This window comes from Photorhabdus sp. RM322S (assembly GCF_042879395.1).
GTDB lineage: Bacteria > Pseudomonadota > Gammaproteobacteria > Enterobacterales > Enterobacteriaceae > Photorhabdus > Photorhabdus khanii.
Genome location: NZ_JBHFKW010000025.1, coordinates 1 through 57671 on the forward strand (window position 1 = coordinate 1; position 57671 = coordinate 57671).

Genomic DNA, 57671 nt, shown 5'->3' on the forward strand with positions numbered 1-57671 from the left:
GTCAATACAGCTATGGTCAGTCAGTTCTCCCGGGTTGCCGGTAGCGTGGCAGGTTATTTAGGGACGCTGGTCTCCTTCTATGATGCCAGTAACGCTTTCAAAGTGGGTAATAAAGTCGAAGGTTATAGCCAGGTAGCGATAGGAACAGGTTCCATTATTCTGACCACAGCGGTCTGGATCGGGGCTGCTGCTGGCACCTTCCTGACTGGGGGCGTACTCACTGCAATAGTCGTAGGAGCCAGTTTGCTTATCGGGGCAGTATTGTCCAGGCCAGCAGTGCCTGGTCAGATTTGGAGAAAACGCTGAATAACTGTTTTTGGGGAGCGGCAAATAAATATGCTTTTTGGGGAGATGAAAGAAGACCTGAAATTTCATTACAATTAGAAATAGCCAGAGAAATGCACAATGACACCCAAAATAATTTCGTTATCGAAAACCAGGAGTTTTTAAATCTGTTTATTCAGCCACAACTAAAGATACACAGAGAATATAGAAAAACCACCTATCAATTTACCTTACCTGCCTTCCAGATGGGTATTTCAGAAATATATAGGCTTTTCGTTAAAGAAAATGAAATATATTATATCGGTGCACAAATTATTCCTGTCACCATTAACCGTCGCCAGTATACGCGAGATACTGTTCGTGATTCCATATTTGACGTAGCACAAGAACAGGCTAAACTGACTCTGAATGGCAATACAGCTACACTGGAAATAGTCACGACAGAAGGGAGAGAAATAAACCCTTATCGCAGCAAGCTATATTGGTATTACCAGCAGTCAGACAATGTTATTGCTCCTTTGCGCTATTTATGGGGAGAAAAACCTACAGCAGAAAATACCATTAAGGGTAGTTTTGATGGGGAGCGCACACTATGAAGCAACGACTCAAAAATCTACTCAAAAAATGGTTCCCCACTATTCATCCACTGCCAGCCAAGCGTCTGGCTTGCTGGGAAAAAGAGCTTCTGGCGGCACCACCGGATATTAAGGATGCAGAAACCATTAAGCATGTGGAAATACTGGACTACCTTGATAATAATGAGTGCCATGTTCGTAATACTCAACGCCGCGCCCGGAGTATTACCTTAATCCCGGTTACATTGGGGATCATTAGTAGTCTTATTCTAAATATTAATGGATTTATCGAAGACCGTAAAAATGATGAAAGAGGTATTCATCGTTGGGTTCAATTGGTAAAGAAAAAATATGGAGAAGAATTTTATTTACGCGATGATCTACCTGATTATATGGAAGGTGCCCGCTATATCAGCAATGATAAAGAAATCTCCCTAAAAAAATACCTACACTATCGTTATACCTATTACCCCAGTAGTAGCCATATCTTTAAAGTCGACATAGGTTTCCTGTTGCTCTATCTGCTGATTATTCCACCTTTCGTATGGGCCGTATTTTTTTCACACCGTCAGGCACCATTAATTATCGATCGTGAACGACAGATTTTTTACACCTGGTATAAAGGTAAAGCCTATGCTGCTCGTTATCCACAAGTAGGCATGGCCGAAAAAACTAATATTCTGTTCCTCAAAGTCTATGGCTTGGACGAAAACAATCAGCTTATTGGACGTGGCTTTATCCCTAACGTCAGTAGTTATTCCTTTGCTTTCTTAAGCAGTGGCAATGATAAAGCGCTGGCAGTCGCCTTTATGGTGAAATTCTTATTAAACGGCAAAGAAGCAGTCAGTAAAGTGGATTATAAACGCCGTGGACCGCTTATTTGGTGGAACAAAGATAAAAGACCCGCTGATTTAGACACACAAATTCCGTTGATTTTGGCAGAATTGGATCGCTTAGGTCCCCCTGATGAAGATCTTTCCGAATGAACGCAACATTAAAAAATCTACTCAAAAAATGGTTTCCCACTATTCATCCACTGCCAGCCAAACGGCTGGCTTGCTGGGAAAAAGAACTTCTGGCCGCACCACCGGGGATATTAAGGATGAAGAAACTATCAAACATGTGGAAATACTAGACTACCTTGATAATAAGGAATGTCATATTCATAATACTCAACGCCGCGCCCGGAGTATTGCATTGATCCCGGTTACATTAGGAATTATCAGTAGTCTTATCCTAAATATTAACGCGTTTATCGGAGAGAGAAGAAGTGGTGAAGCATACATTCACCGTTGGGTTAATATAGTCAAAAAAGAATGTGGTGAAAAATTTTATCTACGCAATGATTTTCCGGATTATATGAAAGGTGCCCGTTATATCGGTAATGATAAAGAAATTTCTCTAAAAAAATACCTGCACTATCGCTATAATTTTTATGAATATAGCAATGATATTTTAATAACCGATATGACATTTTTACTGCTTTACCTACTGATTATTCCACCTTTTGTTTATTGTATCTTTTTCTGGCAGAGACAAGCACCATTAATTATCGATCATGAACGGCAGATCTTTTACACCTAGTATAAAGGTAAAGCCTATGCTGCCCGTTATCCACAATTAGGCATGTTGGAAAAAACTAATATTCTGTTCCTCAAAGTCTACGGCCTGGACGAGAACAATCAACTTATCGGGCGTGGTTTTATCCCTAACGTCAGTAGTTATTCCTTTGCTTTCTTAAGCAGTGGCAATGATAAAGCACTGGCAGTCGCCTTTATGGTGAAATTCTTATTAAACGGCAAAGAAGCGGTCAGTAAGGTGGATTATAAACGCCGTGGGCCCCTTATCTGGTGGAGTAAAGATAAAAGACCCGCTGATTTAGAGGATCAGATTCCGTTGATTTTGGCAGAATTGGATCGCTTAGGTCCCCCTGATGAAGATCTTTCCGAATGAAGTTTGCCGACATCAAGACCATCATTGAGAAAGATATCAATGCACTGCATTTAGCTGACATCAGAATTGATACGTAGACCATTCAGGAAAGCTAGATGCTTCATCCGCGGAGTCGATAATATTTTACTGGGCATAGGACATTTCCGGCAACCGTCCGCGCTCCTCCCGGTCAAGTAAATTATGCCCATCAACTTCCTCAGAAAGCCATCAACCGGATAACCCAACAATTCGTTCGCCCTGTGTTTTATGACAGACGGGCTTTAAACTGTTATTAAAAGTCATTGTTTTAACTTACGGTTTTAATCAGTATAAAGTTTTCAACGTTGTTTTTACCGATTTTAATGCCTGCTTTTTATTAAGTTTAATCATCATCGGATATCATGTTCTATGTTTAACCAACGTTAATCATACTCACCTTTTATCTTTACTGATGCTGTTTTACCCGTAATCTTAAACAATTTTAATAAGCCACCATTTTCTGTTTTTTTCAGATAATCACTTCCTTTTTCAGGGCTTAAATCCTGCTAAATTAACCGTTTTATCCATTTTTTTATTGCATTATTTTTAAGGTTTTCTTCATAAAATAACAACGAGAAATCGCTTAAATACCCATTTGATCAGATAATATTTTTTACATGCTGATTTTTCTCAACTCACTATTAATGGTTTTCAATTAAATGCAATTAACTCTCTTTTTGAAAACTTAAATTTATTGAGTTAAATCCACTATTTATATAAAAGTTTTAATATCTCTGCATTCGTGCTTTTAAATGATTATAACAGGTTAGGTAAATATATGATGGGAAAGCTTTAAATGTTATTATTTTATATAATTTTAATCAGTATAGAGTTTTAACGGTTTTTTACTACTTTTAACACCTGATTTTAATCATCATGGGGATATCGTGTTTTACGTTTAATCAACGTCAATCATACTCACTTTTTATCTTTACTGATGTTGTTTTACCGGTAATCTTAATAAGTTACCACCCTTTATTTTGTCTTCATAAATCAGCAAGTAAATGATCTGATGAGATAAAAACACCCCTTTTTGTTTTTATAGTTTTCTTCATACAATAATGACGAGAAACCGCTTAAATGCCAGCCTAGTAAAATACTATTATTTTGCATACTGGTTTATTCTCAATTTTCTATTAATGGTTAATGATTTTTTATTAAATGCAATTAATTCTCTTTCTGAAAAGTCGTATTTATTTAAATCCACCATTTATACAAAATCTTTAATATTTCTTCATTCACTCTCTTAAATAATCATAGCAAATTAGGTAAATGCAAAATAAACCGAGTATATAATCTCTGATAAATGAATTAAAAATAGCAGGGAATAACCCGCTTTTAGTCACCCTGTATCTCTTAAAAATCTGGCATTAATCGAGGATCTATTTTTTTCACCCTTGGCTGATAGATAACTGAGTTAATTACCGATAAAAAGAAGCTTGCAATCTCCCCAAAAGGGAAATGCAAGCAAAAATAGAAAGCGAAAAATGTTAAAATACAGGCTCAGCGAGTATAGTAATTATCATTCCGAGGATTTTATTATTTTTTAATTAAAAACTCATCTAATGAATGGCCTTCATTGAGCAGTTTTTGTAAACCTAATGGTCTTTTTCCGTTTCCTGACCAGTATTTAACCTCTCCATTTTCATTAAACTGATACTTAGGTTTTCTCGGTTTTCCTTTTCCTGTATTTGATTTTTTAGGTTTAAAACCAGATAGGGTAATAGGTATGTTAATGGTATTAATATCAAAGCCCATTTCTTCAATAATTCTTAATACTTCTAAACGTTTTTGTTCTTTTTCTTCTATTTCTAACCTGGCTAATCTGGAGGATTCCCGGCTTTCGTCAACGATTATCTCTAGTTTTTGGTAAACTTCTTTCAGCCAATCGAAATCTTTTGTTTGAGCAAATTTTCTTAATGTGGTTAATCCTGTTAAATGTTTTGATACAATCTCATATTCTTGTTCTTTGGTTAACTCTGTCATTTTGTCACCTTGTTAATATATTTAAAATCCGTTTTTCCTGATGTTTTCTCTTTCAATGTCAGTATATCACCGATTTTTTTACCTACTTAAAAAAATCCTTAATCATTTCTGTTTTACCTTTAATAATTAAAGTTTTTATCTGTTTCTTCGTAATACCCTTGCCCTTTTTTCAGATTTTAAAACCATACTGATTTTGTCTCAAAGCAATAGCCCTACGGATAAATCCGAAATCAACGGCAGTATCGATTTTACGAATCAGATAATTGTGAAAAACAAGATCTTCAAGCAAGCCCTTTCAACAAGAAAAGTTTTCGTGGAGGAGTATTCTTAACATGGCGGCAAGCTCCGTTTGGCGAACGGAACTTGATTAACACAAAGAGCAGATAAATAACCAGCACTTCGTCAGTAATCTGAGCGCCAATAGCGCTCAATTATGACTGAGCAATTAAACCTGATACATTTTGCATAAATAGCAGGGAACAGCATCATTAGCATTTGAGCCAATGACGTCCATATCTGGCAGGATATCTTTCAAACGTTGGTGAGCATCCTGCATGATGCAGCCCTTACCAGCCATCGTCAGCATTTCCAGGTCGTTCATTCCATCACCAAAAGCGATGCAATCACTGAGTTTATAGCCCATAGATTTAGCTACCTGTTCAAGGGCATGACCTTTGGAAACGCCACCAGCCATGACCTCCAGGCAATTACGTAACGAGAAACTGACATTCACCCTGTCACCCCAACGTGCGTTGATTGATTCCTCTAATATGAGCAATAGATCATGATCTTCACAGGTAAAATAAACTTTACATACACCATCAGTCTTAAAATTATCACGCTCAAAAAGCCGATAATGAAATATTGACTCCTGGAAAAATTCTTCCTGCTCAGGACTTTCACGATTCATATACCAGTCATCATGACGGTAATAATTGGTCAGAATATCAGGGTTATCAAACTCCATCAGACACAAGTCATTCACAATATCAGGATCAACGTTGTGGCTGAAAACCAGTTCACCCGCGGTATTATGTACCCTGGCCCCATTGGAGGTGATCATATAGGCATCAATACCAAGCCCATCGCGAATTTGGGAAACATCCACATGATGACGGCCGGTAGCAAAAATAAAATGAATGCCTTTGTTTGTGAGTAAGTTAAGGGTTTCCTTGGTATAAGACGTTAATTTGTGATCAGGAGACAGCAAAGTACCGTCTAAATCTGAAGCAACAATGTGATACATAGTTATCGTTCCTATTAATTGAATCAATTCTGGTCAAAAAAGTCACAAATAGCATTGAGTGCCTGGCTGCGTAATTTATCTTTTTCAAATAGGATCTCATGATGCGCCCCCTGAATAATCAAAGGTGACTGCCCTTCAATGAAAGTTCTCTCTTTCCGATGTGATTCACAAAAAGCCCGTAGCTGCTGATTATTAACGACTTTATCTTCACTGGCTTTTAAGACCATCAGTGGCGTCTCAATTTTTCCTGCTTTTTCTATCAATATATTGCCGATCCGCATATTTTCCCGCATCCAATGATATGTCGGCCCGCCTATGCGTAATTCCGGGTAATCCGCGTAATAACGGAGATAGCGACTATAACGTTCATAACTGTGTGTCAGAAGATTTATCAAATAGGGCAACGGTCGCCATTTTCCAGTCAGTATTGCGTAGTTATTTCGTCTAGCCGGTCGCCTTTCTGCCCGGTTCACCAGCAAAGTAGCCAACCAGTGCGGCATTGGTAAGTTAATACCAAACATAGGAGCACAAAGGGCCACTGCATCAAAAATCTGACTGTGACGTAATAAGAATCCCCCTAATATTGCCGCGCCCATTGAATGAGCCAACGCATAACAGTGAGAATAATAACGAGGGAGAATTTCTCTTTCTATGAACGTTTCAACGTCATCAATATAGTCATCAAATTTTTCTACATGCCCTTTTTGTGGATCTTCAAGCATCCTGCCGGATCGCCCCTGTCCACGATGGTCAATGATAAAAACGTCGTAACCAAGGTGATAAAAGTCAAATGCCACCTCCGGGTATTTGACATAACTTTCACTACGGCCCGGCAAGATAACGACTGCTCTATGATTCCGGGTTGTTGCACAAAAACGGACATAGCGTATCAGTACATTATCAACACCGATAAACTCATGCTCTTCCCTGGCTTGCCAGAAATCTAACAGAGGCCCGTTGGCAAAAGCAGAAAACTGTATCTCACGATTAAGCCAGCTCTCTTTCAACATTTCGGGCTTCATAAATCATCTCCAAGCTATTCACACTCCTCCAGATGTTTACAGATCAAGGCCATAAAAACGCTACCAAAACGTTCTAGTTTTCGTTGTCCAACCCCGTTGATTAATAACATTTCTTCAGCCGTAACCGGGCATTGCTCTGACATTTCAATCAGCGTGACATCGTTAAATACAACAAAAGGCGGGATATTATCTTCGTCAGCAATAGACTTCCGTAATTTACGCAGCTTGGCAAATAATTTGCGATCATAATTGCCACTATATGATTTACTCTGCTGGCTGCGCCCTTTCAGGCTCTGTATCCGTGGAACAGCCAGTTTCAACGGAACTTCACCACGCAATACTGGCCGCGCAGCTTCTGTTAATTGTAATGCAGAATAATTGGCAATGTTTTGACTGATAAAACCTAAGTGAATAAGCTGCCTCAACACGCTGACCCAGTGCTCCTGGCTTTGATCTTTACCAATGCCGTAAACCGGCAAACGATCATGCCTTATATCGCGGATACGCTGATTATTCGCACCTCTGAGCACTTCAACAATATAACCGATACCAAAACGCTGACCAACCCGGTAAACACAAGAAAGCGCTTTTTGCGCATCCACCAAACCATCATAATTTTTCGGTGGATCAAGGCAGATGTCACAGTTACCGCAAGCGGTTTGTTGGCTTTCGCCAAAATAGTTCAATAACACCAAACGGCGGCAAGTTTGCGCTTCGGCAAAGGCCCCCATCGCATTAAGCTTATGCCGTTCAATATCTTGCTGTGTATCAGCAGTTTTCTCTTCCAGACAACGGCGAAGCCATACCATATCAGCCGGATCATAGAACAATACCGCTTCCGCAGGCAAACCATCACGCCCGGCACGTCCTGTTTCCTGATAATAGGATTCGATATTACGTGGAATATTAAAATGAACCACAAACCGAACATTGGGTTTATTAATGCCCATACCAAATGCCACGGTCGCTACCACAACCTGCAAATCATCACGTTGAAATGCATCCTGTACCCGGGCACGTTGGCTGTTATCTAACCCAGCATGGTATGGCGCTACACTTAAACCACGTTTTTGTAAACGTTCTGATATCTCCTCAACTCGATTGCGACTGTTGCAGTAAACAATGCCGCTTTTACCTTTCTGACCGCGGATAAATAACCATAATTGATCTAATGGTTTGTATTTTTCTATCAAGGTATAACGAATATTGGGGCGATCAAAACTGCTGATATGAATAAGCGGATTATTGAGATTCAATAGTCGGGCAATATCATTGCGGGTTGTTTCATCAGCGGTCGCCGTCAACGCAATGAAAGGTAATGTTGGAAAGCGTTGTCTGAGTTGTCCCAGCGCCCGGTATTCAGGCCGGAAATCATGGCCCCATTGTGAAATACAATGAGCTTCATCCACAGCCAGCATAGCAGGTTGCCATTCCAAAAGCTGTTCAAGGAAGTTATCCATCATTAAGCGTTCTGGAGCGATATACAGCAATTTGATCACGCCCTGACGACAACGCCGGATCACATCCATCTGCTGTTCACGGGCCTGAGTTGAATTCAGGCAATCAGCCGCAACACCATTCGCCCGCAGTTGATCCACCTGATCTTTCATTAAAGAGATCAAGGGAGAAACAACCAGGGTTAATCCTTCCTGCACCAGCGCCGGGATTTGGTAACACAGTGATTTGCCACCACCCGTCGGCATAATGACCAGACAATCACGCCCCTCAAGAATGGTATTGATGACTTGTTGCTGACCAGGCCGGAATTGCAGATAACCAAAGGTTTCCCGCAATACTTGCTCTGCCAGTGATATCGTATTGATGACTTCTGCGGTAGACACGCTTTTCCTCAACCATTAAAAAATCACAGACGCTTAAGCATCTGCGCATTATGTTATCTTACTCTCGCAATAATTACTTCAACAACAAGCCCGCGACATAACAAACACCGTTGTCATTTATAAAGCGTCAAAAAGGCAACACAGATTATTTTACACACGAACTTTAATTTTGCTCAGATTGTTTCTCGAGACGCCTCGCAAACTGGTAAGGTTGGCAATAAAAGCATAACATTAACAATTTATTAACTATATAAAGTGGTATTAATAACACGTACCTTTATTTGGAGATAAATTAAATGTCGACAACGCAAGTCACCCTGGAGCAAGCCCGCCAGCTAATTGGTAATTTTTTCATTTACCATATGCCTTTTAACCAGATATTAGGGCTTGAGCTGCTCCGGTTTGAACAGGATTACGCAGAAATACAGTTCCATAATCAGAGTAAGCTGGTAGGGAATACCGCACAGAAGATTTTACATGGCGGTGTGATTGCATCAGTGCTGGATGTCTGTGCCGGATTGGTCTGTGTCGGTAATGCCTTAGCCCGTATAACACCCACTCCACGAGAAGAATTAGAAAAGCGAATATCAACAATGGGAACGATTGATTTGCGGGTGGATTATCTACGCCCCGGTCGTGGTGAAGTGTTTACCGCCACCAGCAGTATCATCCGCAATGGAAATAAAGTTTCTGTCGCCAGAGCTGAACTGCATAACGAGCAGAGAGCACATATCGCCAGTGCAACAGCGACTTATCTGGTCGGTTAGTCATACCATTCTATATATTAATCCCTTGCGTAATATTCAGCCCGGTGACATATTATTTTCATGTTAACGGGCTGAAATCCACTACAATCTTTATACTTTTAATTAACATTAGGACAACATGAATAAGCCACAAACTACCAAAGGCGTTCTGTACGCCTTCGGTGCCTGCTTTATTTGGGGAATTGCCCCAGTTTATTTTAAGTACATTCAGCAAGTACCTGCCGACGAAATCCTGACGCATCGTATTATCTGGTCATTTTTCTTTATGTTGCTGCTACTAACAGTAACCCGTCACTGGTCACAGGTATCCAACGTTTTTCGTCAACCTAAAAAAGTCCTGCTATTGGCAGTGACGGCGACCATTGTTGCCTGTAACTGGCTGATTTATATCTGGGCAGTGAACCACGGCCATATGCTGGAAGCCAGCCTGGGTTACTTCATTAGCCCACTGGTTAACGTTTTGTTTGGTATGTTGTTTCTGAGTGAACGTTTTCGCCGAATGCAATGGGCTGCCGTTGCTCTGGCCTTCACTGGCGTGCTAATCCAGTTATGGCAATTTGGTTCAGTACCTGTTATTGGATTAAGTCTGGCTGTCACTTTCGCTCTGTATGCCCTGCTTCGTAAGAAGATGAATGTTGATGCTCAAACAGGTATGACGATTGAAACACTGTGGTTACTACCCGTTGCAGCTATTTACCTGTTTGGTTTTGCCAACACCCCAACCAGCGATTTAAGTGCCAATCCAACGACACTGAATTTACTGCTGATTGCCGCAGGCATTATTACCACGGTTCCATTACTGTTATACACAGAAGCCGCTGCCCATTTGCGTCTGTCTACACTGGGTTTCTTCCAGTATGTCGGCCCGACGTTGATGTTTTTACTGGCAATACTGGTCTATGACGAGCAAATAGGTTCAGACCGCCTGATTACTTTTGGCTTTATCTGGGCAGCATTAGTGCTGTTTACACTGGATGCGCTTTATACACAGCGCAGGTTGAAAACATAGCAGAATCAGTTTATTACATGGAAATAACCATCAGACTGGCCAAAATCGCAGAACAAGTTGCTCTTGAAGCACTCCAGTTACGTGCATCTCTCATGTGGGAAGAAGATCGAGAATTATTATTAGCCAACCCCCACATGATAGAACTCCCTATAGAACATATTGAAGCAGGATATGTTTATGTTGCAGAACAAGCCGGCGTCATTTTGGGGTTCAGTGTTGTATTACCACGATCTGATGGAGATGCAGAACTTGATGGATTATTTGTTGAACCCACTGTCTGGCATCAAGGTATTGGCAGACAGTTGGTGAAAACAGCACTGAATAACGTTCATACAAAAGGAGGAATATCATTGCGGGTGCTGGCTAATCCTCAAGCCGCAGGGTTTTATACTGCCCTTGGCTTTGTACGCCTTGGGGAAGAACGTACTCAATTTGGAATAGCAATTCGTATGATAAGTAACCTCAGCTCTGCTTAAGAACAGAGATTTCAGAAGCACGTAGATTCAGATTCGATCTTATCGCTTGGAATGTAAATGTGCCGCTTCTATGCGTTTCGTGCATTTATTCACGCATTTTTATGCCGATAACGTATCAACAGTAAGTTTGTCGGACATTTGTTCAAGCTCAGTCCGATAATTTTCATCACCGTTTCAGGTCGATACTCAATACTTCGGTGACTGTTCTGCCAGTCACCGTAAGATCCTCTTTTAACATGAATCGTTGAATGCTGATGAAGAACTCTCAGTGCTAGTTAGTGGCGTATTTGCTCAAGTTCGTTCTGGCTCAATCCGGTAGTTTTCATTACCGTTTCACGGTCAATACCCATGTCGATCATCGCACACGCGATTTTCAGGATCCCCTGTTTTTCGCCTTTATGCAATCCTTCTTGGAGTCCTTCCTGACGCCCTTCAATAAATCCTTTCTGGTGCCCTTTCTGCTCCAGTTTCTGCGCTATTGTCATCAGTACCTCCTCATACTTCGGGGACTGTTCTGCCAGTCGCCGGATAAAACCTTCTGGATCGGCGGTATCTCCCGCCTGTAATAAGTAGTTTAGCACGCTTTTTAGCTGTTCATCCGTATAGTAATCATACGTCAGCAGTATGACCAACTCTTGCAGCAGCTCCGCCATATCTCGCTGCCGAATATGCTTTTGCACCATTTCCAGTAGCGCAACCCGTTTGTGCGTCAGGATTTCATCGTCCGAAATTACCGTCACATCTACCAGCGGGAATTTATTGGAATAGATTTCCTCCGCCAGGGCCGGATCATCGAAACAGTCGAGCCAATGGGTACTCCAGGGATACGGCTGTATTTTCCCGTGATAGAACAACACCGGAATGACCAGAGGCAATTTTTCATGTCCCTGCTCCAGATGCCGTTGCATTGCTGAAATACTGTATCGCATCAGCCGGAATGCCATCATCTTATCCGGGGAACTCTGGTGTTCGATCACGCAATATACGTATCCGTCACCCTGCGCTGTTTTCAATGAATACAAAATGTCGGAATAATGCGCACGCAAATTGCCTTCAATAAACGACCCTGATTCCAACCGCAGTGTATCCAGATCACAAACTGCCCGTAATGTCGCAGGCAAATGTATCTCCAAAAAGTCTCTGGCAGTATCTATATGGCTTAAAAATTGTTTAAAAACAGCGTCATGTGGCGTTGGTGTATTTTTTCTCTTCATCGGTGAATGGTAGCATACTTTCTTTTATATTGAAGGAATATTAAGCAAAAAACCGAGCAGACTGAAATGTCTTGCATTTTCTTTGACAAAAACTTTGATCGTATCTCAAATACTTTAATTTCCTTCTTAAGCGAAGTTCAGGTTAAGTACGTCTCTGGAGAAAATAAGTTATCCAAAGGAGAAACCGTTATTTATATAAGGTAAATTGCAAGGCATGGGAAAAATTAAGTTAATACTTATATCGTTTTTGACTGTTATATCATTTTCAGTACATGCGGATTATGGTGAAAAAGATATAATTAAAAAAATAAAAACATTTAATGATCACAAAGAATATCTTTGTCAGTAAATGTTGTCAGATAATATCGGTTCCGATATGTTAATTTTCAAACCAGTGACTATATCTTAATTATTTACTTTATAGTGATATTGAATGTCATGCAAAAGAATAACAAAGAGGATAGGCGTTGGCATTATCATCTGCCAACGCTTTTATTCCTTCCTGCCACGGCTGCTTATCTACAACCAATTCTTCCGCTTAAAATAAAGATACGGCGCAAGACCAGCAGCAATCATCAGACCAATTGCGCCCGGATAACCGAATGGCCAATGCAGCTCCGGCATAAACTCAAAGTTCATACCATAACTGGAAGCCACCAGCGTTGGGGGCAGGAATACCACAGATACCACCGAGAAGATTTTGATAATCCGGCTCTGTTCGATATTGATAAAGCCCATTGCTGCCTGCATCAGGAAGTTAACTTTCTGGAACAGGGATTCATTGTGTGGCAGCAGAGATTCGATATCCCGCAGAATTTCACGGGCCTGCTCAAGCTGATCGCCCGGCAGACGGGCACGCCGTACCAGAAAGTTGAGCGCTCGCTGGGTATCCATAAGACACAAACGTACCTTCCAGCCGATATCTTCCTGTTCAGCAAGGCTGGACAGGGCGATATCAAACTCATCCCCCTGTTTCCCTTCCATAATGACCCGGCTCAGGGATTCCAGAACACTGTAAATATTTTCGATAACATCAGCCAACTGTTCGATTTTGGTTTCAAACAGATCCATCAGTACTTCATAGGCATTACCATCAACCAATGTCTGATTACGGGCACGCATACGGTACAATCGGAATGCAGGGAGTTCACGCTCTCGCAATGTATAGAGACGACCATCACGAATAGTAAATGCAACTGTTGCGTTGCCAGCATGGTCTTCCGCATCTTCAAAGTAGAAAAACGAGTGGACATGTATCCCGTCTTCATCTTCAAAAAAACGCGCTGACGCCTCAATGTCATCCAGCTCCGGTCGGGTTGCCAGAATTTGGCCTAATTCATTTTGAACTTGAAGCCGATCTTGCTCTTCCGGTTCGACCAAATCTACCCACAAGGAATCAGATAACTTTTCTCCCTCTTCGAACTCAAGGCGGAGCAGGCGATTATTCTCTAACTTAAATGCGCTCAGCATGTATCATCAGTCTCCTTTACTCCCTACGTGATCGTAAGGCGCGAATGTTACGCTTAGAGGAAAAAGCCTGTCAACATTCAACCTAGATATTATTTTCAGACCGTTTCAAGCCTGGCATAAGCAGCAACCAGCCACTTAATCCCTTCCCCATGAAACGCGATTTGCAGCCGGCTATGTTCACCACTCCCCTCCATATTGACAATGGTTCCTTCACCAAATTTAGGGTGACGAACACGTTGTCCAAGGGCGTAACCGCTGTCATTGGCACTGATTGGCGTACCTAACCGACTGTGGTTGACTGGACGAGAGACTGTCGCACGCAACCGAACTTCTTCAATACATTCTGGCGGCAGTTCCCTAATAAAGCGAGACGGACGATGATAAACTTCTTTACCATATAAACGACGGCTTTCTGCATAAGTGATTGTTAGCTTTTCCATTGCACGCGTCAGGCCAACATAAGCCAGTCGACGTTCCTCCTCCAGACGCCCGCCTTCTTCAATCGACATCTGGCTTGGGAACATGCCTTCTTCCATTCCAACAATAAATACCTGTGGGAATTCCAGCCCCTTGGCTGAATGCAATGTCATCAGTTGCACCGAATCCTGATAAGCGTCAGCCTGACCTTCTCCAGATTCCAGCGCAGCATGGGAAAGAAATGCCTGTAATGGCATCAGATCTTCGTCTTCATCCTGATAATTGAACTGGCGGGTTGCCGTGACGAGTTCCTCAAGGTTTTCAATACGTGCCTGTGCTTTTTCACCTTTTTCCTGCTGGTACATCGCTCTCAGGCCGGAATCGCGGATAATTCTGTCAGTCTGCACATGTAATGGCATATCGCTGGTTTCTGTCGATAATGCTTCTATCAGTTCAATAAAGCGCTGTAAGGAAGACGCTGCCCGACCAGCCAGCACTTTCTCCTGAAGCAATATTTGACAGCACTCCCACAACGTTTCCTGCCGTTCACGAGCAGCCTGGCGCACTATATCTAACGTTCTGTCACCGATGCCACGGGTAGGCGTATTTACCACACGTTCAAACGCCGCATCATCATTGCGGTTAGCAATCAGGCGCAGGTAAGCTAACGCATCTTTAATTTCCTGACGTTCAAAGAACCGCTGACCACCATAAATACGATACGGCATTGATGCCTGTAACAACGCTTCTTCCAGTACACGGGACTGGGCATTACTGCGGTAAAGTATAGCGCAGCTTTTCAGTGCACCACCATTTTCAAGCCAGCTTTTAATCCGGCTGACCACATAACGGGCTTCATCAAGCTCATTAAATGCACAATACAGGGAAATCGGTTCGCCCTCGACACCATCAGTCCACAGATTCTTGCCCAAGCGATCACTGTTATTGGCAATCAGTGTATTGGCAACTTTCAGAATATTACTGGTGGAGCGGTAATTTTGCTCCAAACGGATAGTTTCTGCGCCGGAGAAGTCTTTCAGGAAACGCTGAATATTCTCAACCTGCGCCCCACGCCAGCCATAAATAGATTGATCATCATCCCCGACAATCATCACTTTACCCGTTTCCCCCGCCAACAGGTGGATCCAAGCATATTGAATGCTGTTGGTGTCCTGAAACTCGTCCACCAGAATATTTGTAAAGCGGCCACGGTAATGTTGCAGGATCTGCGGTTTATTCAGCCACAGTTCATGAGCTCGCAGCAGAAGCTCTGCAAAGTCTACTAATCCCGCGCGATCACACGCCTCTTGGTAAGCCTGATAAATTTTCTGCCATGTCACCTCGACAGGGTTGCCATAACTTTCAATATGCTGTGGCCGTAATCCTTCATCTTTTTTACCGTTGATGTACCACATACCCTGACGAGCCGGCCATTGTTTATCATCCAGATTCATCGCTTTGATAATGCGTTTGAGCAGACGATGCTGATCTTCGCTATCAAGAATCTGAAAATCCTGCGGCAAATTGGCATCCAAATGATGCGCCCGTAACAAACGATGAGCCAATCCGTGGAATGTACCAATCCACATTCCTCCCTGACTGGTACCGATCAAGTTTTCAATCCGGTGGCGCATTTCCGCAGCCGCCTTATTGGTAAAGGTCACTGCCATGATGGAAAATGGCGAAGCCTTCTCCACCGACAACAACCAGGCAATTCGGTGTACCAGAACCCGGGTTTTACCACTCCCCGCTCCGGCCAGTACCAACATGTTGGTCCGCGGAGCAGCTACGGCTTCACGTTGTTTGTCATTCAGACTTTCGAGCAGATAGGAGATGTCCATAGTTACCATCAATTGATTAAACAGCGACCATAGCCTGCTGTGTTTTCATACAGAATAATTTCATGATTATATCAATGCTGTCAAAGAAGCCAAATCGTAAATCTCAATGTGCGGCAGCAGGCGGCTCTCAATCGTCTGCAATAGTTTTTTATTTTCTGTATTAATCCAGCAAGCCTGCATACCACTACGAAGTGCCCCTTCCACATCAGTATTCAGATCATCACCAACATGCAAAATTTTCCCAAGTGGTAAACCCAGGCGTTCTGCTGCCAGACGGTACATATCGCTGTGAGGTTTTGAGCGCCCATCAGGGCCTGCTTTCAGCACAAATTTAAAATAAGGAGCAAGACCACAAGCCGCAGGTTCTGCATTACCATTAGTAATGGCGACCAATGGCATCTGTTCAGCAAGCGCAGCAAGGGTTTTATGTGTTGATTCCGGCACATCAATCCGGCTGCGCCAGTGGGAGAAATGGGCCATGATATCATCCGCGCCCCGGCAGGCATCTTCACGGCTAAAACCGTAATGGCAAAACATCAGCTTTGCAGATTGCCAACGCCACAAGGTCATGTCATGGCAGATTTCAGGATCTTGCTCAAATATCACTTCACGGAAAGCATACAGATCCTGATGATCAAGGTGACCGAACTTAGGATCATATTGCCGTATAAAATTCAGCACCTCTTGTTCCGTCTTATCTAACACTGGGCGATTATCATAAAGGGTATCATCCAGATCAAATGTCATTGCTGAGACTGGCGCAAGAGGCCGGTAAAAACGCATTACGATTTCCCCCGCTTGGCTCTGGGATGGGCCACATCATACACTTTTGTCAAATGCTGGAAATCCAGATGGGTATAGATTTGTGTGCTGGATAAGCTGGCATGACCAAGAAGTTCCTGAACTGCGCGCAAATCACCACTGGATTCCAGAATGTGTGTGGCAAAAGAGTGGCGCAATTTATGAGGATGAATATGGCTGTTCACCCCCTGACGTATGCCCCACTGCGCAAATCGTTTCTGTACATTACGGGTTGATATCCGCCGTCCGCTGTTTGAAATAAAAACCGCATTATCCTCCGGTTCGAACAGTTCCCGCATCTCCAGCCAGCGATTAAGCCATTCAACAGCGGTCTGTCCCAAAGGAACCTTCCGTTCTTTACTGCCTTTACCTGAAACCCATACTTCCCCACTTTCAAGATCCAGATGCAGGCAATCAAGCCCCACCAGCTCTGACAAACGTAACCCAGCACCATACATTACTTCCAGCATCGTCCGGTCACGCACTGATAATGGATCATTGAAATTGATGTTCAGCAGTTGATTCACTTCATCCACATCAATATTTTTCGGTAAATGTCGCTTGGTTCCCGGCGTACTGACGGTCTTTGCCGGATTAACGGAAATCTCTCCCTGAGTAACCTGCCAATCAAAAAAACTGCGCAGAGAAGATAAGCGTAAAGCCAGGTTAGCAGACTTCAAGCCAGCACGACGACTACGTGTTACCAACATTCTAATTTTCGCAGGATCAAAATCTTTCCATTGCCTGACACCTATTTCTAAAGCCATCCCAGCCAATGTGGAAAGCTGGCGTCGGTAATTAGTGATAGTCACCGGACTTAGCCGGCGCTCTACCCTGAGATACCTCAAAAATGCCTCAACCGGCTCCAGTAACAGATCAATTCCCTGCATCATATCCGTTTAATCCAACGAGAGAGTATATCCGGCAGTAATTTAGCCAGATGATCAAGCATGTCAGTTCCCATGCCGTCTTGATAATGCTGATAATTACGACTGTTAAATATCACCATACCCAGTTCTCCCCTCGTTCCCAATAGAGATACAGCAACCGAACCGACATGACGAACCTGTGGTAACAACAATAAAATTTCCGGCCCGTTCAACATACCAAGATAGTGGTTACTATTACCAAAACGATGAATACGGATTGGCTCAAAAGAGTTACGGGAAAGCGCTAAATCAGGCGCATTAAGCGGTGCGCCAATATGCCATTTATCACTGAAAAGACGAATACTGGCACTGTTTAACCCCAGATTCTTAGCCCATAAACTCAATCGACTAAGCATATCTTGTAAACTCTCTGCCGCCGCTAAATCAACAAGTAGTTTAAGCAACTGTTCGAACAGTTGCTCGTTCACTCTAGCCTGCTCCATTAGCAGGGTTATATTTTCTTCCAGATAAGCAATACGTGTTCTCTGGCGGCTCATATACCATTCAACCAAAGAAACCGTCTCTCTTATCGGGTGAGGAACCCGTATTTGTTCAACAATACATGCATTGCGGATAAAGAAATTGGGGTTTTCCAACAAATAATCCACAACAGTTTGATCATCAAGTGTACCACCGATGTTTAACTGCTCTTCTTTTTTCTCCATCTTCCGATGCCCCGCAGTTCAAAACAAAATCGATTACAGATGAATTGTGCCATCATAAACATGCGTCGCCGGCCCAGTCATATAGAGAGGTTTTCCCGGCCCTTCCCAACAGATAAGCAGTGAACCTCCCGGCAAGTCTACCTGAACATGACTATCGAGCAGTTGCTGCTGAATGCCGACGGCTACCGCTGCACAAGCACCACTACCACAAGCCTGCGTTTCACCAACACCACGTTCATAAACCCGTAAGCGAATATGACCACGGTTTAGAATTTGCATGAAACCAATATTAGCCCGCTCAGGAAATCTTTCATGGCTTTCCAGAGCTGACCCCAGAATTCCCACTTCGGCAGTTTCCACATCGGCTACCTGAATCACACAATGAGGATTTCCCATAGAAACCACGCCACAAAGAACCGTTTTTTCTACCACTCTTAAAATATAGGTTTTTTCTGCCTTTAACGCGCGAAATGGCACATGATGTGGCTCAAATTCAGGTTCCCCCATATTAACGCAAACCTGATCATCATTGGTGATACTCAATACCATACGTCCCGATTGCGTACTGACTTTAATATCACGCTTATTAATCAACCCCTTAAGGCGAACAAAACGGGCAAAACAACGCGCCCCATTGCCACACTGCGCCACTTCACTGCCATCAGCATTAAAAATGCGATAGTGAAAATCCAGATCCGGATCATAAGGTGCTTCAACAACTAACAACTGATCGAAACCCACACCAGTATGCCTGTCGGCCAAACGGCAGATCAGTTCTGGTGAGAAATAAACATTTTGGGTCACAGCATCAACGACCATAAAGTCATTACCAAGACCATGCATTTTGGAGAACTGCATATAATGCTCCACCGTAAGCCGCAGTACTAACTACCAGCTTATTTCTGAGTGCCGCTATCCACTTTCTGCCCTTGTTGCACAGTCTTCACGGGAGCCTGAGCTGCGGTCTTAGTCTTCTCTGCCGATGGCTGTTCTGGAGGAAAATAGAGCGGGCCTTTTAGTCCACAGCCGGAAAGTACAAATAAAGTTATGATAGCCAGAAACCCGCGTAATTTTTTCTTCATTGCAATAATGCCTGTAATTCATACGTCAATATTCTCTATAATCGCAGTTAGGCCCCGAAAAGCAAATAGGAATTGAAGATGAACGACAGTGAATTTCATCAGTTAGCTGACCAACTAATGCTTTATATCGAAGAGCAACTGGATAATTATGATGGCAATGCTGATATCGACTGTGAAACCAATGGCGGTGTCATGACCCTGAGCTTTGATAATGACAGCAAAATTATTATCAATCGTCAGGAACCTTTCCATCAAATCTGGCTGGCAACCAAAAACGGCGGTTATCATTTTGTCTACAAAGATGATCAGTGGATTTGTGACCGTAGCGGTGGCAATTTCCTGACCATGTTAGCGCAATCCATCACAGAACAGAGTGGTGAACCATTCAATTTCTAATAATTGAACCTACCCCGCTGCGCGGGGTAAATCAGTAATGCGACACAGAACGATAAAGTTCCGGCTGCTCTTCTCCACCGGTTTCCCCATCATCAGCCACACACAACTGTGAAAAATAGGATCCACTGAATGGAATCACCTGAATCTGGTCTTTCATTTGCACAATCTGATAAAACTGTGGCAGGTTAAAGTTGATAAAACTTGATCCGTAAGTAAATCGATCATGCGATGAAGAATAAAACCGACTGACGTCACGTACCAGTTCTTCCTTACTTCCCTCACAATGAGAATAGATTTCCACCCGGTTGGTTTCATCCAGGATATAAATATTAAAACTTTTATTATCTTGAGTATTTTCGAAGAAAAACTGAATGATGCCCTCGCTGGCAAAACCATCAACCACAGCAGGCAAATGTGTCTCTTTAGTATTAATTTTTACCGGCAACCCATGCAGTTTGTTATTAGAAATTGCCCCATAGAATTCCACGGCATTCTCCAATTTCTGCACAGAGACGTTAAGACGTTCAAAGAAAAGCCCCCAAGTCTGGCCCGCAATGCGCAGTGCTTTAAAACGGCCCGGATCCTGACGATTGCTGGATAAACGCAACTCAATACATTCAGATACCAGTTGCTGGATCCGGGTTCGGATAAGCCCGCGTAAATGTTCACAATAACAGAACACTTCAACAGCCGCCGGCGGTGCAGCATCTTGATGCATTTTACCCAATATGGTTTTCAATGCTTCCAAAACAGACTGCTCGCCACTAAAATGCAATGTTCTCACTTCATTCCATGAATTGCGGTAAAGCAAGTCGATGCTTCCCACCAAACACTGTTGCGATTCTCCAAAACTGAATACATCAAGCTTGCGGAAGTCAAAATGCACAACCTGATTAGAGAACGCCGCGGTCGGATCTTTCTCCAGATTAACAATAATCGCCAAGTGGCGGATTTCACACGGACTATAGAGCGCTTTTGGCGTCGGTGCAGGTAAACGGATAGGAAAATGAGCGGAAATATCGTTAATCAGTTCATGCAACTTCAGTTCATCACACTGGGCTTCACCATGATGAATATGAATACAGGATTTTTCTGTCAATAAGCCGTTAAAATAGGTCCACGACACCAATTTATTTAGGTAACGATTATATTCCAGAGGCTGATGACCGATAATTGATTCAATTATCGGTGCCTGATTGTAAAGATACCAGCCGCCGCGATTTGCACGTCCTTGAGGCACATAAATAAATGTTAAATGTCTCTCTGACAGGTCCGGTGAGATCTGTGGATTAACCAGCGTCACCTTACCCGGCAACGCTTCAAATGCAGCGTAGAGTTTACGGGTCAGCACACCAATATCCTGTGGACTGGCACTGACACTCAGATTATTACGGCGGGCAAAACGGATAAGGTTACGGTAACTCTGCATCATGGTATCAAGCAGTTCATTATGGGCATCACGAACCTGCTCAATTTTCCATGAATTGCGGTTATCCAGAATGCCCAACCGCTCTGTATCCCACTTCCACTCATATACCAACTGAGTCAAAACCTGACGTCGCCAACCGGTACAACCTTCATCATCCTGGTTTAGAGAGAGCTTTTCACAAACTTTTAAATAGAAGCATCGACGTATTAAATCTAAGCGAGTCGTATCATTAATTTCTATCAGATAGCGGGTAACACGCTCAAGCATCATGCTGTATGCATCAAGGCCAAATGAAACTATTTCACCCGCATGCAAACGCTGTTTCATCTCCATTGCCAGTAATTTACCATTGGGATATTCCCAGGAATATGCCTCCAGCAACAAGCTTTTCAATACGGCTTTATAAGGAGAGTCGATACTTTTGTAAAGTTGCCATAAGCTGGCACCAAAGTATTCTTCAGCGGATAGTTCTCCTAATCCACCGAGATCAAGCCACTCATTTGGCGTCAGAACACCTTGCGCATAAAGAGATAAAACATATTCGTCATAATGGCGCTCTTCTTCTACAGGCACCATTTCCCATAACAAACGCTTACCTGCCATACGCACCGCAGTACGGTAAAATTCATCAAGTAACAGAATATGCTGAGTAGAACCGCAATCTTCACCGCCAAGACGACCACTGGCATTATGGCGAAAGCGGTTTTCATCAATAAGAAAAAAATTGACTTCGATACCAAGCGCTGCCGCCCATTGTTCAATAAGCGTACACTTACGTTGCAACAGGAGGCGCTCATCATTATCAAGCCACGACTGATGACATACCCAAATATCCAAATCAGAACAACTACTTTGCCCGATTGACGAAGTACTCCCCATTGAGTAAATACCCGTAATAGGAAGCTGACCATTAGCAGGCTGTTCTATGGAGTGTTCTAATTTACTTTCTAAATCATTAAGATAAGATTTTTGTGACTCATCATGCACGAAAAAACATACGCCGTAAGGAACATTATCATTAATGTAACCTGGCATCATCGGATGATGATAATGCAATAATACTGGCAGTAAACTGTATACCTGTTTAAATTCCGCACTCATGGCGGTGGAGGCGCGTTCTAACCTGAGTTGGTTTATCGCATCCAGTCTCTGCTTCAGTGTTTCGATGTAAAGGTACAAGACGTCTCGCCCGATTGAGTTCCAGTGCCCAGATAAATCCCCCGCTTCCGGCTGTTATAACTTAATGGAATTATTTAGAATGATTTTTACCAATTTATTACCGGAAACGTGATCAATTTAACATCTTGTAGATAAACCGTAAAGTCAGTAAAGCAATTGAATTGCGATGTGACACCAGACAAAAAACCGAATAACTTATTGTTATATATAACAATAATCTAAAAAACCATACTTTTTATACTTTCTTTTATGAAGGAAATTTTCTCTGCTCATTTTTCAAGTCATGTATCTAATGCTTTTTTATCAGCCGCCTCATAAAAATAACCCATTAGCTATATTTTAATTAGTCATTCTTTTCATTAAAGATTTTCTAATTACAGAAATAATTTACTGAAAAAGTTAATTCATATTTAAATTAATCTACTTTATATGGATATAAAATAATTTAAAAATTAAAATTTATTTTATATTTCAACCTAATCTGCACACTTTCTTCTCAGGCATTAACTGGAAAAAAAACTGCTGAAGTGTTAAAACGAGTGCTAGTTTTTCATTTATATGACGGCAGAAAAGCCTGAGAAATCTAAACATCTATGTCAACAAAAACCATCCGAATCGCAACCCGTCAAAGCCCTTTGGCTATGTGGCAGACACTTCATGTTCAGCAAAAATTACAACAACAACATCCAGACTTGGAAATTCAACTGGTTCCGATGGTAACCCAAGGAGATATCATTCTGGATACCCCTCTGGCAAAAGTGGGCGGCAAGGGGCTATTTGTCAAAGAATTAGAATGGGCTTTGCTTGAAGGGCGGGCCGATATCGCGGTTCATTCAATGAAAGATGTACCGATCTCTTTTCCTGAAGGGCTGGGCTTGGTCACTATTTGTGAACGTGATGATCCGCGCGATGCTTTTGTTTCTGTTAAATATAATGCTCTTGATGAACTACCAACAGGCAGCATTGTTGGCACATCAAGTTTACGCCGTCAGTGCCAACTCCGTGAATTACGTCCCGACCTGATTATCCGTGACCTTCGGGGTAATGTCGGCACCCGTCTGAATAAGCTGGATAATGGTCATTACGATGCCATCATTCTCGCTGTTGCAGGATTGAAAAGGTTAAAACTGCATGAACGTATCCGTATGCCGTTGTCTGTAGAACAATCATTACCTGCCGTTGGCCAAGGCGCTGTGGGAATTGAATGCCGCCTTGACGACCAGCAAACACAAGCTCTGCTGGCACCATTAAATCATTATGATACAGAAATCTGTGTTCTTGCCGAACGGGCAATGAATACCCGTTTGGAAGGAGGTTGCCAAGTACCAATAGGCAGCTATGCCATCTGGCAGGATGAGAAAATCTGGCTACGGGCATTGGTTGGAGCACCGGATGGCAGCGTTATTATTCGTGGTGAGAGAACCGCATTAGCAAAAGATGCCAGTCAGGCAGGGATTAAACTGGCAGAAGAGTTGCTGGAACGGGGAGCGAAGGCAATTCTGACCGACGTTTATCAAGGAAATCCCCCCACATGAGCATTCTGGTGACACGGCCTTCTCCTGCCGGAGAAGAATTAGTCAAAAAGTTACAGGCAGCGGGAAAAACTGCTTTCAGCGCACCTTTAATCAATATTCACCCAGGTTCAGAGCTGCCACAGCTAGCTGAGAAGCTCAGTCAGCTGAATGCCGGTGATATGGTATTTCTGTTGTCAAAAAATGCAGTTCATTATGCAAATTCACAGTTAAATAAAATTAATCTGTCATGGCCTGACAAGCTGATTTATTATGCTATTGGCAGATCAACCGCACTGGCTTTTCATCAATTGACTGATATAAATATTATCTGGTCATTAGAGGGTGAAACCAGCGAAATCCTGCTGGAACTACCATCATTACATCAGATTGAAAATAAACTGGCTTTGTTGCTCAGAGGAAATGTCGGGCGTGAGGTTATTGCCCACACGTTGACAGAAAGAGGGGCCTCAATTAGTTATTGTGAATGTTATCTTCGCCAGCCAGTAGACTATCCGGCAGCAAAATTCAGTGCCCACTGGCAAAAATGTGGAGTACAGACTTTAATTGTAACCAGTGGCGAAATACTGCAACTGTTATATAACTTAATTCCCGAAAGTGATCGGAATAGGTGGTTATTAAATTGCCGCCTTGTTGTGGTAAGCGAGCGTCTTGCACACACCGCCCAGAACTTGGGCTGGCAAGATATTAAAGTTGCAAAAAGTGCAGACAACGATGCCTTAATTCAGGCACTAGAATAAACTGACATGGGATGCCCACTATGACGGAGCAAAAACAGTCCGCAGAGACGGTTGAAAAAACAATAAATACGGTTGGAAACTCGCAACCGCCCGAAACAGTGCCTCAAAAGCAAGAATGTTCTGGCACTCTGAGAAGTATTATTACTATTGCAATTATTCTGGCAATCGGTGGCGGCCTTTATTACTACGGACAACAGCAAAGCCATTTACTCAGTGCGGAAAACCATGAACTGCGCCAACAATTGGAATCCTTGAAACAACAGCAATCACAAGATAAACAACGTATTGAAATTCTATTCAAAGAACAATCGCAAGCTTTAAACCATTTTGCCTCACAAGCAGCACAAAATGATCAATTGGATAATCGTCTGCAAGAGTTACAAGCCAAAATCTCTTCGTTATCCAGTTCTGACGTAAAAAGCTGGCTACTGGCGCAAGCTGACTTTTTAGTCAAAATGGCCGGCCGGAAATTATGGAATGATCAAGATGTCGTCACCGCCGCAGCCCTACTAAAAAATGCAGATGCCAGTCTCGCTGAGATGAATGATCCAAGCCTGATTGAAATCCGTCGTGCAATTACACAGGACATCAGCGCATTATCTGCCATCAATCAGGTTGATTTTGATGGTGCCATCCTACGGGTTAATCAACTCTCTAACCAAGTAGATAACCTGCGTCTGGCTGACAACACAATTGATGGTTTACCTATGGATGAAGACAATGATGAATTAACCGGTTCATTATCTGAATGGCGTCAGAATCTGAATAAAAGCTGGAACAGCTTTATGGATAATTTTATTACTATCCGTCGCCGCGATACCACAGCAGAACCATTACTGGCACCAAATCAGGATATCTATCTACGGGAGAATATCCGTGCCCGTCTGTTGATTGCAGCTCAAGCAATACCGCGTCATCAGAGTGAAGTTTTTAAACAATCACTGGAAACGGTTTCAACCTGGGTCAGAGCTTACTTTGATATCAACGATCCAAATACCAAAGCATTCCTAGAAGAAATTGATTCACTCAGTCAGCAACCTGTTTCCATGACGGTACCCGATCATCTTTCAAGTCAGCCTTTACTGGAAAAACTGATGCAAACCCGGGTTCGCAACTTGCTGTCCCAGTCCTCTGAAACCCATCTGGAGGGCTAAGTTATGCTAAAAGTTTTGTTACTGTTTGTTGTACTGATTGTTGGTATTGTGCTTGGCCCAATCGTTGCGGGTCATCAGGGATATGTTCTGATTCAGACTGACAACTACAATATTGAAACCAGTGTTACCGGCCTGTTCATTATATTTGTTCTGTTACAAATGGTGCTCTGCTTCCTTGGCTGGTGCTACCGTAGAGTTATGCATACAGGCTCCCGTACCCGAGGTTGGTTCCTCGGACGTAAACGCAACCGCGCTCATGCTCAAACAAAGGAAGCGCTAATCAAGCTGGCCGAAGGTGATTTTAAACAAGTTGAGCAATTACTGACCCGTAATGCTGATCATGCAGAACAACCTGTAGTCAACTACTTGCTGGCAGCCGAAGCAGCCCAACAACGTGGAGATGAATTCCGTACTAATCAGTATCTGGAACGTGCGGCAGAAGTCGCAGACAATAATCAGTTACCTGTGGATATTACCCGTGTACGTATTCAACTGGCACAAGGTGAAATTCATGCAGCTCGCCACGGTATAGACAAACTTCTGAATCAAGCTTCACGCCATCCAGAAGTTTTACGCCTGGCTGAACAGGCTTATACAAGATCGGGAGCTTACCAGTCACTGATTGATATACTGCCAACAATGGAGAAAATCCATCTGCATGATGAGTTACAAATTCATAAACTACGCCAACAAGCCTATATCGGTCTGATGAATCAATATATGGCAGAACAAGGCAGCGAAGGTTTAAAACGCTGGTGGCATGATCAAAGCCGTAAAATTCGCCATAACGTGGCTTTGCAGATTGCAATATCTGAGCATTTGATTGAATGTGATGACCATGAAACAGCACAAAAAATCATCCTGGAAAGTTTAAAACGTCAATACGATGAACGTTTATTGTCGTTGATTCCACGGTTAAAAAGTGAAGATCCAAAGCCGGTACAAAAAGCGCTGGACCATCAGTTAAAGCAACATGGCGCAACCCCTCAGCTAAACAGTACTCTTGGACAGGTTGCTTTACGCCACAGAGAATGGGAAAAAGCAACAAAAGATTTTCAAGCCGCATTAGATCAGCGGCCAGATGCCCATGATTATGCCTGGTTAGCAGATGCATTGGATAAGTTACGCAAACCGGAAGAAGCGGCACAGGTTCGCCGTGAGGGATTGGTGCTAACTTTAAAGCGCGAGAGTGATGTAGCTAATAGCCAATAGTGCCAGCTAACCTCTAGTTTCATAATCTATCCATCACTATTCCTTTAAGATATTCATTTTATTGATTAAAAATGCCCTCCACACGAGGGCATTTTTCTAGCCATACTTTCTGGCAAAATCTTCATCAGAAGTGCAAAGATAAATAATAAATTCAATAAATGAGATAAAATAGGGGATAAATGTCCAGCAAAATAACAAATATAAAATCCCCATACCAATTTTACCCAGATAAAATTTATGAGCACCAATAAAGCCAAGAAAAAATGCCAACAATGCAGCAACAATTCTGCTTTTACTGCCAGAAGAATATGCCTTTATCACCGCACCACAATGCGGGCATGATTGTGCCGATTCATGCAACATTTGACCACAACCAAAGCATCCGATCATTTTTGACATCTCTATTTCCTTTAAATAAGTTAGGAAGAAATAACTGTAACTAAGTCAGTTTTATAGCAGAAACCAATAGTCGTATTTCCTGTTTTGCTTATATTAATATCTAAACAGTATATAAATCTATCAGAGATTCCCTAACGATAGACAAAAAAAACACCTACCCTAGAAATAAAGATAGGTGTACAAATACAATCAGGTCTACAGACGGATAGTGCCTCACTCAACGTTAAGTCCGATCGGCGATGAAAAGATGGCTATATCTTACTCATCTGTGACATGGACAATAGGCACCGATAATCGGCTCTGCATCATCCCTGGGTTTATGAAGCATATGCTGTCATAAGAAATAGGATGAGCATCTACGTTTTGTAGTAATGCATTTAACATGCCAACTTTTATCCGGATGATAAATCGCTTCACCTCATCGGTTATTTCTCTATTTATTACAACGAGAAAGCAAATCATCACAAAATCCACTTCATTGACTGTCTCTTATTTGAGACAACGTATAACACATTTATTGTTTTTCATTTTAATTCAATATGTTATAAGTCTCTTATTTGAGACAGCTAATATATCAATCGTCGTCAAAATACAACAAGATGAAAAATTATTATATAAAACAAGTAGCTAATGTCGGAAAACAATTCACTGAACTTAAATTGAATCAAGCACACACTACGAGTAATGAACAGAAGGGGAAACAAAAAATAGGAAAAGAGAAAGCAAAAAACCCTGCATTGCAGGGTCCTTCAGAATTTGGTCGGCGAGAGAGGATTCGAACCTCCGACCCACTGGTCCCAAACCAGTTGCGCTACCAAGCTGCGCTACTCGCCGAAATTTTTTTCTTTTTTATGGTGCGAAGGGGGGGACTTGAACCCCCACGTCCGTAAGGACACTAACACCTGAAGCTAGCGCGTCTACCAATTCCGCCACCCTCGCGTGTCATAAAAAAGATGGGGTGGCTAATGGGACTCGAACCCACGACAACTGGAATCACAATCCAGGGCTCTACCAACTGAGCTATAGCCACCATAACAGCTATTTTACTACTATATTGCAACTTACAAACAGCGGAAATACACCGCAGCTCTTGCACGCAAATTAATGGTGCGCCCGACAGGATTCGAACCTGAGACCTCTGCCTCCGGAGGGCAGCGCTCTATCCAGCTGAGCTACGGGCGCTTAACGCCGTTGCGGATGGGGATAGTACGGATTTAATGATATACTGTCCAGCGCTTTTTTTAAGAAATGATGCGTTTGATTACACCTTACTCACTTCGTTGATAAAGCCAGCTATCACGCCACTACCCGCTACAGCTATGACAGTAAATCAGACTGTTGGTTTTCTGCTGCAAAAAAACCTTACTATCCAATAAATCAGCGACACTATCAGCAGAAAACCTCCACCTACCAGCAATGAGAAACGAGTATCCGGGTTAATTGCCATACCTACCAATACACAGCATAAAAATGCCAGTGTCAGATAATTCACATAGGGGAACAGGATAGATTTAAAACTATGTTGCTTCAGTGCCTCTTGATGGTACTGACGAAAACGCAACTGGCTCACCAGAATAACAAACCACGGAATCATTCCCGGCAATACACTGGCACTGTAAACATAAACAAAAACTGCCTGTGGATTTGGGATCAGGTAATTCAAACTGGAACCTATCAGCAAGCACAAAATTGTAATGGCAATACCGATTACCGGCACACCATTCTTTGACAATTTTGTCAGCGATGAAGGTAACTGACGGTTTTGCGCCAATGCATAGAGCATCCGCCCACCGCTGTACATACCACTGTTACAACCAGAAAGCGCAGCGGTCAATACAACAAAGTTAATCACAGCTGCCGCTGAAGTGATACCCACTTTAGTAAAGGTCATCACAAACGGGCTGCCCTGTGAACCAACTTCTATCCACGGAAACAAGGTAACGACAATAAAGATTGCACCCACGTAGAAAATCAGGATACGCCAGAGAATATTGTTAATCGCTTTTTTCAACGTAACCTGTGGATTTTTGGCTTCACCCGCAGTGATGCCTACCAGTTCCACACCCTGATAAGATGCAACAACAATACAAAGCGCAAACAGAAACCCTTGCCAACCACCAGCAAAGAAACCGCCATGAGCAGTCAGATTATCCAATCCAATAGGTTGCCATTGATTACCAATACCAAAAAATATCAATCCTAGGCCAATCAGGATCATGACGATAATTGTGGTCACTTTAATCATGGCAAACCAAAATTCCAATTCACCATAAAGACGTACTGCCGCGAGGTTCGCTAAAGCGACTAATGCCACCGCAATCAATGCTGATACCCATTGAGGAAGCTCAGGAAACCAGAACTCAGCATAAACACCGATAGCTGTTATTTCTGATATCCCGACTGCCACCCACATAAACCAATAACCCCAAGCGGTCAGGCATCCCCAATATGGGCTGAGATATTTATGACCAAAAGAAGCGAAAGAACCCGTGACAGGCTCAAGAAACAGCATTTCACCCATGGATCGCATAATGAAGAAAACAAAAATTCCGGCAATAATGTAAGCCAGCAAAACAGAAGGGCCAGCCCATTTCAACGTGCTGGCTGATCCCATAAACAGACCGACACCAATAGTTCCGCCTAATGCGATTAGCTCGATATGACGGGCTTCTAAACCTCGTTGCAGGCCCTGTTGTTGATCTGCCATAAATTCCCTGTCCATTGTTATGTGTTTTAATGTGCAATAATCAAAATATACAAGACTGGTTTTGACCAGCCATAAAAATGGCAGGGATCAAAACACGTTTTTCCGCTCAGTGGAATAAAAAATTACCTAATAATTAGTACAGATGATAAAAGCCCGGCAGGATCAAACGGTTATATAGACGTTGTGAAACGAATTTTTTGATAGCCTGCCGCAAATTGTTATACGACAGGCAGGCAACTATCTACAGACGATTGCGGTAGTAATATCCCAGAAACTTCAGTAGCTTAAACTGACGACGGATACGGCTTGGTTGTGATAACAAACGATAAAACCACTCAAGCCCGAGGTTCTGCCATACTTTTGGCGCACGTTTTACGTGGCCGGTGAATACGTCATAAGTACCACCAACTCCCATATAGAGAGCATCGCAATGAATTTTACGGCAGTCACGCATGAAAATTTCTTGCTTAGGCGACCCCATTGCAACTGTCACAATTGCTGCCCCACTGGCATGAATCCGCTCAAAAACAACATTACGCTCTTCTGGCGTGAAATAACCATTCCGACTGCCAACGATATTGACGTTCCACTGAGTCCGCAGTTTGTTTTCTGTCTGTTCTAATATCTCTGGTTTACCGCCAACCAGAAAAACGGGGGTGCCTTCTTTGCCAGCACGCTCCATGATGGCTTCCCACAGATCAGCACCGGCTACGCGGGAAACTTCAGCATCAGGGTATTTACGGCGAATAGCACGTACAATGCTGATACCATCGGCATACAGATACTCTGCTTCGCCCAGCAGTGTACTCAACGCTTTATCTTCCTCTGCCGTCAGAACTTTTTCCGCATTAACCGCAACCAGAGTACCGGTTTTTACCTGCCCGCGTTGGAAAATATGGTCAAGAAAGTGTGTCATATCGCGGAAACCCCAAATATTCAAACCACGAATACTATATTTGGGGATATTGTTTAGCTCCATTTTCTTTCCTTACATTGCAACGGACGTTTTTGCGATAAGCCAGGTTGCTGGTCAGATATTTTCTAATAAGCCCTGCACTCTCAAGGAGCCAATACAACAACTTAGCAACCACCAGACACAAACCAAAAATAATACAGAAAAATACCACACGGGAAACAAATGAATCCAATCCTTCACGAGCCAATACTATCATGTTGAAGATCGCGCCAAAGCAGAAAGCCTGCAAAATAGCGGCCTTATAACGATTAGTCTCCTGTTTCCCTAACTCATAAATCCAGTCAAACCACTTAATTATCAATCCAACAACAATCGCACCAACCGGAACAAACAGTACCCCGCCCATAACCACCAGAGAACCTATCAAAGTCGGGGAGATTGCCAGACCAGAGTGGTTATCCAGTACTTCCCAGGTGAAGTAATTCGCTGAATTCAACACCGCATCAGGGCGCCCAGGCCAGAGCCAGCTTGGAATAAAAACATAGAAATCACGGATAATCGGTGCTAACCCCTGAAAATCGATTTTGTCGTAGTTATTCAGCAATAACGCCAGATTTTCCCACGGCGAGAAAGTATCCCTAGTGAGGTAGAGGAAGGTATAAAACGCTTCTGCACCATTGACATCCAGGCTATAACGTTTGAGCGCCAACCAGAACATGCCAACAATTCCCATTACTCCCGCAGTCATCAGCATCCACAAGGTTATCCAGCCACGAACAATGCCGATAAACAGGAATAACGCAAACGCAATAATAATATTAGCCCTTGTTCCCCCAACAATGACATAAGTCAGAATCCCAAAAGCAACCGTGCTCATCAGAAAAAACAACCAGCGTAATTGTGTCGGTTTCAAGAAATAAACTACTAACATGGCAGGAATAAAGAAGTAAAAGAACCGCTTTAAAGCAACACCAGAAACCTGACTGGAAAAAATCTGACTGTACGACTGTAATTTAAACAATAGAAAACCGTTTTGCATAAAGAACAACCCAACGGTCACAACCGCAACCAATACCAGCAATAACCATGTGAAGTTCGTTTCTACCCGGTTCATGGTGAATACGGGTGTTTTAAGCTGTATAGACGGCTTTCTTAGCCGGGTTTTATAACTGACGTAATAAATTCCATAAAAACAAGTTGAAGCCAGCAGAGCGTGTAATAAGGAATCTACAGGTACCACCTCAACATCGAATTGAAAAACCAACAAGCATGTCAGAGGGAAACCAAAATAAAATGTTAGCAAATAAAGCAATGAGAAGAACACGTTAAAATTAAAGCGTACACGCCGGAATTCCTGATAAGTCAACGTCAGGATAAAAACCAGTGATATCAGATAAACAACAAATAATCCGCCAAATTGCGTTAAAGTCATTGCTGCTCTCCTGCCGCTTTTACCAGCGCTTGCCGCCAGCCATCAACAAAATTCGGGCTGAAGAAAGTTATCGCATTTCTATCTAAGGAAAGCATCTGCCGTTGTGCTTCCATAATTAGTTGGTTATCTAAAGAATCATCGGAGAAAAATACCGGAACCTGCTGTTCTGTTAAATCCTGCCAAAAAAGATTCTGACGGCTAAGCACAAGCGGCACACCAAATTGTATCAACAGACAAATTGTTCCAATCCCCTGCTGGCGGTTAAAAATGAAATACCCTAAATCACAACGGCGCAATAATGCCAAATAATCATCAAACGCCATATTTTGCTTAAGAATTGTTAAATTCTCCGGCCGGAACAGCGATAAAGCAACCTGCTCAACCTGCTCAATATAAGCCTGATTATTTTCCGGATAACCCATTGGGATGACTATTTGTACCTTATCACCAAACTGCTTATGAATAGCTTTCAGTGCAGCAATATGACGGTTTGATCGATCACCGGAGTTCCCCAACAAAATTGCCATTTTGTTATCGTCAGAAGGCACTTTTTCTGCAATCGTCAAGGCTGGGTCCATTCTGGTTGGGAAATAGAGCAATGACGTTGGTACTTTCGGATGATGTTGAGAATAAAAATAGAGATCTCCCCGAACCGCAAATACATGCCCTACCCGACGTTGCGCCAGGCGACGCAGGAAATAAAACAGACGGAATTTTAACTGACAGGAGTCTTCATAAAGATCGGCGCCCCAAGCATGCCACCAGAATTGATTGCGTTTGATTTTTCCTGATAACAACGCTAACCACAAACCCGCATTAAATTGCCCATGAAAAAAAAATCGGCAATCCCGGTCTGACTGGGCTTTAACAATAACAGCTTGAGACAGAGATTTTTTACTGTCGAAAAATGCCATATCCAATGCCGGGCAATCACCCAATGAAGCTCGATCCCTAGCCACTACCATAAACTTTGGTTTGGCTGAAAAACCAATTTCTTGCGCTAAGACGTCATTAAAAAAGCGCAATACCGTTCGATTATGATGGGGGATATCAGATCCCAGAACGTGAATTAGGGTTGTCATGCTCGCCTGCGATAAATAAGAAATGCACCACAACAAAGGGTGAAATAAACAATATAAGTTGCCATATAAGCTTGCGCTGCACCTAACGATCCATTAACAGGAATCAGCCAGTGGGCAAAACCAGTAAGCAGCAAAAACTGGCTGACTTCAGTCAGCACATAAAAACGCAACGCCGCTTTGGCAATCACCAGATAACCAAAAACGTAAGCGCCCACTTTCAATACATCACCAATCAATTGCCAAGCAAACAAATCACGCATAGCAGTAAATTTGTCAGAAAACAACAACCAGATGGCAAAATCGCGCAACAACCATACGGTAAAACTTGCAAATGCCACTGCTGGCAAAACAAATTTCAACGCTTTAACTATTTCATTTGATATTTCGCCTTTACCCTTCAATCGTGAAAGCGTTGGCAACAGATAAACGCTGAAAGAAGCAGTGATAAATTGCAGGTAAGCATCGGAAATACTGCTTACACCTTGCCAAATACCCACATCATCCCAACTATAATGCGCTGCCAGCAAGTTTCGCATCATAATGTAAGCAACCGGTAAGGTAATGGAAGTCAACAGAGCCATAAGGGTAAATTTGCCGAGCTCGCTAGCCAGTACCTTATCCCACATGGGCTTAAGATATGAGAATGAAATCTCTTTACGACGCAAAAGCATCAATCCCGCTGGAAATATTATCAGCGCCGGCACTAAGGCCAAACCAGCTAAAGCACCTTCATACCCACCAAGGGTGAAACAGAAATAATAGGCAATCACTCCTATCAAACTACCGAGAATAATCGCCAGCGCATTCCCCTGAGCATCCCGGTATCCTTTCAAAATAGCCAGAAAATAGTTGGCACAGGCAATACCCATTTGAATAAATGAGAGCGCCTGCACAACTGGCTCATAATCCCTATGACCAAATAACCCAATACTGATCGGCCCGCTAAACAACAGAAAAATCACGGCCAACAGAGTGGAAAACCCGAGAATAATGGCAGAAGAAGTCCCCAGTACCGCACGCAACCTTTCTGGTTGCTGCTGATACTCCGCAACATATTTAGTCACACCATTAAAAATACCGGCACCAGCCAACACCCCAAGGACAGTAATGAGCTGACGGAAGTTACCTGCCTGCCCAACCCCGCTAGGGCCGAAAGCAACGGCCAGTAATTTAACGATTAAAAGCCCCACACCGATTTTTATCAGTGTAGAGCCCGCAGTCCATATTGATGCTTTAGCCAATGACATATCAGGCGAAGTATTCCCTGATATGTTCGATAACACTCTGCTGTTCAGCATCTGTTATGTTGTAAAACATTGGCAAACGTACCAAGCGATCACTTTCACTGGTAGTGAAACGATCTTTTCCATGGAAACGGCCAAATTTTTCACCGCCCGGGCTGGTATGCAGAGAAACATAATGAAATACCGTCAGTACACCAGCATCTTTCATATAGCTATTAAATGCAGAACGCTCTTCAACATCTTTCAGTTTGATATAGAACATATGAGCATTATGTTCCAATCCTTCCGGTACTACAGGTAATGTCAGGTAACCAGCATCAGCCAGCGGTTTTAATACCTGATAATAGGTATTCCACAAAGCAAGACGACGTTCATTGATTTTCTTAGCTTCTTCGAGTTGCGCCCACAAATAAGCAGCTTGAAGATCTGACATCAGATAACTGGAACCAATATCGCGCCAAGTGTATTTATCAACTTGACCACGGAAAAACTGGCTACGATTCGTTCCTTTTTCACGGACGATTTCAGCACGCGAGATCAGGGATTCATCATTGATAAGTGCTGCACCGCCTTCACCACCAGAAGAGTAGTTTTTGGTTTCATGGAAACTGTAGCAACCAATGTGCCCGATAGTTCCCAATGCGCGCCCCTTATAAGTAGACATTACCCCCTGGGCTGCATCTTCCACGACAAACAGATTATATTTCTCTGCCAGCGCCATGATGGTATCCATTTCACAAGCCACACCTGCGTAATGAACCGGAACAATCACTCGTGTTTTATCTGTAATCGCCGCTTCGATTTTGGTTTCATCAATATTCATGGTATCTGGACGGATATCCACGAAAACAACGGTTGCCCCACGCAGTACAAACGCATTAGAACTGGAAACAAAAGTGAAACTCGGCATGATAACTTCATCACCGGGCTGGATATTCAGCAAAATAGCCGCCATTTCCAGAGAAGCTGTGCAGGATGGCGTCAGCAAAACTTTCGGGCAGCCGAAATGTTGTTCCATCCACTCTTCACAACGTTTGGTAAAACCACCGTCCCCACAAAGCTTACCGCTCTCCATTGCCTGCTTCATGTAATCTAATTCAGTGCCGACTACTGGTGGTCTGTTAAATGGAATCATTTCGTCCCCTATATAACCAATAAGCAGTGCTTTCAACAAGTGCACCACTGCGTGTATAAAGGCGCAAAGCAGCGATGTTGCTGGTTTGTGTTGCAATTCTTAATTGCTGTATTTGATGGTGTTGACACCACTGTTGCGCCACCGACATTAATTTTGAACCAATTCCACCGCCGGTATTTCCTGGAAATACGGCCAGCAACCCCATACGAGCCTCACCATTCCCTAAATCCCGCAAAGTAACAAACCCTGCGGGTTGTCCGTTATCTCCGTTTACCAGTAAACATTGATGATCAAATGTCCCTAATACCGCTTTCTCAACCCAGGTAGCATAGAAACGGCCACTATCCTGCGGCTGATACCACGGGGCACGGAAACGGCTTAAAGAAAATATTTTGGCAGCTATCTCTTTCAGAATCGGGATATCCCGCTGTTCCGCCGGGATCAGCACATTCTTAGAGTTGTTACTATGAGTAATATAAGCATTTTCTATGCCAATCCTTAAGGAAAGATCGACTTCCCCCTCCACCAGCGAAAAACCCAACACGGATAACCCATCAATGAGATCTAATCGTTGTGCGGGCACTTTGGCCTGCACCAAAGCGTACTGTTCTAATTGAGGTAAAGTTAACAACCTGGCATCAGGTGTGAAATCAAGGCGAGCAGTGGACAACCCGAAGTAGTAGCTATCCCACTCTAATAGCTCAATACTGGCGTGGACGGACATGAAGTAAATCCAGCAGATATTGACCGTAGCCAGTTTTTGATAAGGATTTTGCTGTCTTTCTTAACTGCTCATCATCCAACCAGCCATTACGCCAAGCAATTTCTTCAAGACAAGCAATTTTAAAACCCTGACGTTTCTCAACAGTCTGCACAAAAGTGCTAGCCTCAATCAAGCTGTCATGAGTACCCGTATCCAGCCAGGCAAAACCACGCCCTAACAGTTCAACATTCAACTCACCACGTTCCAAATACATCTGGTTAATGCTGGTAATTTCCAACTCACCCCGTGCAGAAGGTTTTACCTGCCTGGCAAAATCCACGACCTGATTATCATAGAAATAGAGACCCGTTACCGCCCAGTTTGATTTTGGATTTTCCGGCTTTTCCTCAATGGAAAGAACGTGGAACTCGTCATCAAACTCCACCACACCAAATCGCTCAGGATCCATCACCTGATAACCAAAAATGGTTGCCCCTTTTCCACGGGAAACAACTTTCTTCAGTTTTGGGCTAAACGCTTGCCCGAAGTAGATATTATCTCCCAATACCAAGCAACTGGGCTCCCCGTTAATAAACTCTTCACCAATCAAAAAAGCCTGAGCTAAACCATCTGGTGATGGCTGTTCTTTATAACTCAAGCGAATACCAAATTCGTCACCATTGCCAAACAGCCGGCGGAAAGAAGGTAAATCTTCTGGTGTGGAGATAATCAGAACATCACGTATCCCTGCCAGCATCAGTACTGACAAAGGATAGTAAATCATCGGCTTATCATAAATTGGCAGTAGTTGTTTGGAAACACCTCGTGTTATCGGATGCAACCGGGTACCCGAGCCCCCTGCCAGAATAATGCCTTTCATGTTACCTCCAGAGTAGCTTAGTTTTCACCTAACCCAAGACGTTCACCAGCATACGATCCATCCTGAACCCTACGCCACCAATTTTCATTTTCCAGATACCATTGAACTGTTTTGCGAATCCCGGATTCGAAGGTTTCCTGTGGTTTCCAACCCAGCTCATGTTCAATTTTCGCAGCGTCAATGGCATAACGCATATCATGACCAGGACGATCTGCGACATGAGTAATCAAGTCACGATAATAAGCAGTACCTGCTGGCTTCTCAGGACGAAATTCTTCCAGAAGCTCACAAATGGCACAAACCACATCAATATTTTTGCGTTCGTTATGACCGCCAATATTATAGGTTTTACCCGGTTCAGCTTCTGTTACAACCAAATAAAGCGCTCTGGCGTGATCTTCCACGTACAACCAATCACGGATTTGCTTCCCTTCGCCGTATACCGGCAAAGATTTGCCTGCTAATGCATTCAAAATTATTAATGGGATCAATTTTTCCGGGAAATGGTAAGGGCCATAGTTATTTGAACAATTGGTGATAATTGTCGGTAAACCATAAGTACGGTGCCATGCTCTTACCAAATGGTCACTGGATGCCTTGGACGCTGAATATGGACTGCTTGGCGAATAAGGTGTTGTTTCAGTAAAGAAACCATCCTCACCATGCAAATCTCCATACACTTCATCCGTTGAAATATGATGGAAACGAAAGGCAGCTTGTTTCTCTTTACTCAGTTTCTGCCAAAAAGCCCGAACAGCTTCCAACAAAGTATAGGTACCAACAATGTTAGTTTCGACAAATGCCGCAGGGCCATCAATAGAGCGATCTACATGGCTTTCTGCCGCAAGATGCATCACACAATCCGGCTGATACTGCTCCAAAACCCGATCCAGTGCTTCACGCTGACAGATATCAATCTGTTCAAACGCATAACGTGTGCTATCCGCAACAGAGTCAAGAGACTCCAGATTACCAGCATAAGTCAGGCAATCAGCTACAACCACGCTGTCTTCTGTATTATTAATGACATGCCGCACAACAGCGGAGCCAATAAAACCTGCTCCACCTGTGATTAGAATACGTCTCAACGCCAGACTCCTTTTGTATCCACAATCCATTTCTGTTTAATTTCACAACCATTTACAGCTTTAAACTGATTATGATCCACCAGCATCAACAAGATATCAGCTTCTTCCAACGCTTTTTCCAGGTTAATCAATCGAGTCATTCCTTTCAAGGAAGCGGGTAATTCATGGACATTAGGCTCTACAGCCAATGTCTCACCTGCATGCCATTGAGCAATCATACGAGTGATATATACCGCTGGACTCTCACGTAAGTCATCAATATTTGGCTTAAATGCCAGGCCAAAGCAGGCGATTTTCACTTCGCTTGCACGCTTTCCACTTTCAGCCAGACAATCCGCAACAGCCGCTTTTACTTGATCCACAACCCACAGTGGCTTGCCATCATTAACCAGACGTGCTGTATGGATAAGACGTGATTGTTCCGGATTTTGGGAAACAATGAACCACGGGTCAACAGCAATACAATGCCCCCCCACTCCAGGGCCGGGCTGAAGAATATTTACACGGGGATGACGGTTTGCCAGACTGATAAGTTCCCACACATTGATGCCTTGTTCAGCACAAATCAGAGAAAGTTCGTTGGCAAATGCAATGTTCACATCCCGGAAACTGTTTTCTGTCAGCTTACACATTTCTGCTGTTCTTGAGTTAGTGATAACACATTCACCTTCAAGGAAGATTCTATACAGTTCACTGGCTCTGGCCGAAGATTTTGACGTCATACCGCCAATAACGCGGTCATTCTTAATCAGCTCGACCATAACCTGTCCCGGTAATACACGTTCAGGACAGTAAGCAATATCAATATCAGATTCATCTCCCACCTGTTGTGGGAAAGTCAGATCAGGGCGCTCTGCCGCTAACCATTCTGCCATCTTCTCTGTCGCACCCACTGGCGAGGTCGATTCCAGAATAACCAGATCGCCTTTTTTCAGAACCCGCGCCACGGATTCAGCGGCAGAACGGACATATGTCATATCCGGCTCATGATCACCTTTAAAAGGAGTTGGAACAGCTATCAGAAAAGCATCTGCGGGTAACGGAGAAACCACTGCTTTCAGGTAGCCACCTTCCACAGCAATTTTCACCACTTTATCCAGATCCGGTTCTACAATATGAATTGCGCCACGGTTAATCGTTTCTACCGCATGCTGGTTAATATCTACCCCAATGACTTTCTTATTGTGCAATGCAAACGCTGCCGCAGTTGGCAAACCAATATAACCAAGACCGATAACTGATATAGTTTCAAAACTCATAGTGTCACCTGATTTTCTTCAAAACGTCGAGAATACGTTGACAGGCATCGCCATCCCCGTAAGGATTATGAGCGCGGCTCATTTGCTGATAGGCAGTATCGTCTGTCAACAATCGAGTCACCTCCTCCACAATTGTTCTTGTTTCTGTCCCTACCAGACGTACCGTTCCCGCATCCACCGCTTCTGGCCGTTCAGTAGTATTACGCATCACCAGTACAGGTTTTCCTAAAGAAGGTGCTTCTTCTTGAATACCACCGGAATCCGTCAGGATCATATAGGCATGGTTCATCAAATAGACGAATGGTAAATAGTCCTGTGGTTCGATGAGAATGATGTTATCAATATCATGCAAAATACGCTTTACCGGCTCACTGACATTCGGGTTTAGATGGACCGGATAGACTACCTGTACTTCTGGATGGGCGCGGGCTATCTGTGCCAATGCTTCACAAATTCGCACAAATCCACCACCAAAACTTTCACGACGATGACCCGTTACCAAGATCATTTTTTTATTAGTATCAATAAACGGGTAATGTTCCGCCAGCTTATTCCGCATAGCTTCATCATTCATTATTCGATCGCGTACCCACAACAACGCATCGATCACCGTATTACCCGTGACAAAAACTCGATTATCTGCAATTGATTCTTTCTGTAAATTCTTGCGAGAGTTTTCCGTCGGAGCAAAATGATACATTGCCAAATGCCCGGCAATCTTACGGTTTGCCTCTTCCGGCCAAGGGGAATAGAGATCACCGGTTCTTAGTCCAGCTTCAATATGACCAACAGGGATACGCTGGTAGAACGCAGCCAAACTGGTCGCCATAGTTGTTGTGGTATCTCCGTGAACTAATACAACATCAGGCTTAAATTCTGTCAAAACGGGCTTCAATCCTTCCAGAATACGGCATGTAATATCCGTTAAATCTTGCCCTGATTTCATAATATTGAGATCAAAATCGGGAGTGATCTCAAAAAGATGTAACACCTGATCCAACATTTCCCGATGTTGGGCGGTGACACATACTTTTGCTTCGAAGGCTTCATCCCTTGCCAATGCGTGTACCAGCGGAGCCATCTTGATAGCTTCCGGCCGGGTACCAAACACAGTCAACACTTTCACAATGACTCTCTTATTAGTCAGTAACTTGCAGACTTTCCTGCAAAAAATATCTCTAAGAAGCAGTTATTCATATAATTATTTGATTATTTACGTGAACGTCGTACTAATGCCACGCCAGCACCAACCAAGGCACCAACTGCGCCCCACATGATTATCAAAAACACTCTGCGAGGACTGTCTCTGGTAACGGGTTCCTCTGGTGTTCTCAAATAGCGGTAAGTCTGAAATTGATCCTGTAATGTCGGACCAACATTTAACGTCGCTAACATTGCAATATTCTGGTCATAATCCACATCATAGTCGGGACCTGTCGCTTCCAGAGTTTCAAGCTGAGCCTGTAACAACGGCGCACCTAACATAAACATTTTTGAGTCAGGCAATTGATCCATCGGAGTATCAGTTTGATTACGCCGAATTCCTTGTTTTTCTGCAACCTTCAGCGATTGCTGTAACACATTCATTTCGCGGTTATAAACCGCTTTAGCAACCATTTCCTGGCGCTTAACCAATGCTGTCATAGACTGAGTGCGGGTAGCCCATGCCCCTTTTACTTCATCATTCAAATGAGTACTGGCACGACTGTTAGCAAAAGCAATGTACTGGCGCAAGAGTTGATTTGCTTGTGCAGAAGATTCTGCTGTCAGTTTAATACTGTCATTCAACACTTTTTTATCATCATGAGGAATGAACTGAATATTGTTGACTAATTCATCTAATAAGGCCGCGTCAACTCTGAGATCACCTTTCTGATGCTGCTTGTAATAATCAGACTTTAACCAGAATTCACGGCGAGTATCATATGCCGCGACCTGAGTAACGAATTCCTTATAAGCTTCTTCAGGAATGGACGGTAACTGGGTTTCCGGTGAAATGTTAATGTGAGTATCCAGATTACGCAAAAACTGCTGCTGAGAGTAATAGCTCCCCAAATGACTAGTGGTAGGCAAGTCAGTAGTGGCCGTTGCACTCCATTTTTGTTGCATCAGATATGTCACACCAAGAGCTATAGCAGCGAAAATAACTGTCAGTACGACAATCCATATCTTTCCGCGCCATAGAGCACTGCACAAGGCTCTGATATCCAGCTCATGTTCCAGAGCTTGTTCATCCTGAATAGATTTCGTTTCTGATTTTATCACTGCACAAAACCTCTGTTAGATAGATGTTTAATGGTTAACTGAACGGCGCATACGACGTTTTTGCCGTTTGATGAAACGAGCCACCCGCCATGCGTGCTTGATGCAATAGCCATACAACATAAATGCAAGCAAAAAAAGTGCCAACATTACCCATTCAGGCACAAACTCCAACCATTCCCCGGTAATTCCAATAGCAGCGAATAAAGCTGCGGCAACAGTAATCAAGATAAATGCCTGACGTGATGAGAATCCAGCCCGCATAATCAGATGATGAATATGTTGTCTGTCAGGAGAAAATGGGCTCATCCCTTTACGTAACCGACGGTACATAATGGCAACCATATCCATTAATGGAATGGCGATAATCCATAATGCAGTCACTGGATTAACCGGATGCTCATTCCCCTGAGTAGATTCAATAAGCAACCAGATAATTGTAAAACCAATCAATGTACTGCCTGCGTCCCCCATAAACACTTTGAAACGCTGGCTTAATAAACCAAGATTAAAAATAATATAAGGGAGAATGGCAGCAATAAATGCAAAACACCATAATGCCAGTGCGGTGTTACCACTTTGATACAGTAAGATCCCTAAAGCACCGAAAGAGACGCAGGATAATCCACCCAACAATCCATCTATTCCATCAACCATATTGAATGCATTGATGGCAGCCCAGACAGCAAATAAAGTCACAACATAACTGAACGGCCCAAGTGTCATGTCCCAAGAGCCAAAAGCATAACCAAGACTATTTAATTTCAAGCCGGCAAAATACATCATCGCAATACCAACCAGAGCCTGGATAGTTGCCCGGATCTTAACGCTGATGTCAAAACGGTCATCCAATGCGCCAATAAATACCAGCACACCAGCACAAACCAAATATAACCACTTATGAGGAATAAATTCTTTAGTGATAACAAAAGCAAAACAGACCCCGGTAAATACTGATATCCCTCCCACCAAAGGCACCAATCCCTGATGACACTTACGATAATTGGGTTTATCAACGAGACCGATTTTCTTTGCTACTTTGCGCGCTATAAACAAAAACGCAAACGAAAACAGAAAAACGCAAAAAACTTCGATATCCATGCTGAAAATATTCACGATAACAACTCTCTGTAAAAATAAAGACACCCTGGTTATTTATTATCCAAAACCCAATCCCACAAGCACTCCAGCTTGCGAAAACACTGCTTTATTATGGAAAAATTAATGGCCTTTATATCATTTTTGTGACATTTAATTTTAAATAGATGGCAGTATGTGAAATGTTTGCAAAATACATACCATATTTACAACACCATAATCATGGATGCAAAAAACGCCACGAAATCGTGGCGCTTATTAAAATCATCGTAAAGTGAGTTAGAAACTACGAACGTTTCATCATGTCAAAGAAATCGTCGTTTGTTTTGCTCATAGCCAACTTATTGATAAGGAATTCCATCGCATCAATTTCTCCCATCGGGTGAATAATTTTGCGAAGAATCCACATTTTCTGTAGCTCTTCAGTCGTAGTGAGTAGATTTTCTTTACGTGTACCGGAACGGTTGTAATCGATAGCTGGGAAGACACGTTTTTCAGCAATTTTACGGGAGAGGAGCAGTTCCATGTTACCAGTGCCTTTGAACTCTTCGTAAATCACTTCATCCATCTTAGAGCCCGTATCCACCAACGCAGTCGCAATAATGGTCAGGCTTCCACCCTCTTCCACATTACGTGCAGCACCGAAGAAACGTTTTGGACGATGTAACGCATTAGCATCTACACCACCGGTCAGTACCTTACCAGATGCAGGGACAACCGTGTTATAAGCACGAGCCAAGCGGGTAATAGAATCAAGCAGGATAATAACGTCTTTTTTATGTTCAACCAGGCGTTTTGCTTTCTCAATGACCATTTCTGCCACCTGAACGTGACGGGAAGCGGGTTCATCAAAAGTAGAAGCAATAACTTCACCTTTCACCAGACGTTGCATTTCGGTTACTTCTTCTGGACGTTCATCAATCAAAAGTACCATCAATACACAATCTGGATGATTGTGAGCAATGTTAGCAGCAATATTTTGCAGCAACATGGTCTTACCCGCTTTTGGTGGCGCTACGATAAGACCACGTTGTCCACGGCCAATCGGTGCAGCCAGATCCAGAACACGGGCTGTCAGATCCTCAGTGGAACCATTACCACGCTCCATACGCAAGCGATTATTAGCATGCAGAGGAGTTAAGTTTTCAAAAAGGATTTTGCTGCGCGCATTTTCTGGTTTATCAAAGTTAACTTCGTTAACTTTCAACAGTGCAAAATAGCGTTCACCTTCTTTAGGTGGACGGATTTTACCTGAAATTGTGTCACCGGTACGGAGGTTAAAACGGCGGATTTGACTGGGAGAAACGTAGATATCATCGGGACCGGCAAGGTAGGAGCTGTCTGCTGAACGGAGAAATCCAAATCCATCCTGCAATATCTCCAGCACACCGTCACCGAAGATATCTTCTCCACTTTTTGCATGCTGCTTAAGGATAGAGAAGATAATATCTTGTTTACGCATACGGGCCAGACTTTCTAGCCCCATCTTTTCGCCGAGTGTAATCAGTTCAGATACCGGCGTATTCTTTAATTCGGTAAGATTCATAATGGTGGGTTCTTAAACTCGGGGTATATCTCGAACTATGAACGTGAATAGTATGGCAGCGTCATCGGTGCCTGTTTATTTTGTACAAAAAACAAATAAGACCTTTAATACATTATTCATATAAAAAGGTAGTAATTTGAAGTACTAAGATTGAGCTCAAATAAGACTGACAGGCTGTCAAAAACGCTGTTGAGATAATGCTGAAACATTACTGATTTCTATAAAAAACTATCTCAACGTAACGAGCTATACGCCAGATTATTCCCGTATAACCCATTGGATACTTTAGACTATCCAGAGATAACAGACTTATCAGACACTACAGATTGTTCAGTATGCAACATACTTCTAACAGATGTATGTGATACAAGCAGTGGCGCTAACTTATCACGCTTCTTTACGGACGTCTAGCAGTCAATGAAATAAATAATAGTATACGCTAAACGTCCGGTATTAATGTGATCTTACTTCAATCAGAGATTGGCATCCAAAAATTCTTTCAATTGAGTTTTTGACAATGCTCCCACTTTGGTAGCGACAACCTGACCGTCTTTAAACAGTAACAGCGTAGGAATACCACGGATACCATACTTAGGAGCAGTTGCCGGATTGTCATCAATGTTCAGTTTAGCAATCGTCAGTTTACCTGAATATTCTAAGGCGATTTCATCTAAAATAGGTGCAATCATTTTACATGGTCCACACCATGCCGCCCAAAAATCGACAAGAACCGAACCAGCGGCTTTAAGCACATCAGTATCAAAGCTAGCATCACTCAAATGAATAATTTTATCGCTCATTTTTTACTCCAAAGAATAATTTTTTACCATGCTAGTGTAACATTACTGACATAAGCTTGCCTTTATTTCAGTGGATACACTTTCGTAAAACAATGGTTAACTGATATTCTACCACACTATGAGTAAAACACACTTGACAGAAAAGAAGTTTTCCGACTTCGCCTTGCACCCCAAGGTCATAGAAGCTCTTGATAACAAGGGTTTTTCTAATTGTACGCCGATACAGGCACTGACATTGCCTTTCACTGTCGAAGGTCGTGATGTCGCGGGGCAAGCGCAAACCGGTACTGGGAAGACGTTAGCATTTTTAGCGTCTGCTTTTCATTATTTACTGACTCATCCCGCAGCGAAGGAGCGTCAGACCAATCAGCCAAGAGCGCTGATTATGGCTCCTACCCGCGAACTGGCTGTACAGATTTACTCTGATGCAGAAGATCTGGCACAGGCAACGGGATTAAAGATGGGCCTGGCCTATGGCGGTGATGGTTACGACAAGCAGCTGAAAGTGCTGGAATCCGGTGTTGACATTCTTATCGGCACAACTGGACGTTTGATTGACTATGCCAAACAAGAGCATATCAACCTGAATGCAATTCAAGTTGTCGTTCTTGATGAAGCTGATCGTATGTACGATTTGGGTTTTATCAAAGATATTCGCTGGCTATTTCGCCGGATGCCGGCTGCAAATGAGCGCATGAACCTGCTGTTTTCTGCCACGCTCTCTTACCGAGTCCGGGAACTGGCATTTGAGCAAATGAATCATGCAGAATATGTAGAGGTGGAACCGTTACAGAAAACAGGACACCGCATCCGCGAAGAGTTGTTTTATCCCTCTAATGAAGAGAAGATGCGTCTGCTTCAAACGTTATTAGAAGAAGAGTGGCCTGATCGCTGCATTATTTTCGCCAACACAAAACATCGTTGTGAAGATATCTGGGCTCATCTGGCTACTGACGGGCATCGTGTTGGCCTGCTAACCGGTGATGTGGCACAAAAAAAACGATTACGCATTCTGGAAGAATTCAGCAACGGCAACATTGATATTTTAGTTGCAACGGATGTCGCAGCCCGCGGATTGCATATTCCTTCCGTAACCCATGTTTTTAACTATGACTTACCAGATGACTGCGAGGATTATGTTCACCGCATTGGTCGTACTGGTCGTGCAGGTGAAAGTGGTCACTCAATCAGCCTAGCCTGTGAAGAATATGCTCTGAACCTGCCAGCGATTGAAGATTATATTCAGCACCATATCCCTGTCAGCAAATATAACAGTCATGCATTGCTGAAAGATTTACCGGTTCCTAAACGCCGCCACCGTTCGCGTTCAGGAAACCACCAGCGCCGTAATAATTTATCGCATCGCAATAATACACCACGTAATAACCGTAAACGTTCAGGCTGAATTAAATGATGCTGAGTTCTTCTTCGCTCTATGCGGCTATCGACTTGGGTTCAAACAGTTTCCATATGCTAGTTGTGCGTGAAATATCCGGCAGTATTCAGATACTGACACGAATCAAACGCAAAGTAAGACTGGCCACGGGACTGGATAAAAATAACCACCTATCTCAACAAGTAATGGAGAGAGGTTGGCAATGTCTCAGGGTTTTTTCTGAACGCTTACAGGATATACCTCCATCACAAATCCGCGTTGTTGCTACAGCAACTTTGCGTATCGCCGAAAATTCAGGTGAATTTGTGAAAAAAGCATCAGAAATCCTTGGTTGTCCGGTTACAGTAATCAGCGGCGAAGATGAAGCTCGGCTTATTTATCAAGGTGTTGCCCACACGACCGGTGGCCCTGAAAAACGTTTAGTCGTAGATATTGGCGGGGCAAGTACAGAACTAGTCACTGGGAATGGAGCAAAAGCCACTCAGTTATCCAGCCTGAGTATGGGCTGTGTTACCTGGCTTGAATGCTATTTTCATGACCGGAGCCTAACGGAAGAAAATTTTGCCAAAGCCGAAGCGGCCGCACATGAAACTCTGAAAGCTATTGCTCCAAAGCTTATCGAACAAGGCTGGCAAATCTGTGTCGGAGCTTCCGGTACAGTTCAGGCTCTGCAAGAAATCATGATTGCTCAGGGTATGGATGAGCTGATCACTTTGCCAAAACTCCAGGCACTCAAACATAAAGCAATTGAGTGCGGTAAGTTGGAAGAGCTGGAAATAGAGGGATTGACGCTGGAGCGGGCTCTGGTTTTCCCAAGCGGTCTTGCTATTTTGATAGCTATTTTTCAGGCATTAAATATTGAAAGTATGATGCTTGCGGGCGGCGCTTTACGAGAAGGTCTTGTCTACGGCATGCTGGATTTGCCGATAGAACAAGATATTCGCACCAGAACCCTACGTAATATACAACGTCGTTTTCAGTTGGATGCTGAACAGTCTCAACGGGTCAAAAAATTGGCTGGACACTTCTTACAACAAATTGCTAAACCTTGGGAGTTGGATAGCCGATGTCATGAATTATTACAGAGTGCTTGTCTGATACATGAAATTGGGCTGAGTGTTGATTTCCATCAAGCCCCATCACACGCAGCTTATCTTATCAATTACCTCGATCTTCCTGGCTATACTCCCGCACAGAAAAAACTATTAGCCACACTGCTGAAGAACCAAAGTGGCACGATTGATTTGATTTCCTTCAGTCAACAAAACGCTCTGCCTCTGATACAAGTTCAACGTTTATGCCGCCTGCTGCGGTTGGCTATCATATTCACCAGCCGTCGCCGAGATAACACACTCCCAGCTCTGGGTTTAAAAGTGAGTGGTGAAACGCTGATGGTAACGCTGCCTCATGGCTGGCTAATGCACCACCCTCTGCGGGCGGAATCTTTACAGCAGGAAATTCAGTGGCAAAGTCATGTTCAATGGCCACTTGTTTTGGAAGAACAGATTAGCTAAAACCGAAACTCAACCATTTTCCCTGTATCTCTCCGATACAGGGAGTCTTTAATCTATTTACTGCTTATTTTTTTGCCCAAGGCCTAAACGCGATTTGATATCCGCAATGCGCGACTGCCCTTTTTGCATTCTCTCTTCAGCAGTAACTATTTTTTTATCTTGCGGCCAATGTAAATCATCCTGTGGCAGCTCATGTAAAAAGCGGCTTGGTTCAGGCCGGATTAATTCACCATATTGGCGACGCTCTTTACATAAAGTAAAAAATAACTCCCGTTGAGCGCGAGTAATTCCCACATAAGCCAGTCGCCGTTCTTCATCAATATTTTCTTCATCAATACTGCTCTGATGAGGTAATAGCCCTTCTTCCATACCGACCAAAAATACATAGGGAAACTCTAATCCTTTAGAGGCATGCAGAGTCATCAATTGTACTTGATCAAACTCTTCACCCTCTTCTCCCCGCTCCAGCATATCCCGCAATGTGAAACGCGTAACTACCTGAGATAAAGTCATTGGTTCGTTCAATTCATCACCCTCCAGCATTTCACTCATCCAAGTAAATAGCTGATTAATATTTTTCATCCGCATTTCAGCGGCTTTCGGGCTCGGTGATGTTTCGTACAGCCAGCTTTCATAATCCATACCATGCAACAAATCACGCACCGCCAGCAAAGGTTCCTGCTCAACCTGACGGGCTATCTCATCCATCCAATGGGTAAAACGCTGTAGTGCCGCCAACCCACGACCAGTCAGGCTTTGTTCCAAGCCAAGATCAAAACTGGCCTGATAGAGGCTTTTATTACGCTGATTCGCCCACTCACCCAGTTTTTGAATTGTAGCCGCACCGATTTCACGTCTTGGCGTATTAACAATCCGCAGAAATGCACTGTCATCCTCAGGATTAGTCAACACCCGCAGATAAGCCAGCAGATCCTTAATTTCAGGGCGGGCAAAGAAAGAAGTACCGCCAGAAATCCGGTAAGGAATGCGGTTTTGCATCAACATTTTTTCAAACACTCGGGATTGATGATTGCCCCGATAAAGAATAGCGTAGTCTTGATATTGGGTTTTATTGATAAAGTGATGTGCAATCAGTTCTCCGACCACCTTTTCCGCTTCATGTTCTTCATTATTAGCCATAATGACTTTCAGCGGATTACCATAACCCAGTTCAGAAAAAAGCCGCTTTTCAAACACATGAGGATTATTAGCAATCAAAATATTAGCCGCTTTTAGAATGCAACCGGAAGAACGGTAGTTTTGCTCTAGTTTGATCACATTAAGCTTCGGGAAATCCTCTTTCAGTAATACCAGATTTTGTGGTCTTGCACCGCGCCACGAATAGATCGACTGGTCATCATCACCCACCACCGTAAAACGGGCCCTTTGTCCCACCAGCAATTTAACCAGTTGATATTGACTGGTATTGGTGTCCTGATATTCATCTACCAACAAATAACGGATACGGTTTTGCCAACGTTCCCTTACCTCTTCATCACGCTGCATCAGCAATGTCGGTTTGGTAATCAGATCGTCAAAATCCAGTACATTACAACTCGCTAGGTGCAAATCATAACGGCGATAACATTCAGCAAACTGATGCTCTTGAGCAGAACGAGCCAATGCCGTAGCTTGTTGAGGAGAAAGCAGATCATTTTTCCAGTTTGAAATGGAAGAGATCAATTTTTGCAGTAAATCTTTATCTTCTTCCAGTAAATCAGCCGTCAAATCTTTCAGCAGAGCCATCTGGTCCTGATCATCAAACAATGAGAAATTGCTTTTCATTCCTAGAGCTTTGTACTCGCGCTTAATAATTTCCAATCCCAAGGTGTGGAAAGTCGAAATCATCAGCCCCTTAGCCTCTTTACGCCCCAGAGTTTGCGCCACACGCTCTTTCATTTCCCGTGCTGCTTTATTCGTAAAAGTCACAGCGGCAATATGCCGAGGCTGATAGCCACAAATACGGATAAGATGAGCAATCTTATTGGTGATCACTCTGGTTTTGCCGGAACCTGCCCCCGCCAGAACCAGACAGGGGCCCGTAACAAATTCAACTGCTTGTTGCTGGTTGGGATTTAATCGCATGGTATTTAATGAGTTATGTCAAAGCAGTACTTCAAGAAATGAAATTGTAGCAGAAAGAAGGATACGGAATGCCGTTTTATTTCAAAAGCAAACAGCCCTCCTTGTTAATCACCGATAAAAAAGGGAAATACAAGTAAAAAGAGAAAATGCAAACTGAGCAATGATAGTCGAGACGCTAGAAATCAACAATCTGAGAGGGAGAATGTCTCCCTCTTTCTCTTTAATCAACCACCAACAGAAATACGTTTCATATCTGTCATATAGCCACGTAACACACGGCCAACAACTTCAATTGGGTGGTTACGAATAGCTTCGTTAACATCACGTAACTGGGCGTTATAAATACCACTATCGGCAACAGACTTACCTAAATCACCAGCCTGTAGTACATCCATAAACTTCTCTTTCAGCAGTGGAACCGCTGCATGAGAAAACAGATAGTTACCATATTCGGCGGTATCAGAAATAACCACGTTCATTTCATACAGGCGCTTACGAGAGATAGTATTCGCAATCAACGGCAATTCATGCAGAGATTCATAATAGGCAGATTCAGCAATAATACCGGTATCAACCATAATCTCGAATGCCAGTTCAACCCCGGCTTTCACCATAGCAACCATTAAAACACCGTGATCAAAGTACTCCTGTTCACCGATTTTGCCATCATATTGCGGTGAATTTTCAAACTGAGTGTTCCCGGTTTCCTCACGCCAACCTAACAGGTTCTTATCATCATTAGCCCAGTCAGCCATCATACCGGAAGAGAATTTACCCGAAATAATATCATCCATATGTTTCTGGAACAGTGGCGTCATGATCTCTTTCAATTGCTCAGACAACGCATATGCACGCAATTTTGCCGGATTAGACAAACGATCCATCATCAAGGTAATGCCACCTTGCTTCAATGCTTCCGTGATGGTTTCCCAGCCGAACTGGATCAGCTTTCCTGCATAACCTAGTTCAGCGCCGTCTGCTATCAACTGGTCATAACACAGCAGTGAACCCGCCTGTAGCATACCGCACAGAATGGTTTGTTCACCCATCAGGTCAGATTTCACCTCAGCCACGAAAGAAGACTCCAGAACACCTGCACGGTGACCACCCGTTGCCGCTGCCCATGCTTTGGCAATCGCCATACCTTCACCTTTTGGATCGTTTTCCGGGTGAACCGCGATCAAGGTAGGAACACCAAAACCACGTTTGTATTCTTCACGAACTTCAGTACCAGGGCACTTAGGCGCGGCCATCACAACAGTGATGTCCTTACGGATTTGTTCACCCACTTCAACGATATTGAAACCGTGAGAGTAACCCAGCGCAGCACCTTCTTTCATCAGCGGCTGAACTGCGCGAACAACAGAAGAATGTTGTTTATCTGGCGTCAGGTTGACAACCAAATCAGCCTGCGGAATCAGCTCTTCATAAGTACCCACCTGAAAACCATTTTCGGTTGCTTTACGCCATGAAGCTCGTTTTTCTTCGATCGCCTCTTTACGCAGGGCATAAGTGATATCCAAACCGGAGTCACGCATGTTCAAGCCCTGATTCAGCCCCTGCGCACCGCAACCGACGATGACCACTTTTTTACCTTTTAAATATCCTGCCTCATCAACAAACTCTTCCCGCGCCATAAAACGACATTTACCTAACTGTGCCAACTGCTGACGCAAATTCAGCGTATTAAAATAATTAGCCATTAGTGACTCCGTTATCATCATGTTGTACTCAGCAATCAAGTGCTGCGACTGTTTTTTAGATTTCCCACCCTGTGAGGTGTTTGCATATTTTTAATATATGACATGAAAGCCATTGCTTAAATTGATATATTAACAATACTATATTGCATTTTATGCAACACTGATTATTGGGCAGGAATAAGGTGAATAAACTATGGATATACGTGATCTCAAATTGTTTCTACATCTGGCTGAAAGCTGTCATTTTGGCCGCACAGCAAAAGCAATGCACGTTAGTCCATCTACACTATCCCGCCAAATCCAGCGTATTGAAGAGATATTGGGGCATTCATTACTCTTACGGGATAATCGCACCGTAAAGCTGACATTTGCCGGCGAGCAATTTAAACAGTTCTCCCAACAGACACTATTACAATATCAGCAACTACAACACTCATTGAATCAACAAAGTCCTTCTCTAAGCGGCGAATTACGTCTGTTTTGTTCAGTGACCGCAGCTTACAGTCACTTACCACAGATCCTTGATAGTTTCCGTGCAGAACATCCTCTGGTTGAAATCAAACTCACCACCGGTGATGCCGCAGATGCGGTCAATAAGGTACAGTCTAATGATGCCGATTTAGGCATCGCCGGTAAGCCGGAAAAACTGCCAGATAATGTCAGTTTCACCAAAATCGGTGAAGTACCGTTGGTACTGATCGCGCCTTCCCTGCCCTGTACTGTACGGACTCTCGTCACACAAGAGTGCCCCGACTGGAATAACATTCCCTTTATTTTGCCGGAGCACGGCCCTTCACGTAAGCGCATTGAGTTCTGGTTTCGCCACCATAAAATTAACAACCCATTGATTTACGCTACAGTGTCTGGTCACGAAGCCATTGTTTCTATGGTTGCATTGGGTTGTGGCGTTGCATTAATTCCCAACGTAGTTGTAGAGAATAGCCCCGAACCAGTACGCAGTCGCATATCGTTATTGGACAATATTTCTCTGGTGGAGCCGTTCGAGTTGGGTATATGTGTACAAAGAAAACGACTTAATGAACCCTTGATTAAAGCGTTTTGGGGGTTGTTATAAGAAACTGCGTTAGCAGGTGTTTTTATTCATTACAAGTCCGATATCACCCACTTTTGGCATTATGCCAATATGCTTATGATTCATGTGACATAATTCACAAAGAACATAAAAAAATAACCATATTGTTTTCATGATAATATGTTTAAGATAAGTTATAAGTAATCAATAATAATTATATGAAAAGATTAATCCCTCATTAAATTTTTGGTCATTAATTATGTTACGAAAGAAAATACTTTTAATTATATCAATTGAATAACAGCCATTTAACTCTGAGAAATTCAGACATTGTTAAAATTGGCTAGTAAAAACAACAACATTGAATATTCCACCGTCTAAAAACACAGTGGGGAATAATTCTTTTTCCATGTCATAACAATATCTTATAATAATGAAATAATTTCTTACCGGATATTACAGGAGGGTACTTTAAATTTCATAGAAAGCATTTAATAATATTCCGACGATATAGTTACCCATAATGATTACTTGACGATTTAATTTAATTAAAAAATAATATCACTAATTCATCATAATTATATAAAACAATTAATTCAAACACACAAAATGATTTAATAAAGGACAATATTATGTTACATAAAATAGACAAAGCGCCATATTTTATTAAATTCTATAAATTCCATCTACAAGATCTCGTTTTCTCTTATAATATGAAAACAGAGTGGCATCACCATCCTTGCATACAATTAAGTGTATCACCACATAATTCACTCATGAAGATTGACACTGAAAATGAATCGAGACAAGCGCATGGATTCATTATTTCTTCTAATATTAAACATAAATTACATTCAGAAGGACAACTCTGTTTTAATTTACTGATAGATCCAGCGAATCCCCTATATCATCTATTATCACATCAGATGATGGGGTCAGATATAGTATATTTAAGCCAAGAATCATCCGATTTGATAGCCAACTACTTTATTAATTGTTTACAATCAGAAACCTCTCCAGATATTTTTATCTTAAACAATCTGTTAGGTGAAATAGAAGACTGTCATTGTTATCAGGATAAACGGATCATGAAAGCAGCCTCTCTTATTACTGAATTACCCGTTAAATGTATATCTTCCCGTGAAATATCAGATCAACTCTATTTATCAGAAAGTCGGTTCTTACATCTATTTCGAGAAAAAATGGGGACTAATTTCCGTAGTTATCTATTATGGAAGCGCCTACATCATGCCATTAATGAGATACATTTATCTGACTCACTGACTTTATTAGCGTGTAATAGTGGATTTTCCGACAGTGCACATTTTAGTCGTACCTGTATGATGCTATATGGGTTAAGACCCTCTGAATTGAAAAATGCCAGTATGAACAGAACGCAACAATCACAAAAAAAACAATCCAATTTTTCATTAGCATTGGCGGATTTGAATTTTCCAAAGCAGAATATCTAAATCACGAATAAATAGTATTTTTGATAAATCATCTAAAATAAATAAATCCTATTTATAGTTGTCATTATCAAAGCCAGTACGTTAGCGATTCTGTATCATTCTATTCCTAATATTATGTGATTTTAGTAATGATACAGAATTCAGGATAACACCATAGCAATACCACCCAATAATTCATGAATCCACAAAAAATAGAATATACAGAGTGGAATATCACTATCCTGTATTAATTATTCATTTTAATGATACATGCTCTTTTAGATAATTTTCTACCCATTTAGCTACTCGACTTGTATCTTTATAAGCACCCAACATAAGTTCAGAACCACGGCTACTCAACCATTTCCGCCCGACAATAAATAACCCAGGATAAGGTGTTTTCCCACCTTCTTCATGCCCATTTTTACAAACGAATCCGTTAGCATCCGCAGCACCAGGAAGAGTTAACCACACCGTATTATCTTTATACCCCAAACACCAGATAACAGTATCGACCTCATATTGATTGCCAGACAAATCACATAAATTATTATCTTTTATATCAACTAATCTATTCGCTATTTTTATACCAAAAGCGGCTAACCGATGGTTTTTTAGCTCTCCACAAGGAATGGGATTACGCCGCCGCATGATTTTCCCTACCAAACTGTAATAATTGGCAAACAACAGACCGCTTTTACTTAACCACCAAAAGATATCTTTGCCCATTATTCTATTAGGTAAGAGAGGACGGGAAGAACCACAAAATAACGTCACCTTCGCAGTCGCCGCTAAATCTTTGGCAATCTGGCGACCACTGGCGCCATCACCAACAACAGCAACTCTGCTGCCTGCTTTAATTTGTTTAGGTTCCTGATACTTATCCGCACCAATTTGTTGTATATCAGCAGAAAGTTGCCCAGAAAGTACCGGAATATCAGCTAATTGATTAGCACCTGTTGCATTAACCAGACAAAGTGCATTAAATACTTTCCCGTCTTTTGTTTTAACGCTATAGACATTTTTATCATGCTTCACTTCAACCACTTCAGTTTGAGTATGTATCGTCAGGTTATGGTGTGAAGCATAACGCTCAAGGTAATCAGCAACTTCATTCTTATCCGGATAGCCATCTTCAATTCCAGGAAATGGCAGGCCATGAAGCTGAGTCATACCACGTGAAGTGAATAACAGCATATTATCAGGACGCCTGCGCCACACATCGCCAATACGCGTTTCTCGCTCTAATATGCAGACATTTATATTCTTAGCAGTGAGGATAGCAGCTAAACTTAATCCGGCTTGACCGGCACCCACAATTAAACAATCCATTTTCATCATGCGTACTCGTTTTTAATTCGGCATTATCTATATTTTATTTTTATCATTATATTAATCTTAGGACAATGAAAAAATTTATAAAAAAACATTCGATAGATCAAAAATCAACGAACTTCACAAAAATATAAAACACAATGAAAAAAATTACTTGAATTAACTGGTCACATTCACATTAAAGTGAGCATTTTGAATAAATCAGCTATTTTTATCATAATTTTAACAATATTTACAAATTCATATAATAATCAGAGCAATAATATAGCCAATTTATTCAATAAAATGAAATTATTAATCACTATCCTTTTTTCCTACATAACTTATGCTTTATTGCTATAACTTATAATAAACAAAGATGAGTTTATCTACTCTTTACCCTACCGGAGATGAAAAAATGGAAAATATCAAAAATATATATGATGGTATAAAATCCCGTGGTGGCAATCCGCTGAAATGGTTAATGGCAGATGTCGACTTTCTCTATAAGCTGTCTAAAGAAGAACAACAAGAACTAAAAACCTGTCTACTTAAGGATGCTTTTCATTTTCATTATCATAATAATCCTTACTATAGAGATATTTGTGAGAAACAAGGTATTAAGCCAGAAGATATCCAGGGTTATAATGATTTAGTTCGCATCCCACTAATACCCGTTGCAACTTATAAATCAGCCGAAAGTCATCGTTTATTAAGCAAACCACTGTCTGAAATCGAACATGAAATGCGTTCAACCGGTACAAGCGGAATTCCCAGCGTTTATCGTCGTTGCCACGATACGATGGATCACACAGTATTGGCTGTTTATTCTAATTACCGCAGCATGTTCAAATTATCTGGTGGTGCAGGCCTATGCTTATGTCCTTCAACAGAAGATATTCCAGAAATGGCACTGGTTAAGATATTTAATTTCCTGACAGGTTTGTTAGATACCCGACGCTATATGATTAATCAGGATCGTTTTTCCCCAGAAGACACACTGAATCAATTAATCCAGTGGAAAGGTAAATTCACCCGGCATTTAATTGGCCCGCCATTCATGATCCATCGTTTTATTACTTTCTTAAAAGAGAATAACACCAAACTCACTTTAGATCGCGATAGTATGGTGATTACGATGGGCGGCTGGAAACGTTTTTCCGGGGATATGATCTCCCGCGGCGAATTAAATGCAGATATCGAAGAATGGATGGGAATTCCAGTATCCCGAACACGTGATATGTATGGTCTGGTTGAAGCAAACGTTCTCGCCATAGAAGATGAATATAACCATAAGCATGTTCCTCCTTATATTCACTTCTCCGTCCGTGATCCTAATGATTTATCACATGAACTACCTGATGGCGAAACAGGGCAATTGGTGA

50 protein-coding genes and 4 tRNA genes (1 of these 54 running past the window's edge) are annotated in these 57671 nt (G+C 42.6%); 18 read left to right on the forward strand and 36 right to left on the reverse strand.

The window, feature by feature from the left end; genetic code table 11:
• The 5 genes from ACGF63_RS15130 to ACGF63_RS15150 all read left to right on the forward strand — a co-directional run.
• Nucleotides 1–306: hypothetical protein (locus ACGF63_RS15130; RefSeq protein WP_387631773.1), on the forward strand; the 306-nt coding region annotated here is incomplete at its 5' end.
• The gene (locus ACGF63_RS15135) at nucleotides 291–881 is read left to right on the forward strand and encodes a hypothetical protein (RefSeq protein WP_387631775.1); all 591 of its coding nucleotides are present in this window, start codon (nucleotides 291–293) and stop codon (nucleotides 879–881) included. The genes ACGF63_RS15130 and ACGF63_RS15135, both read left to right, overlap by 16 nt.
• Nucleotides 878–1846 (forward strand): hypothetical protein, encoded by a 969-nt coding sequence (locus ACGF63_RS15140; RefSeq protein WP_387631778.1) that lies wholly within the window; start codon nucleotides 878–880, stop codon nucleotides 1844–1846. The genes ACGF63_RS15135 and ACGF63_RS15140 overlap by 4 nt, the downstream gene beginning before the upstream one ends.
• On the forward strand, nucleotides 1827–2444 hold the full coding sequence (locus ACGF63_RS15145; protein ID WP_387631781.1) for a hypothetical protein: 618 nt from the start codon (nucleotides 1827–1829) through the stop codon (nucleotides 2442–2444). Before ACGF63_RS15140 ends, ACGF63_RS15145 begins: the two co-directional genes overlap by 20 nt.
• A 42-nt stretch (nucleotides 2445–2486) precedes the next feature.
• The gene (locus ACGF63_RS15150; RefSeq protein WP_387631783.1) at nucleotides 2487–2813 is read left to right on the forward strand and encodes a hypothetical protein; all 327 of its coding nucleotides are present in this window, start codon (nucleotides 2487–2489) and stop codon (nucleotides 2811–2813) included.
• A gap of 1557 nt (nucleotides 2814–4370) precedes the next feature.
• Here the strand turns inward: ACGF63_RS15150 and ACGF63_RS15155 are convergent.
• From ACGF63_RS15155 to recQ, 4 genes are all read right to left on the reverse strand, one after another.
• Entirely contained in the window at nucleotides 4371–4817 is a 447-nt protein-coding gene (locus ACGF63_RS15155) for an H-NS family nucleoid-associated regulatory protein (RefSeq protein ID WP_036844155.1), read from the reverse strand.
• Between the two features lie 445 nt (nucleotides 4818–5262).
• Nucleotides 5263–6063: a sugar/pyridoxal phosphate phosphatase YigL gene (gene yigL / locus ACGF63_RS15160; RefSeq protein ID WP_036844156.1), complete on the reverse strand. Its 801-nt coding sequence runs from the start codon at nucleotides 6061–6063 to the stop codon at nucleotides 5263–5265.
• Nucleotides 6064–6086: 23 nt separating this feature from the next.
• Nucleotides 6087–7085, reverse strand: a complete 999-nt coding sequence (gene pldB, locus ACGF63_RS15165) for a lysophospholipase L2 (protein ID WP_152963437.1) — start codon at nucleotides 7083–7085, stop codon at nucleotides 6087–6089.
• A gap of 14 nt (nucleotides 7086–7099) precedes the next feature.
• On the reverse strand, nucleotides 7100–8926 hold the full coding sequence (gene recQ / locus ACGF63_RS15170) for an ATP-dependent DNA helicase RecQ (RefSeq protein ID WP_036844158.1): 1827 nt from the start codon (nucleotides 8924–8926) through the stop codon (nucleotides 7100–7102).
• Nucleotides 8927–9222: 296 nt separating this feature from the next.
• Here recQ and ACGF63_RS15175 point away from each other — a divergent pair, with 296 nt between their 5' ends.
• The 3 genes from ACGF63_RS15175 to ACGF63_RS15185 all read left to right on the forward strand — a co-directional run bounded on the left by ACGF63_RS15175 (nucleotide 9223) and on the right by ACGF63_RS15185 (nucleotide 11178).
• Nucleotides 9223–9693, forward strand: a complete 471-nt coding sequence (locus tag ACGF63_RS15175; protein ID WP_036844159.1) for a thioesterase family protein — start codon at nucleotides 9223–9225, stop codon at nucleotides 9691–9693.
• A gap of 118 nt (nucleotides 9694–9811) precedes the next feature.
• Entirely contained in the window at nucleotides 9812–10702 is an 891-nt protein-coding gene (gene rarD / locus ACGF63_RS15180) for an EamA family transporter RarD (RefSeq protein ID WP_387631786.1), read from the forward strand.
• A 17-nt stretch (nucleotides 10703–10719) separates the two neighbouring features.
• Nucleotides 10720–11178: a GNAT family N-acetyltransferase gene (locus ACGF63_RS15185; RefSeq protein ID WP_387631789.1), complete on the forward strand. Its 459-nt coding sequence runs from the start codon at nucleotides 10720–10722 to the stop codon at nucleotides 11176–11178.
• A gap of 275 nt (nucleotides 11179–11453) precedes the next feature.
• Here the strand turns inward: ACGF63_RS15185 and ACGF63_RS15190 are convergent, their stop codons facing one another.
• The 8 genes from ACGF63_RS15190 to ACGF63_RS15225 all read right to left on the reverse strand — a co-directional run bounded on the left by ACGF63_RS15190 (nucleotide 11454) and on the right by ACGF63_RS15225 (nucleotide 19597).
• A complete protein-coding gene (locus tag ACGF63_RS15190; RefSeq protein ID WP_387631791.1) occupies nucleotides 11454–12392 on the reverse strand; it encodes an Rpn family recombination-promoting nuclease/putative transposase in 939 nt (312 codons plus the stop codon).
• A 519-nt stretch (nucleotides 12393–12911) separates the two neighbouring features.
• Nucleotides 12912–13862, reverse strand: a complete 951-nt coding sequence (corA, locus tag ACGF63_RS15195; protein ID WP_036839270.1) for a magnesium/cobalt transporter CorA — start codon at nucleotides 13860–13862, stop codon at nucleotides 12912–12914.
• Nucleotides 13863–13957: 95 nt separating this feature from the next.
• Complete coding sequence (gene uvrD, locus ACGF63_RS15200; protein WP_387631796.1) at nucleotides 13958–16120, reverse strand: DNA helicase II; 2163 nt, start codon at nucleotides 16118–16120, stop codon at nucleotides 13958–13960.
• A gap of 66 nt (nucleotides 16121–16186) precedes the next feature.
• Nucleotides 16187–16903, reverse strand: a complete 717-nt coding sequence (gene yigB, locus ACGF63_RS15205) for a 5-amino-6-(5-phospho-D-ribitylamino)uracil phosphatase YigB (RefSeq protein WP_387631799.1) — start codon at nucleotides 16901–16903, stop codon at nucleotides 16187–16189.
• Complete coding sequence (gene xerC, locus ACGF63_RS15210) at nucleotides 16903–17814, reverse strand: tyrosine recombinase XerC (protein WP_132355167.1); 912 nt, start codon at nucleotides 17812–17814, stop codon at nucleotides 16903–16905. Before xerC ends, yigB begins: the two co-directional genes overlap by 1 nt.
• A complete protein-coding gene (locus tag ACGF63_RS15215) occupies nucleotides 17811–18515 on the reverse strand; it encodes a DUF484 domain-containing protein (RefSeq protein ID WP_036844165.1) in 705 nt (234 codons plus the stop codon). Before ACGF63_RS15215 ends, xerC begins: the two co-directional genes overlap by 4 nt.
• Before the next feature lie 33 nt (nucleotides 18516–18548).
• Nucleotides 18549–19373 (reverse strand): diaminopimelate epimerase, encoded by an 825-nt coding sequence (gene dapF, locus ACGF63_RS15220; RefSeq protein WP_036844166.1) that lies wholly within the window; start codon nucleotides 19371–19373, stop codon nucleotides 18549–18551.
• A gap of 38 nt (nucleotides 19374–19411) precedes the next feature.
• Nucleotides 19412–19597: a lipoprotein gene (locus ACGF63_RS15225; protein WP_036844167.1), complete on the reverse strand. Its 186-nt coding sequence runs from the start codon at nucleotides 19595–19597 to the stop codon at nucleotides 19412–19414.
• A gap of 78 nt (nucleotides 19598–19675) precedes the next feature.
• Between ACGF63_RS15225 and cyaY the strand changes: the two genes are divergently transcribed.
• Nucleotides 19676–19993, forward strand: coding sequence for an iron donor protein CyaY (gene cyaY, locus ACGF63_RS15230; RefSeq protein ID WP_132355164.1), 318 nt, complete (start codon nucleotides 19676–19678; stop codon nucleotides 19991–19993).
• A gap of 31 nt (nucleotides 19994–20024) precedes the next feature.
• Here the strand turns inward: cyaY and ACGF63_RS15235 are convergent, their stop codons facing one another.
• Complete coding sequence (locus ACGF63_RS15235; protein WP_036844169.1) at nucleotides 20025–22601, reverse strand: class I adenylate cyclase; 2577 nt, start codon at nucleotides 22599–22601, stop codon at nucleotides 20025–20027.
• 593 nt (nucleotides 22602–23194) lie between these two features.
• Between ACGF63_RS15235 and hemC the strand changes: the two genes are divergently transcribed.
• Genes hemC through hemY form a run of 4 tightly spaced genes read left to right on the forward strand, consistent with a single transcriptional unit; the run spans nucleotide 23195 to nucleotide 27239 of the window.
• The gene (gene hemC / locus ACGF63_RS15240; RefSeq protein WP_152963440.1) at nucleotides 23195–24136 is read left to right on the forward strand and encodes a hydroxymethylbilane synthase; all 942 of its coding nucleotides are present in this window, start codon (nucleotides 23195–23197) and stop codon (nucleotides 24134–24136) included.
• Nucleotides 24133–24873 (forward strand): uroporphyrinogen-III synthase, encoded by a 741-nt coding sequence (gene hemD / locus ACGF63_RS15245; protein ID WP_036844171.1) that lies wholly within the window; start codon nucleotides 24133–24135, stop codon nucleotides 24871–24873. The genes hemC and hemD overlap by 4 nt, the downstream gene beginning before the upstream one ends.
• 20 nt (nucleotides 24874–24893) lie before the next feature.
• Nucleotides 24894–26027, forward strand: a complete 1134-nt coding sequence (hemX, locus tag ACGF63_RS15250) for a uroporphyrinogen-III C-methyltransferase (RefSeq protein ID WP_152963441.1) — start codon at nucleotides 24894–24896, stop codon at nucleotides 26025–26027.
• A gap of 3 nt (nucleotides 26028–26030) precedes the next feature.
• On the forward strand, nucleotides 26031–27239 hold the full coding sequence (gene hemY, locus ACGF63_RS15255) for a protoheme IX biogenesis protein HemY (RefSeq protein ID WP_387631807.1): 1209 nt from the start codon (nucleotides 26031–26033) through the stop codon (nucleotides 27237–27239).
• A gap of 96 nt (nucleotides 27240–27335) precedes the next feature.
• Here the strand turns inward: hemY and ACGF63_RS15260 are convergent, their stop codons facing one another.
• The 20 genes from ACGF63_RS15260 to trxA all read right to left on the reverse strand — a co-directional run bounded on the left by ACGF63_RS15260 (nucleotide 27336) and on the right by trxA (nucleotide 45790).
• Nucleotides 27336–27638: an NINE protein gene (locus tag ACGF63_RS15260; RefSeq protein WP_036844174.1), complete on the reverse strand. Its 303-nt coding sequence runs from the start codon at nucleotides 27636–27638 to the stop codon at nucleotides 27336–27338.
• Nucleotides 27639–28395: 757 nt separating this feature from the next.
• Nucleotides 28396–28472 (reverse strand) — tRNA-Pro (locus tag ACGF63_RS15265).
• Nucleotides 28473–28490: 18 nt separating this feature from the next.
• Nucleotides 28491–28577: transfer RNA gene (locus tag ACGF63_RS15270), tRNA-Leu, on the reverse strand.
• Nucleotides 28578–28592: 15 nt separating this feature from the next.
• Nucleotides 28593–28668 (reverse strand) — tRNA-His (locus ACGF63_RS15275).
• A gap of 75 nt (nucleotides 28669–28743) precedes the next feature.
• Nucleotides 28744–28820: transfer RNA gene (locus ACGF63_RS15280), tRNA-Arg, on the reverse strand.
• 148 nt (nucleotides 28821–28968) lie between these two features.
• Nucleotides 28969–30345, reverse strand: coding sequence for an amino acid permease (locus ACGF63_RS15285; RefSeq protein WP_152963443.1), 1377 nt, complete (start codon nucleotides 30343–30345; stop codon nucleotides 28969–28971).
• Between the two features lie 241 nt (nucleotides 30346–30586).
• Complete coding sequence (wecG, locus tag ACGF63_RS15290; RefSeq protein WP_387631809.1) at nucleotides 30587–31324, reverse strand: lipopolysaccharide N-acetylmannosaminouronosyltransferase; 738 nt, start codon at nucleotides 31322–31324, stop codon at nucleotides 30587–30589.
• On the reverse strand, nucleotides 31296–32693 hold the full coding sequence (wzyE, locus tag ACGF63_RS15295; protein ID WP_387631812.1) for an ECA oligosaccharide polymerase: 1398 nt from the start codon (nucleotides 32691–32693) through the stop codon (nucleotides 31296–31298). Before wzyE ends, wecG begins: the two co-directional genes overlap by 29 nt.
• The gene (locus ACGF63_RS15300; RefSeq protein ID WP_036844179.1) at nucleotides 32690–33775 is read right to left on the reverse strand and encodes a TDP-N-acetylfucosamine:lipid II N-acetylfucosaminyltransferase; all 1086 of its coding nucleotides are present in this window, start codon (nucleotides 33773–33775) and stop codon (nucleotides 32690–32692) included. Before ACGF63_RS15300 ends, wzyE begins: the two co-directional genes overlap by 4 nt.
• Nucleotides 33772–35022 carry a lipid III flippase WzxE gene (wzxE, locus tag ACGF63_RS15305; RefSeq protein ID WP_036844180.1) on the reverse strand — a complete coding sequence of 417 codons (1251 nt, stop codon included), beginning with the start codon at nucleotides 35020–35022 and terminating at the stop codon, nucleotides 33772–33774. The genes ACGF63_RS15300 and wzxE overlap by 4 nt, the downstream gene beginning before the upstream one ends.
• 1 nt (nucleotide 35023) lies before the next feature.
• The gene (gene rffA / locus ACGF63_RS15310; RefSeq protein ID WP_036844181.1) at nucleotides 35024–36154 is read right to left on the reverse strand and encodes a dTDP-4-amino-4,6-dideoxygalactose transaminase; all 1131 of its coding nucleotides are present in this window, start codon (nucleotides 36152–36154) and stop codon (nucleotides 35024–35026) included.
• Nucleotides 36141–36878 (reverse strand): dTDP-4-amino-4,6-dideoxy-D-galactose acyltransferase, encoded by a 738-nt coding sequence (gene rffC / locus ACGF63_RS15315; protein WP_387631816.1) that lies wholly within the window; start codon nucleotides 36876–36878, stop codon nucleotides 36141–36143. Before rffC ends, rffA begins: the two co-directional genes overlap by 14 nt.
• The gene (gene rfbA, locus ACGF63_RS15320) at nucleotides 36856–37737 is read right to left on the reverse strand and encodes a glucose-1-phosphate thymidylyltransferase RfbA (protein WP_387631818.1); all 882 of its coding nucleotides are present in this window, start codon (nucleotides 37735–37737) and stop codon (nucleotides 36856–36858) included. The genes rffC and rfbA overlap by 23 nt, the downstream gene beginning before the upstream one ends.
• A 17-nt stretch (nucleotides 37738–37754) precedes the next feature.
• The gene (rffG, locus tag ACGF63_RS15325) at nucleotides 37755–38825 is read right to left on the reverse strand and encodes a dTDP-glucose 4,6-dehydratase (protein WP_387631820.1); all 1071 of its coding nucleotides are present in this window, start codon (nucleotides 38823–38825) and stop codon (nucleotides 37755–37757) included.
• A complete protein-coding gene (wecC, locus tag ACGF63_RS15330; protein ID WP_387631823.1) occupies nucleotides 38822–40084 on the reverse strand; it encodes a UDP-N-acetyl-D-mannosamine dehydrogenase in 1263 nt (420 codons plus the stop codon). The genes rffG and wecC overlap by 4 nt, the downstream gene beginning before the upstream one ends.
• Before the next feature lie 4 nt (nucleotides 40085–40088).
• Nucleotides 40089–41210 carry a non-hydrolyzing UDP-N-acetylglucosamine 2-epimerase gene (wecB, locus tag ACGF63_RS15335; protein WP_036844186.1) on the reverse strand — a complete coding sequence of 374 codons (1122 nt, stop codon included), beginning with the start codon at nucleotides 41208–41210 and terminating at the stop codon, nucleotides 40089–40091.
• Between the two features lie 83 nt (nucleotides 41211–41293).
• Entirely contained in the window at nucleotides 41294–42349 is a 1056-nt protein-coding gene (wzzE, locus tag ACGF63_RS15340) for an ECA polysaccharide chain length modulation protein (protein WP_162524204.1), read from the reverse strand.
• Nucleotides 42350–42376: 27 nt separating this feature from the next.
• Nucleotides 42377–43447 (reverse strand): UDP-N-acetylglucosamine--undecaprenyl-phosphate N-acetylglucosaminephosphotransferase, encoded by a 1071-nt coding sequence (wecA, locus tag ACGF63_RS15345; protein ID WP_152963479.1) that lies wholly within the window; start codon nucleotides 43445–43447, stop codon nucleotides 42377–42379.
• A 283-nt stretch (nucleotides 43448–43730) separates the two neighbouring features.
• A complete protein-coding gene (gene rho, locus ACGF63_RS15350; RefSeq protein ID WP_023043607.1) occupies nucleotides 43731–44990 on the reverse strand; it encodes a transcription termination factor Rho in 1260 nt (419 codons plus the stop codon).
• A 473-nt stretch (nucleotides 44991–45463) separates the two neighbouring features.
• Nucleotides 45464–45790, reverse strand: a complete 327-nt coding sequence (trxA, locus tag ACGF63_RS15355) for a thioredoxin TrxA (RefSeq protein ID WP_036844189.1) — start codon at nucleotides 45788–45790, stop codon at nucleotides 45464–45466.
• Between the two features lie 118 nt (nucleotides 45791–45908).
• Between trxA and rhlB the strand changes: the two genes are divergently transcribed.
• Nucleotides 45909–47195, forward strand: a complete 1287-nt coding sequence (gene rhlB, locus ACGF63_RS15360; RefSeq protein ID WP_152963450.1) for an ATP-dependent RNA helicase RhlB — start codon at nucleotides 45909–45911, stop codon at nucleotides 47193–47195.
• An 8-nt stretch (nucleotides 47196–47203) separates the two neighbouring features.
• Entirely contained in the window at nucleotides 47204–48700 is a 1497-nt protein-coding gene (gene gppA / locus ACGF63_RS15365) for a guanosine-5'-triphosphate,3'-diphosphate diphosphatase (protein ID WP_162524206.1), read from the forward strand.
• Nucleotides 48701–48757: 57 nt separating this feature from the next.
• On the opposite strand, the gene rep is transcribed toward gppA, so the two are convergent.
• Together rep and ilvC are read right to left on the reverse strand one after the other, a co-directional pair.
• The gene (rep, locus tag ACGF63_RS15370; RefSeq protein WP_036844191.1) at nucleotides 48758–50785 is read right to left on the reverse strand and encodes a DNA helicase Rep; all 2028 of its coding nucleotides are present in this window, start codon (nucleotides 50783–50785) and stop codon (nucleotides 48758–48760) included.
• A 224-nt stretch (nucleotides 50786–51009) separates the two neighbouring features.
• The gene (gene ilvC, locus ACGF63_RS15375; protein WP_036844192.1) at nucleotides 51010–52488 is read right to left on the reverse strand and encodes a ketol-acid reductoisomerase; all 1479 of its coding nucleotides are present in this window, start codon (nucleotides 52486–52488) and stop codon (nucleotides 51010–51012) included.
• Between the two features lie 193 nt (nucleotides 52489–52681).
• Here ilvC and ilvY point away from each other — a divergent pair, with 193 nt between their 5' ends.
• Both ilvY and ACGF63_RS15385 read left to right on the forward strand, forming a co-directional pair.
• Nucleotides 52682–53563, forward strand: a complete 882-nt coding sequence (ilvY, locus tag ACGF63_RS15380) for an HTH-type transcriptional activator IlvY (protein ID WP_387631829.1) — start codon at nucleotides 52682–52684, stop codon at nucleotides 53561–53563.
• Nucleotides 53564–54153: 590 nt separating this feature from the next.
• Nucleotides 54154–54993 (forward strand): helix-turn-helix domain-containing protein, encoded by an 840-nt coding sequence (locus ACGF63_RS15385; RefSeq protein WP_387631832.1) that lies wholly within the window; start codon nucleotides 54154–54156, stop codon nucleotides 54991–54993.
• A gap of 234 nt (nucleotides 54994–55227) precedes the next feature.
• Here ACGF63_RS15385 and ACGF63_RS15390 read toward each other — a convergent pair whose 3' ends face one another.
• Nucleotides 55228–56313: an NAD(P)/FAD-dependent oxidoreductase gene (locus ACGF63_RS15390; RefSeq protein WP_036844207.1), complete on the reverse strand. Its 1086-nt coding sequence runs from the start codon at nucleotides 56311–56313 to the stop codon at nucleotides 55228–55230.
• 391 nt (nucleotides 56314–56704) lie between these two features.
• On the opposite strand from ACGF63_RS15390, the gene ACGF63_RS15395 reads away from it, so the two are divergent.
• Nucleotides 56705–57671, forward strand: partial view of a LuxE family acyl-protein synthetase gene (locus ACGF63_RS15395; protein WP_387631835.1) — the 5' portion only. The gene runs 212 nt beyond the window's last position; only the first 967 of its 1179 coding nucleotides appear in the window; it begins with the start codon at nucleotides 56705–56707; its stop codon lies beyond the right edge, outside the window.

Coding starts and splice junctions, on each gene's coding strand:
- ACGF63_RS15140 (WP_387631778.1), top strand. CDS start 878: ATGAAGCAACGACTCAAAAATCTACTCAAAAAATGGTTCCCCACTATT.
- ACGF63_RS15145 (WP_387631781.1), top strand. CDS start 1,827: ATGAAGATCTTTCCGAATGAACGCAACATTAAAAAATCTACTCAAAAA.
- ACGF63_RS15150 (WP_387631783.1), top strand. CDS start 2,487: ATGTTGGAAAAAACTAATATTCTGTTCCTCAAAGTCTACGGCCTGGAC.
- ACGF63_RS15155 (WP_036844155.1), bottom strand. CDS start 4,817: ATGACAGAGTTAACCAAAGAACAAGAATATGAGATTGTATCAAAACAT.
- yigL (WP_036844156.1), bottom strand. CDS start 6,063: ATGTATCACATTGTTGCTTCAGATTTAGACGGTACTTTGCTGTCTCCT.
- pldB (WP_152963437.1), bottom strand. CDS start 7,085: ATGAAGCCCGAAATGTTGAAAGAGAGCTGGCTTAATCGTGAGATACAG.
- ACGF63_RS15175 (WP_036844159.1), top strand. CDS start 9,223: ATGTCGACAACGCAAGTCACCCTGGAGCAAGCCCGCCAGCTAATTGGT.
- rarD (WP_387631786.1), top strand. CDS start 9,812: ATGAATAAGCCACAAACTACCAAAGGCGTTCTGTACGCCTTCGGTGCC.
- ACGF63_RS15185 (WP_387631789.1), top strand. CDS start 10,720: ATGGAAATAACCATCAGACTGGCCAAAATCGCAGAACAAGTTGCTCTT.
- ACGF63_RS15190 (WP_387631791.1), bottom strand. CDS start 12,392: ATGAAGAGAAAAAATACACCAACGCCACATGACGCTGTTTTTAAACAA.
- corA (WP_036839270.1), bottom strand. CDS start 13,862: ATGCTGAGCGCATTTAAGTTAGAGAATAATCGCCTGCTCCGCCTTGAG.
- uvrD (WP_387631796.1), bottom strand. CDS start 16,120: ATGGACATCTCCTATCTGCTCGAAAGTCTGAATGACAAACAACGTGAA.
- yigB (WP_387631799.1), bottom strand. CDS start 16,903: ATGCGTTTTTACCGGCCTCTTGCGCCAGTCTCAGCAATGACATTTGAT.
- xerC (WP_132355167.1), bottom strand. CDS start 17,814: ATGATGCAGGGAATTGATCTGTTACTGGAGCCGGTTGAGGCATTTTTG.
- ACGF63_RS15215 (WP_036844165.1), bottom strand. CDS start 18,515: ATGGAGAAAAAAGAAGAGCAGTTAAACATCGGTGGTACACTTGATGAT.
- dapF (WP_036844166.1), bottom strand. CDS start 19,373: ATGCAGTTCTCCAAAATGCATGGTCTTGGTAATGACTTTATGGTCGTT.
- ACGF63_RS15225 (WP_036844167.1), bottom strand. CDS start 19,597: ATGAAGAAAAAATTACGCGGGTTTCTGGCTATCATAACTTTATTTGTA.
- cyaY (WP_132355164.1), top strand. CDS start 19,676: ATGAACGACAGTGAATTTCATCAGTTAGCTGACCAACTAATGCTTTAT.
- hemC (WP_152963440.1), top strand. CDS start 23,195: ATGTCAACAAAAACCATCCGAATCGCAACCCGTCAAAGCCCTTTGGCT.
- hemD (WP_036844171.1), top strand. CDS start 24,133: ATGAGCATTCTGGTGACACGGCCTTCTCCTGCCGGAGAAGAATTAGTC.
- hemX (WP_152963441.1), top strand. CDS start 24,894: ATGACGGAGCAAAAACAGTCCGCAGAGACGGTTGAAAAAACAATAAAT.
- hemY (WP_387631807.1), top strand. CDS start 26,031: ATGCTAAAAGTTTTGTTACTGTTTGTTGTACTGATTGTTGGTATTGTG.
- ACGF63_RS15260 (WP_036844174.1), bottom strand. CDS start 27,638: ATGTCAAAAATGATCGGATGCTTTGGTTGTGGTCAAATGTTGCATGAA.
- ACGF63_RS15285 (WP_152963443.1), bottom strand. CDS start 30,345: ATGGCAGATCAACAACAGGGCCTGCAACGAGGTTTAGAAGCCCGTCAT.
- wecG (WP_387631809.1), bottom strand. CDS start 31,324: ATGGAGCTAAACAATATCCCCAAATATAGTATTCGTGGTTTGAATATT.
- wzyE (WP_387631812.1), bottom strand. CDS start 32,693: ATGACTTTAACGCAATTTGGCGGATTATTTGTTGTTTATCTGATATCA.
- ACGF63_RS15300 (WP_036844179.1), bottom strand. CDS start 33,775: ATGACAACCCTAATTCACGTTCTGGGATCTGATATCCCCCATCATAAT.
- wzxE (WP_036844180.1), bottom strand. CDS start 35,022: ATGTCATTGGCTAAAGCATCAATATGGACTGCGGGCTCTACACTGATA.
- rffA (WP_036844181.1), bottom strand. CDS start 36,154: ATGATTCCATTTAACAGACCACCAGTAGTCGGCACTGAATTAGATTAC.
- rffC (WP_387631816.1), bottom strand. CDS start 36,878: ATGTCCGTCCACGCCAGTATTGAGCTATTAGAGTGGGATAGCTACTAC.
- rfbA (WP_387631818.1), bottom strand. CDS start 37,737: ATGAAAGGCATTATTCTGGCAGGGGGCTCGGGTACCCGGTTGCATCCG.
- wecC (WP_387631823.1), bottom strand. CDS start 40,084: ATGAGTTTTGAAACTATATCAGTTATCGGTCTTGGTTATATTGGTTTG.
- wecA (WP_152963479.1), bottom strand. CDS start 43,447: ATGGATATCGAAGTTTTTTGCGTTTTTCTGTTTTCGTTTGCGTTTTTG.
- rho (WP_023043607.1), bottom strand. CDS start 44,990: ATGAATCTTACCGAATTAAAGAATACGCCGGTATCTGAACTGATTACA.
- trxA (WP_036844189.1), bottom strand. CDS start 45,790: ATGAGCGATAAAATTATTCATTTGAGTGATGCTAGCTTTGATACTGAT.
- rhlB (WP_152963450.1), top strand. CDS start 45,909: ATGAGTAAAACACACTTGACAGAAAAGAAGTTTTCCGACTTCGCCTTG.
- gppA (WP_162524206.1), top strand. CDS start 47,204: ATGCTGAGTTCTTCTTCGCTCTATGCGGCTATCGACTTGGGTTCAAAC.
- rep (WP_036844191.1), bottom strand. CDS start 50,785: ATGCGATTAAATCCCAACCAGCAACAAGCAGTTGAATTTGTTACGGGC.
- ilvC (WP_036844192.1), bottom strand. CDS start 52,488: ATGGCTAATTATTTTAATACGCTGAATTTGCGTCAGCAGTTGGCACAG.
- ilvY (WP_387631829.1), top strand. CDS start 52,682: ATGGATATACGTGATCTCAAATTGTTTCTACATCTGGCTGAAAGCTGT.
- ACGF63_RS15385 (WP_387631832.1), top strand. CDS start 54,154: ATGTTACATAAAATAGACAAAGCGCCATATTTTATTAAATTCTATAAA.
- ACGF63_RS15390 (WP_036844207.1), bottom strand. CDS start 56,313: ATGATGAAAATGGATTGTTTAATTGTGGGTGCCGGTCAAGCCGGATTA.